The sequence below is a fragment of the Methylorubrum suomiense genome (assembly GCF_022179765.1).
In the GTDB taxonomy this organism is placed as follows: domain Bacteria; phylum Pseudomonadota; class Alphaproteobacteria; order Rhizobiales; family Beijerinckiaceae; genus Methylobacterium; species Methylobacterium suomiense.
On sequence record NZ_BPRE01000009.1, the window covers coordinates 56,212 to 111,428 of the forward strand.

At 67.0% G+C, this 55,217-nt stretch carries 54 protein-coding genes (2 of these 54 only partly in view); 27 read left to right on the forward strand and 27 right to left on the reverse strand.

Going from position 1 to position 55,217, the window contains the following annotated elements; genetic code table 11:
* From MFF26_RS15345 to MFF26_RS15355, 3 genes are all read right to left on the reverse strand, one after another.
* A protein-coding gene (locus tag MFF26_RS15345; RefSeq protein WP_137827360.1) for a sensor histidine kinase crosses the window boundary here: on the reverse strand, positions 1 to 649 show its 5' end (the start). The gene continues 1,085 nt to the left of window position 1, outside the view; the window shows 649 of its 1,734 coding nt (coding positions 1-649); the start codon lies at positions 647 to 649; its stop codon lies beyond the left edge, outside the window.
* A gap of 85 nt (positions 650 to 734) precedes the next feature.
* Positions 735 to 1,679, reverse strand: coding sequence for a glycosyltransferase family 2 protein (locus MFF26_RS15350; protein ID WP_238308165.1), 945 nt, complete (start codon positions 1,677 to 1,679; stop codon positions 735 to 737).
* Entirely contained in the window at positions 1,676 to 2,593 is a 918-nt protein-coding gene (locus tag MFF26_RS15355) for a glycosyltransferase family protein (protein ID WP_137827359.1), read from the reverse strand. Before MFF26_RS15355 ends, MFF26_RS15350 begins: the two co-directional genes overlap by 4 nt.
* A gap of 328 nt (positions 2,594 to 2,921) precedes the next feature.
* On the opposite strand from MFF26_RS15355, the gene MFF26_RS15360 reads away from it, so the two are divergent.
* Positions 2,922 to 4,400, forward strand: coding sequence for a methyl-accepting chemotaxis protein (locus MFF26_RS15360; protein ID WP_137827358.1), 1,479 nt, complete (start codon positions 2,922 to 2,924; stop codon positions 4,398 to 4,400).
* Between the two features lie 298 nt (positions 4,401 to 4,698).
* Here the strand turns inward: MFF26_RS15360 and MFF26_RS15365 are convergent, their stop codons facing one another.
* Both MFF26_RS15365 and MFF26_RS15370 read right to left on the reverse strand, forming a co-directional pair.
* Positions 4,699 to 6,183, reverse strand: coding sequence for a M48 family metalloprotease (locus MFF26_RS15365; RefSeq protein ID WP_137827357.1), 1,485 nt, complete (start codon positions 6,181 to 6,183; stop codon positions 4,699 to 4,701).
* 32 nt (positions 6,184 to 6,215) lie between these two features.
* Positions 6,216 to 7,031 carry a DNA-binding protein gene (locus MFF26_RS15370; protein ID WP_373324481.1) on the reverse strand — a complete coding sequence of 272 codons (816 nt, stop codon included), beginning with the start codon at positions 7,029 to 7,031 and terminating at the stop codon, positions 6,216 to 6,218.
* Positions 7,032 to 7,349: 318 nt separating this feature from the next.
* Between MFF26_RS15370 and MFF26_RS15375 the strand changes: the two genes are divergently transcribed.
* Positions 7,350 to 7,916 carry an AprI/Inh family metalloprotease inhibitor gene (locus MFF26_RS15375; protein WP_238308167.1) on the forward strand — a complete coding sequence of 189 codons (567 nt, stop codon included), beginning with the start codon at positions 7,350 to 7,352 and terminating at the stop codon, positions 7,914 to 7,916.
* Between the two features lie 134 nt (positions 7,917 to 8,050).
* Here MFF26_RS15375 and MFF26_RS15380 read toward each other — a convergent pair whose 3' ends face one another.
* Positions 8,051 to 9,952, reverse strand: a complete 1,902-nt coding sequence (locus MFF26_RS15380) for an outer membrane beta-barrel protein (protein WP_238308168.1) — start codon at positions 9,950 to 9,952, stop codon at positions 8,051 to 8,053.
* 245 nt (positions 9,953 to 10,197) lie between these two features.
* Here MFF26_RS15380 and MFF26_RS15385 point away from each other — a divergent pair, with 245 nt between their 5' ends.
* The 6 genes from MFF26_RS15385 (at position 10,198) to corA (ending at position 17,455) form a co-directional block, all read left to right on the forward strand.
* On the forward strand, positions 10,198 to 11,217 hold the full coding sequence (locus MFF26_RS15385; RefSeq protein WP_283207408.1) for a KpsF/GutQ family sugar-phosphate isomerase: 1,020 nt from the start codon (positions 10,198 to 10,200) through the stop codon (positions 11,215 to 11,217).
* Positions 11,218 to 11,567: 350 nt separating this feature from the next.
* On the forward strand, positions 11,568 to 13,841 hold the full coding sequence (katG, locus tag MFF26_RS15390) for a catalase/peroxidase HPI (protein WP_238308169.1): 2,274 nt from the start codon (positions 11,568 to 11,570) through the stop codon (positions 13,839 to 13,841).
* Positions 13,842 to 13,974: 133 nt separating this feature from the next.
* Complete coding sequence (locus tag MFF26_RS15395; protein ID WP_238308170.1) at positions 13,975 to 14,736, forward strand: enoyl-CoA hydratase-related protein; 762 nt, start codon at positions 13,975 to 13,977, stop codon at positions 14,734 to 14,736.
* Entirely contained in the window at positions 14,733 to 15,578 is an 846-nt protein-coding gene (locus MFF26_RS15400) for an SDR family NAD(P)-dependent oxidoreductase (RefSeq protein ID WP_238308171.1), read from the forward strand. Before MFF26_RS15395 ends, MFF26_RS15400 begins: the two co-directional genes overlap by 4 nt.
* Complete coding sequence (locus MFF26_RS15405) at positions 15,575 to 16,429, forward strand: SDR family oxidoreductase (protein WP_137827350.1); 855 nt, start codon at positions 15,575 to 15,577, stop codon at positions 16,427 to 16,429. The genes MFF26_RS15400 and MFF26_RS15405 overlap by 4 nt, the downstream gene beginning before the upstream one ends.
* A 21-nt stretch (positions 16,430 to 16,450) precedes the next feature.
* Positions 16,451 to 17,455 (forward strand): magnesium/cobalt transporter CorA, encoded by a 1,005-nt coding sequence (gene corA, locus MFF26_RS15410; protein ID WP_137827349.1) that lies wholly within the window; start codon positions 16,451 to 16,453, stop codon positions 17,453 to 17,455.
* 57 nt (positions 17,456 to 17,512) lie between these two features.
* Here corA and MFF26_RS15415 read toward each other — a convergent pair whose 3' ends face one another.
* The 3 genes from MFF26_RS15415 to MFF26_RS15425 all read right to left on the reverse strand — a co-directional run bounded on the left by MFF26_RS15415 (position 17,513) and on the right by MFF26_RS15425 (position 19,702).
* Positions 17,513 to 18,253 carry a Crp/Fnr family transcriptional regulator gene (locus MFF26_RS15415; protein ID WP_137827348.1) on the reverse strand — a complete coding sequence of 247 codons (741 nt, stop codon included), beginning with the start codon at positions 18,251 to 18,253 and terminating at the stop codon, positions 17,513 to 17,515.
* Between the two features lie 174 nt (positions 18,254 to 18,427).
* On the reverse strand, positions 18,428 to 18,658 hold the full coding sequence (locus MFF26_RS15420; RefSeq protein WP_137827347.1) for a DUF6894 family protein: 231 nt from the start codon (positions 18,656 to 18,658) through the stop codon (positions 18,428 to 18,430).
* A 93-nt stretch (positions 18,659 to 18,751) separates the two neighbouring features.
* Positions 18,752 to 19,702: an oxidoreductase gene (locus tag MFF26_RS15425; protein ID WP_137827346.1), complete on the reverse strand. Its 951-nt coding sequence runs from the start codon at positions 19,700 to 19,702 to the stop codon at positions 18,752 to 18,754.
* A gap of 237 nt (positions 19,703 to 19,939) precedes the next feature.
* Between MFF26_RS15425 and MFF26_RS15430 the strand changes: the two genes are divergently transcribed.
* Both MFF26_RS15430 and MFF26_RS15435 read left to right on the forward strand, forming a co-directional pair.
* Positions 19,940 to 20,176: a hypothetical protein gene (locus MFF26_RS15430; RefSeq protein WP_137827345.1), complete on the forward strand. Its 237-nt coding sequence runs from the start codon at positions 19,940 to 19,942 to the stop codon at positions 20,174 to 20,176.
* A gap of 1 nt (position 20,177) precedes the next feature.
* Positions 20,178 to 20,420, forward strand: a complete 243-nt coding sequence (locus MFF26_RS15435) for a BrnA antitoxin family protein (protein WP_137827344.1) — start codon at positions 20,178 to 20,180, stop codon at positions 20,418 to 20,420.
* 4 nt (positions 20,421 to 20,424) lie between these two features.
* Here the strand turns inward: MFF26_RS15435 and MFF26_RS15440 are convergent, their stop codons facing one another.
* Positions 20,425 to 20,955 (reverse strand): hypothetical protein, encoded by a 531-nt coding sequence (locus tag MFF26_RS15440; protein ID WP_137827343.1) that lies wholly within the window; start codon positions 20,953 to 20,955, stop codon positions 20,425 to 20,427.
* A 188-nt stretch (positions 20,956 to 21,143) separates the two neighbouring features.
* Here MFF26_RS15440 and argC point away from each other — a divergent pair, with 188 nt between their 5' ends.
* Positions 21,144 to 22,085, forward strand: a complete 942-nt coding sequence (gene argC, locus MFF26_RS15445) for an N-acetyl-gamma-glutamyl-phosphate reductase (RefSeq protein ID WP_137827342.1) — start codon at positions 21,144 to 21,146, stop codon at positions 22,083 to 22,085.
* Between the two features lie 838 nt (positions 22,086 to 22,923).
* Complete coding sequence (locus tag MFF26_RS15450) at positions 22,924 to 23,454, forward strand: Ros/MucR family transcriptional regulator (RefSeq protein ID WP_137827341.1); 531 nt, start codon at positions 22,924 to 22,926, stop codon at positions 23,452 to 23,454.
* A 21-nt stretch (positions 23,455 to 23,475) separates the two neighbouring features.
* Here the strand turns inward: MFF26_RS15450 and MFF26_RS15455 are convergent, their stop codons facing one another.
* Both MFF26_RS15455 and MFF26_RS15460 read right to left on the reverse strand, forming a co-directional pair.
* Positions 23,476 to 24,480 (reverse strand): NUDIX hydrolase, encoded by a 1,005-nt coding sequence (locus MFF26_RS15455; protein ID WP_238308172.1) that lies wholly within the window; start codon positions 24,478 to 24,480, stop codon positions 23,476 to 23,478.
* Between the two features lie 262 nt (positions 24,481 to 24,742).
* Positions 24,743 to 25,300, reverse strand: a complete 558-nt coding sequence (locus MFF26_RS15460; protein ID WP_137827340.1) for a hypothetical protein — start codon at positions 25,298 to 25,300, stop codon at positions 24,743 to 24,745.
* Positions 25,301 to 25,615: 315 nt separating this feature from the next.
* Between MFF26_RS15460 and MFF26_RS15465 the strand changes: the two genes are divergently transcribed.
* Both MFF26_RS15465 and MFF26_RS15470 read left to right on the forward strand, forming a co-directional pair.
* Positions 25,616 to 26,287, forward strand: a complete 672-nt coding sequence (locus MFF26_RS15465) for a division plane positioning ATPase MipZ (RefSeq protein ID WP_137827339.1) — start codon at positions 25,616 to 25,618, stop codon at positions 26,285 to 26,287.
* Positions 26,271 to 26,585: a ribbon-helix-helix domain-containing protein gene (locus MFF26_RS15470; protein ID WP_137827338.1), complete on the forward strand. Its 315-nt coding sequence runs from the start codon at positions 26,271 to 26,273 to the stop codon at positions 26,583 to 26,585. Before MFF26_RS15465 ends, MFF26_RS15470 begins: the two co-directional genes overlap by 17 nt.
* Positions 26,586 to 26,865: 280 nt before the next feature.
* Here MFF26_RS15470 and flgH read toward each other — a convergent pair whose 3' ends face one another.
* Genes flgH through flgF form a run of 4 tightly spaced genes read right to left on the reverse strand, consistent with a single transcriptional unit; the run spans position 26,866 to position 30,269 of the window.
* Positions 26,866 to 27,612, reverse strand: a complete 747-nt coding sequence (gene flgH, locus MFF26_RS15475; RefSeq protein ID WP_137827337.1) for a flagellar basal body L-ring protein FlgH — start codon at positions 27,610 to 27,612, stop codon at positions 26,866 to 26,868.
* 26 nt (positions 27,613 to 27,638) lie between these two features.
* On the reverse strand, positions 27,639 to 28,700 hold the full coding sequence (gene flgA, locus MFF26_RS15480; protein ID WP_137827336.1) for a flagellar basal body P-ring formation chaperone FlgA: 1,062 nt from the start codon (positions 28,698 to 28,700) through the stop codon (positions 27,639 to 27,641).
* Between the two features lie 11 nt (positions 28,701 to 28,711).
* Positions 28,712 to 29,503: a flagellar basal-body rod protein FlgG gene (flgG, locus tag MFF26_RS15485; RefSeq protein ID WP_137827335.1), complete on the reverse strand. Its 792-nt coding sequence runs from the start codon at positions 29,501 to 29,503 to the stop codon at positions 28,712 to 28,714.
* Positions 29,504 to 29,528: 25 nt separating this feature from the next.
* Positions 29,529 to 30,269 (reverse strand): flagellar basal-body rod protein FlgF, encoded by a 741-nt coding sequence (gene flgF, locus MFF26_RS15490; protein WP_137827334.1) that lies wholly within the window; start codon positions 30,267 to 30,269, stop codon positions 29,529 to 29,531.
* A 267-nt stretch (positions 30,270 to 30,536) separates the two neighbouring features.
* Here flgF and fliL point away from each other — a divergent pair, with 267 nt between their 5' ends.
* The 4 genes from fliL to MFF26_RS15510 are packed head-to-tail and all read left to right on the forward strand — an operon-like array spanning position 30,537 to position 33,548.
* Positions 30,537 to 31,046 carry a flagellar basal body-associated protein FliL gene (fliL, locus tag MFF26_RS15495; RefSeq protein WP_137827333.1) on the forward strand — a complete coding sequence of 170 codons (510 nt, stop codon included), beginning with the start codon at positions 30,537 to 30,539 and terminating at the stop codon, positions 31,044 to 31,046.
* Complete coding sequence (fliM, locus tag MFF26_RS15500) at positions 31,043 to 32,257, forward strand: flagellar motor switch protein FliM (protein ID WP_137827332.1); 1,215 nt, start codon at positions 31,043 to 31,045, stop codon at positions 32,255 to 32,257. Before fliL ends, fliM begins: the two co-directional genes overlap by 4 nt.
* Before the next feature lie 14 nt (positions 32,258 to 32,271).
* The gene (locus MFF26_RS15505; protein WP_137827331.1) at positions 32,272 to 32,760 is read left to right on the forward strand and encodes a DUF6468 domain-containing protein; all 489 of its coding nucleotides are present in this window, start codon (positions 32,272 to 32,274) and stop codon (positions 32,758 to 32,760) included.
* Positions 32,757 to 33,548: a MotE family protein gene (locus MFF26_RS15510; RefSeq protein ID WP_137827330.1), complete on the forward strand. Its 792-nt coding sequence runs from the start codon at positions 32,757 to 32,759 to the stop codon at positions 33,546 to 33,548. Before MFF26_RS15505 ends, MFF26_RS15510 begins: the two co-directional genes overlap by 4 nt.
* 36 nt (positions 33,549 to 33,584) lie before the next feature.
* On the opposite strand, the gene MFF26_RS15515 is transcribed toward MFF26_RS15510, so the two are convergent.
* Positions 33,585 to 34,076, reverse strand: coding sequence for a glutathione peroxidase (locus tag MFF26_RS15515; protein WP_137827329.1), 492 nt, complete (start codon positions 34,074 to 34,076; stop codon positions 33,585 to 33,587).
* Positions 34,077 to 34,237: 161 nt separating this feature from the next.
* Between MFF26_RS15515 and MFF26_RS15520 the strand changes: the two genes are divergently transcribed.
* From MFF26_RS15520 to MFF26_RS15530, 3 genes are all read left to right on the forward strand, one after another.
* Entirely contained in the window at positions 34,238 to 34,990 is a 753-nt protein-coding gene (locus MFF26_RS15520; protein WP_137827328.1) for an invasion associated locus B family protein, read from the forward strand.
* Between the two features lie 80 nt (positions 34,991 to 35,070).
* Entirely contained in the window at positions 35,071 to 36,300 is a 1,230-nt protein-coding gene (locus tag MFF26_RS15525; protein ID WP_238308173.1) for a lytic murein transglycosylase, read from the forward strand.
* 138 nt (positions 36,301 to 36,438) lie between these two features.
* Entirely contained in the window at positions 36,439 to 37,023 is a 585-nt protein-coding gene (locus MFF26_RS15530; RefSeq protein ID WP_137827326.1) for an NAD(P)H-dependent oxidoreductase, read from the forward strand.
* Positions 37,024 to 37,029: 6 nt separating this feature from the next.
* Here MFF26_RS15530 and MFF26_RS15535 read toward each other — a convergent pair whose 3' ends face one another.
* Together MFF26_RS15535 and MFF26_RS15540 are read right to left on the reverse strand one after the other, a co-directional pair.
* Positions 37,030 to 37,422 (reverse strand): GFA family protein, encoded by a 393-nt coding sequence (locus MFF26_RS15535; protein WP_137827325.1) that lies wholly within the window; start codon positions 37,420 to 37,422, stop codon positions 37,030 to 37,032.
* A gap of 151 nt (positions 37,423 to 37,573) precedes the next feature.
* Positions 37,574 to 38,914 (reverse strand): dicarboxylate/amino acid:cation symporter, encoded by a 1,341-nt coding sequence (locus MFF26_RS15540; protein WP_137827324.1) that lies wholly within the window; start codon positions 38,912 to 38,914, stop codon positions 37,574 to 37,576.
* 303 nt (positions 38,915 to 39,217) lie between these two features.
* Here MFF26_RS15540 and MFF26_RS15545 point away from each other — a divergent pair, with 303 nt between their 5' ends.
* Positions 39,218 to 41,062 (forward strand): sensor histidine kinase, encoded by a 1,845-nt coding sequence (locus MFF26_RS15545; protein ID WP_137827323.1) that lies wholly within the window; start codon positions 39,218 to 39,220, stop codon positions 41,060 to 41,062.
* Positions 41,059 to 42,417, forward strand: coding sequence for a sigma-54-dependent transcriptional regulator (locus MFF26_RS15550; protein WP_137827322.1), 1,359 nt, complete (start codon positions 41,059 to 41,061; stop codon positions 42,415 to 42,417). The genes MFF26_RS15545 and MFF26_RS15550 overlap by 4 nt, the downstream gene beginning before the upstream one ends.
* Before the next feature lie 12 nt (positions 42,418 to 42,429).
* On the opposite strand, the gene MFF26_RS15555 is transcribed toward MFF26_RS15550, so the two are convergent.
* The 4 genes from MFF26_RS15555 to MFF26_RS15570 all read right to left on the reverse strand — a co-directional run bounded on the left by MFF26_RS15555 (position 42,430) and on the right by MFF26_RS15570 (position 47,963).
* Entirely contained in the window at positions 42,430 to 45,438 is a 3,009-nt protein-coding gene (locus tag MFF26_RS15555) for a bifunctional diguanylate cyclase/phosphodiesterase (RefSeq protein ID WP_238308174.1), read from the reverse strand.
* 194 nt (positions 45,439 to 45,632) lie between these two features.
* Positions 45,633 to 47,105 carry an Asp-tRNA(Asn)/Glu-tRNA(Gln) amidotransferase subunit GatB gene (gatB, locus tag MFF26_RS15560; protein WP_137827321.1) on the reverse strand — a complete coding sequence of 491 codons (1,473 nt, stop codon included), beginning with the start codon at positions 47,103 to 47,105 and terminating at the stop codon, positions 45,633 to 45,635.
* A 76-nt stretch (positions 47,106 to 47,181) separates the two neighbouring features.
* Complete coding sequence (locus MFF26_RS15565) at positions 47,182 to 47,322, reverse strand: hypothetical protein (RefSeq protein ID WP_238308175.1); 141 nt, start codon at positions 47,320 to 47,322, stop codon at positions 47,182 to 47,184.
* Positions 47,304 to 47,963: a class I SAM-dependent methyltransferase gene (locus MFF26_RS15570; protein ID WP_238308176.1), complete on the reverse strand. Its 660-nt coding sequence runs from the start codon at positions 47,961 to 47,963 to the stop codon at positions 47,304 to 47,306. Before MFF26_RS15570 ends, MFF26_RS15565 begins: the two co-directional genes overlap by 19 nt.
* 353 nt (positions 47,964 to 48,316) lie before the next feature.
* On the opposite strand from MFF26_RS15570, the gene MFF26_RS15575 reads away from it, so the two are divergent.
* Positions 48,317 to 49,567 carry a PepSY-associated TM helix domain-containing protein gene (locus tag MFF26_RS15575; RefSeq protein ID WP_238308177.1) on the forward strand — a complete coding sequence of 417 codons (1,251 nt, stop codon included), beginning with the start codon at positions 48,317 to 48,319 and terminating at the stop codon, positions 49,565 to 49,567.
* A complete protein-coding gene (locus MFF26_RS15580) occupies positions 49,564 to 49,740 on the forward strand; it encodes a hypothetical protein (RefSeq protein ID WP_171015366.1) in 177 nt (58 codons plus the stop codon). The genes MFF26_RS15575 and MFF26_RS15580 overlap by 4 nt, the downstream gene beginning before the upstream one ends.
* A gap of 23 nt (positions 49,741 to 49,763) precedes the next feature.
* Here the strand turns inward: MFF26_RS15580 and MFF26_RS15585 are convergent, their stop codons facing one another.
* The 4 genes from MFF26_RS15585 to MFF26_RS15600 form a co-directional block, all read right to left on the reverse strand.
* Complete coding sequence (locus MFF26_RS15585) at positions 49,764 to 50,651, reverse strand: cation diffusion facilitator family transporter (RefSeq protein ID WP_137827318.1); 888 nt, start codon at positions 50,649 to 50,651, stop codon at positions 49,764 to 49,766.
* A 71-nt stretch (positions 50,652 to 50,722) separates the two neighbouring features.
* Positions 50,723 to 50,971, reverse strand: a complete 249-nt coding sequence (locus MFF26_RS15590; RefSeq protein WP_137827317.1) for a hypothetical protein — start codon at positions 50,969 to 50,971, stop codon at positions 50,723 to 50,725.
* A gap of 10 nt (positions 50,972 to 50,981) precedes the next feature.
* A complete protein-coding gene (locus MFF26_RS15595; RefSeq protein ID WP_238308178.1) occupies positions 50,982 to 51,137 on the reverse strand; it encodes a hypothetical protein in 156 nt (51 codons plus the stop codon).
* 151 nt (positions 51,138 to 51,288) lie between these two features.
* Entirely contained in the window at positions 51,289 to 52,752 is a 1,464-nt protein-coding gene (locus MFF26_RS15600; protein ID WP_171015365.1) for an FAD-dependent monooxygenase, read from the reverse strand.
* Positions 52,753 to 52,859: 107 nt separating this feature from the next.
* Between MFF26_RS15600 and queA the strand changes: the two genes are divergently transcribed.
* The gene (queA, locus tag MFF26_RS15605; RefSeq protein ID WP_137827315.1) at positions 52,860 to 53,993 is read left to right on the forward strand and encodes a tRNA preQ1(34) S-adenosylmethionine ribosyltransferase-isomerase QueA; all 1,134 of its coding nucleotides are present in this window, start codon (positions 52,860 to 52,862) and stop codon (positions 53,991 to 53,993) included.
* Between the two features lie 135 nt (positions 53,994 to 54,128).
* On the forward strand, positions 54,129 to 55,217 hold the 5' portion of the coding sequence (gene tgt, locus MFF26_RS15610) for a tRNA guanosine(34) transglycosylase Tgt (protein WP_137827314.1). 63 nt of this gene lie beyond the right edge of the window; the window shows 1,089 of its 1,152 coding nt (coding positions 1-1,089); it begins with the start codon at positions 54,129 to 54,131; its stop codon lies beyond the right edge, outside the window.

Consider the following 55,217-nt stretch of genomic DNA (forward strand, 5'->3'; position numbering starts at 1 on the left):
GAGACAGGAGCGCCTCTCCGCGGGCCCCGATCCAGATCTCGGAATCGTCCGTAGCGCGACGAAAGCGCGTCTGAAACTCGTAAGGGCGCCGTTCCGCGATCGCTTCGGCGACGGTGATTCCGATGCGCTCCGCCTCGTCCGGGTCGATCCGCTCGCGCATCGCCGCCCACGTCACGGAGCGACCCGGCGCGTAGCCGAGGATCTGTGCCGCCCTGCGTGAGAAGGCCATCTCGCCGGTCTCAAGGTCCCAGCGCCATTCGCCGAGGCCGGCTGCGGTCAAGGCATCGCGATTCTGCTCGGCCCGGACCAGCTCATCGGCATCGACCGGCTCGGCCACCGCCACCGTCTCGCCACCCGCCCCCTCCGAGAGGGACAGGCGCAGATCGATACCGGTGCCATCGGCGCGCCGCCAGCGGTGGATTCCGGCTTCGATGGCGAGCGCGCCGTCCAGCACGGACGTCGCTGACTGACCGTCGAGGCTACCGAGTTCGAGCCCGAGCCAGCGACAGAGACGCGGATTGGCCGCCCGGATGGTCCGGCGATCGGGCGAGAGAATCGCGAGTCCAACCGGCGCAGCCTCGAAGGCAGCCCGGTAGAGGCCGGGCGACACATCCGGCGATCGAGAACCCTGGTCCGCCCGTTCGAGCAATCCGTTCCCCGTTCAGCAGCCCCGGCCGCTTCCACCAGCATGGCCGAGGGCACGGCGACCGGCAAGGCCACGGGGGAGGCAAGCCCTAACTTGGCCGCCGGGTCAACAGCTTGGGCAGGCTGAGTGCCAACATCCGCCCGGCCCTGAAGACGGCGCCCGCGTCACCGGAACCACCCCGGAGCAGGGCGCGTGCAAACCGAACCGGCAGGTTCACGACGAAAGCCGCTGCGAGAACGCCGAACGAAACGACCCGTCCATAATGCTTCTCGGCATAGAGCGCCTGGGCGCGCAGAAAGTAGAACAGGCGCCGATCCTTCACGGCCTCGGTGGTCCCCTGGCCGCGGTGGCGGATCACGGCCTGTGCGGCATGGCACACGTGAAAGCCCGCCGCATTCGTCCGGGTGCAGAGATCGGCATCCTCCCAATAGACGAAGAAGCGCTCATCGAAGCCGCCGAGCCGCGCGAAGAGCGAGCGGCGGATCATCAGGAAAGCCCCCATCACCGCATCGACGGGCCGCGTGTCGGCGTGGTCCCAGTCGAGCCGGAAATGCGGCGCGACGAGTCTCGGAAAGAGGCGGTCGAGAAACAGGGTGTGTGCGACGAGGCTGGCGGCGGTGGGCGTGCGCGCGCAGGTGCGATGGGTCTCCCCGGCCTCATCGACGAGCCGTGCGCCGACGATCCCCGTGCGGCCCTGTGCGTCCAGCACCGCGCGGGCCTGCGCGATCCCATCACGGCTCACCTCCGTATCGGGATTGAGGAACAGGATCGCGTCGGCGGAGCCGAGGGCGGCACCCTGGTTGCAGGCCCGGGCAAAGCCGAGATTGTCGGCATTCCGCAGCACAGTCACGGCAAGGCCGCGCCGTTCGAGGTACGGTAGCGCCAGAGCGTCCACCGAGCCGTCGGACGAGGCATTGTCGACGACGACCACGCGCAGCGATGCAGGATCTCGGCAGTCCGCCAGGCTCGCAAGACAGGCCGCCAGTTGCGACCCGGCGTTCCAGTTGACGATGACGATGTCGAGAGGCGTCACGGCGGCGCGTCCGCGGGTCGACCGAGCCGCCCGAGCAATCCCGCCGCCCCGGCCTTCAGGAGGCGGACCAACAGGCGCGGATCGAAGCCGTGGTGGCCCCAGTAGAGCCCGACCTGCGCGGGGAGGTAAGCCATCTGCTTGAGCTTCCAGCGGGTCGGCACGTGCGGCAGGCGCCAACTATAGGTGGTGTTGCGCACGTAGACGGCCATGCGAAAGGCCGGCTGATCCGGCATCGCCAGCGGCAGGAAGCGGGAACGGATCGTACCGCGCCCGACGCTGTGCGGGATCGCGGTGGCCGGGTCCATCCAGCAGGCAAAGCCCCGCGCCCAGGCGCGGAAGCACCATTCGAGATCGACCGCATCGATGAAGAAGTCTTCGCGGAAGGGCCCGATCACGTCGAAGGCCGCAAGGTCGAGCAGCGAGCCGGAGGTCGCCAGAAACTCCACCGGCAGCAGGGCACCGATGGGGGGCGTGCGCGGTCTCAACGGATAGCGCGGTGCCTTGTGGCCGGGATTGGGCGCGGCGGCCGGACCGATGAGGGCGGGAACGAGCGCTTGCCCCTTCATCGCACCGGCCAGACGGTCCAGGGCGAAGCCCAGCGCGCGGGCCGTATCCGGGGAGGTGTCGGCGTCCTGATCGAGTAGGAACAGGCGGCGGAAACCGGCTGCGGCGGCGGCCTCGGCCAGCCGGTTGAGCGCGGCTCCGATGCCAAGATTACGGCCCTCGCCCAATCGCACCACACCCGGCGTCGTGCCGAGCTGCGACAGGGCATCGGGCGGGATGCCACCGTTGTCGAAGACGAAGATCGGCATCCGCCCGCCGAAGCGCTCCGCGACCCGTACGACCTGCGCCGTCGAGGGGCGAAAGAAGACCACCGCGACGGCGGTGCTGGAGAGGGAATCAGAGGACGACACAGCGCCCCCATTGCGACGGTCCGGCCAGTGAGACAAGAGTTGTGGGCACGGGGCTGACCGTCAAGCTTCGCAGCTCGATGGGCGCTAGCCCACGGTTATCGGAACACCAACCGAGAATCGTTCGTCAGCCGAACTCTCAAGCCGAGGGGCGGCACCCTCCCTGAGGGGATATCGTTCGCATCACCCCCATGGCACGCGACCCCTCCTTGGAAAGCATGGTGCATGACCGCTTAAGGGAAGCGAAATTTCACACGTCGGGAAATTTATCAAATGTTATAAAAAATCAGCGTAACTGAGCACGCGATGTTTCAGCCCGAGACGGATCATCATGATTCGACGCTTCCACGACGATGTCCGCGCCAAGTACGACGCGCTCAATCTCTCGCAAGCCATGATCGAGTTTTCTCTCGACGGAATTATCGTTACTGCCAACGCGAATTTTCTCGCGGCCGTAGGCTATGATCTCAGTGAAGTGAGAGGCTTACATCACAGCCTTTTCCTCGAGCCGTCCTATGCCGGCAGCGATGACTATAGAAAATTCTGGGCGGCGCTGTGTCGTGGGGCCAATCGATCTGCCGAATTCAAGCGCATCGGCAAGAACGGCCGCGAGATCTGGATGCAGGCGAGCTACAATCCCGTGCGGGATCGATCTGGCAATGTCGTAAAGATTATCAAGATCGCGACCGATATCACCGAACAAAAGCGCCAGAATCTCGATGTCGCCGGTCAGATCGCGGCACTAAACCGGTCGCAAGCCATCATCGCCTTCACCCCCGACGGCACGATCCTGGAAGCCAATGACAATTTCCTCGCTGCGGTAGGCTACCGAGCAGAGGAGATCCAGGGTCGTCATCACAACCTGTTCGTCGATCCGGCCGAGCAGGCCGGGGAAACCTATCGATCCTTCTGGACGTCGCTCGCGCAGGGATCGTATCACTCGGCCGAGTTCCGCCGTATCGCGAAGGGCGGGCGGGACATCTACATCCAGGGAAGCTACAATCCGATCACGGACGCGAACGGACGTGTCGTCAAGGTGGTGAAATTCGCCACCGACGTCACCGCCCAGGTGCGCGAGCGCCAGCTTCGAGCCGAGGCACAGCGCGCGATCAGCACCGATCTCGACGCCATCGGATCGGCCGTGGTGGACGTGTCCCAACAAACCGGCGAGGCGGCCCGCACGATCGGTCGGGTGTCCGACGAGATCCAAGCGGTCGCGGCTGGCACGGAAGAGCTCTCGGCCTCGGTCGGCGAAATCAGCCAGCAGGTCAGTTCCGCGGCCCAGATGGCGCAGGATGCGGTCCAGCGGGCCGAACATGCGGGGACCATCATCGGGAGCCTGAGTGATCAAACGGCGCAGATCGGCGCCGTCGTTCTGATGATTCAGGGTATCGCAGCGCAGACCAACCTGTTGGCACTCAATGCCAGCATCGAGGCAGCTCGGGCCGGCGAGGCGGGCCGGGGATTCGCCGTGGTCGCTTCCGAAGTGAAGACTCTGGCCGAGCAGACCGCGCGGGCGACGGACCAGATTCGTGCGCAAATCACGGCGACGCAACAGGCGGCGAAAGACGCGGTTTCCGCGATCGATGCCATTCAGAAGATGATTCGAACTTTGAACGACGTCTCGGCGACCATCGCCTCCGCGGTCGAAGAACAATCGGCCATCACCTGCCAGATCTCGAGCAGTATGCAGACGGCCTCGCGCGAAGCGGTCAGTATCGCCGGTGCGGTCGAGTTGATTGCCGGTGCAACCCGCAACGTCGATGCGGCCACGGGTCAGGTGCGGGAAGTCGCGCGCAAGATCGCGTGACGCACCGCCCCCTAGGCGCGGCGAAGATAGTCGGATGGGCCGAGCGCCCCCTGCCATCGCGTCGCGCAGCACAATTCTGATCAAGTTCTCGGTGGGAGAGGACGCCGTTCGGTGCGTCCTCGGCGGGTGTCGTGTTCCGTCACCTCTGACAAGTTCGACCGGACCGGGAGTGTAGATGAGTCGATGAATGAGTGGCGTTGCCGTCCCATATCCATTCTTCATCTGTGATTGGGATGTGGACGTAAGCGGGTAGGTTCGCTCCATTCATTCCCGCCGCCACAGGGGGCGTCGAGGAAACTTACTCGACGATCAGCTTGTAGCTCTGTCCCGGCTTCACACTCGCGCCCCGTTCCAGACCGTTGAGGACGAGGAACCGGTCCGTGGCGCGGTCCGGCGCCACCATGCGGCGGGAGAAGCTCTCCACCGTGTCGCCGGGCGCCGCGATGACGATACGCAGATGGGCGGGCTTGAGGCTCGCTGCCTCCTCCGGCTCGATCGGGCGCAGGCTCTCGACCCATCGGCGGAAGGCCGGATCGGGGTCGGTCGCGCCCTTGGCCGCCATGATCATACGGTAGGTCGTCTCGCCGACGCGGATCGCCGCGAGGCGGAAAGTCCAGTCCTTGCCCTTCGACAGAGCGGTCACGGTCGGATGCCCGCCGATGATACGGTTCTCGACGGAAGTCGAATCGATGGCGTCGTTCCAGGTGGCGCGCAGCACCTCTTCGAGACCGCGATCGGCGCTGGCCTCGACCTGATCGAACAACAGGCGGCGGCTGCCCTCGGGGGTCGTGCCGAGCACGGCGTTGCGGGTGTTCTCGATGGCGAAGGCATCGGGCACCTCGAAGGCGATGCGCAGGCCCGGATGCAGGAAGCGGCGGCCCCGCACCATGCCGTCGCCGGGATTGTCGCCGTAGGCGAGCCCGTCGATGGCCGCGAGGTAGCGGGCGCGCTCGTCCACCCCGAGACCGGGGGCGCCGATGCGACGCGCCGCGCGGGTCACGAGGGCGATGCGCTCGGTCGTGGCCGGGTGGGTCGCGAGCATGTCCGGTTCGGCCGCGTTGCCGTTGCCGGTCTTGAGGGCCATGGTGCGGTTGAGTGCCTCCAGGAAGCGGCTCGCACCGAACGGGTCGTAGCCGGCCTGGGCCAGCACGCGTACGCCGCTCGTATCGGCCTCGAATTCCTGCTCGCGGGAGAACCGGGCCAGGGTGAACTTGGACTGGTTTTCGAGCTGCGCGCCGGTCACCGGATCGTTCAGAACGTCGGCCACGACGCGGCTGACGAGTTGCGAGCGCAACGCCATCTCGCTGCGGGCCGTGGCATGGCGCAGCGTCACGTGGGCAATCTCGTGCGCCAGCACCGCCGCCACCTCCGACGTGTCGGTCGCGAGCGCGAGCAGCCCGCGGGTGACGTAGAGGCGGCCGCTTGGGAGGGCGAAGGCGTTGACGACGGGCGAATCGAGCAGGGTGACCGCGTAGGCTTCGTCCGGTCGCTCGCTGGCGCGCACCAGCCGCTCGGTGACCTCGGTGAGGAGCTTGTGGGCGGCCGGCGCCCTGTACTCACCGCCGAAGGAGGCGACGAGCTTGGAATGGTCCGCATCGTCGCCGATGCGAACGCGGCCTGTGGTCTTGGGGGCCTGCTCCGGTACCCTAATCGTGGCGGGCGTCAGAACGCTTCCCGTCTGATCGGCGGCGCAGGCCGAGAGGAAGGCCACGAGCCCGATTATGAAGGCATGCGCGGAGAACCGGCCCGCCACGAGCCGATCCTCACGGCGTGCTTGCCGCATCGATCCGTTGTGCCGATCCCCCGTCATGCCGTTCAGCGCCGCAGCGCCTGCTCCCCCTCGACCACCTCGATCGCGTCCCGGCCCGTCAGGTCGATGACCGGCCCCCGACCCATCTCGACCATACCGCGGATTCGCACGAAGCGTCCCTTCAGCGTGGCCGCAGACAAACCATGATCGGCCAACCGGCGCCAAGTGCGTTTCTGCACGGTCACGGTGAGGCCCTGCGCTCCCCGGGGAGCGAAGTCGAGATAGGTCCGGGCGCTGCGTTCACCGACATGGAGGATCCGTCCCACCACGACGGTGAAGCGTCCAGCTCGCGCCGTGAGCGCCGCCGCATCTTCGGCCTCGATCGGGCCCCCCGTCCATATCCCGAGTCCGGCCGCGCGCGGTGCCGCTTCGAGGCTCCGCAGGCCAGGACGGCAGAGAAGATCCGCCTCGCCGGGATCGGCGTAAGCGAGGCCCGCCGCGATCAGCCCTCCCGCAAGATCCTCCGGCTCGCCGCCATCGCTGACCGCATCGACTCGGTGGCGGCCCCAGCGGTCGGCGCTGCCGCGCTCGGTCAGGATGAGCGGCTTCTCGCGAAAGTTGAGCAGCCAAGTGCGCGCGCTGGCCTCGACCGCGGGGTCATCGGTCCAGCGCGCATCCGACAGCACCGCCCGTTGTCCGGATGCGAAGATCAACTCGCCGCGGGGCCCGAGGCCGGCGAGCCGATCCACCCACGCCGGCCCGGCTCGACAGGATTCGTCCGCCGCAACCACCCCCGAGGGCGACGCAGCGCAGAAGGCGGCCAGCAGAAAGAGGCTGCTGCGCCCGCACGGAGGGGCGCTGTCGATCCGGCCGGACGTCATCCGGGGCATCGGGGCGGGCAGGCAGTTCACAGCGCGCGTCTCTGTTATGCCTCGTTGCGGTTGGGCGCCATGATCGTGACGGATCCCGCCCGGAACGGGGCAGGATCGGGTCGCTTCGCTTCTTTCGCTACCACTGCTGCGGACCGGCCACAGCGCATCGCGGTAGCCCAGAATCCTGGGTGAGGCGGAGGCGCCACACCAGTTTGAATTCCGGCAACGGCCACGCTTTTCCCGCGTCGGGTGATCGTCGCGCCTTGTGAGCATCGCAATTGGCAGCAACGGGAGCCCGCAGGTTTTGCGGGAATGTAAGGGGTCTCGATGCCGCGCGGGTTTCTGTCGACCACTGCCTGTGTTGCGCTTGTCATGAGCCTCGGTGCTTGCGGCACGACGCGCTTCGACGCCCCGCGCGACCGTCCGCGACCGCAGGCTGCCCTGGAACCTGCCACACCGGCGCTGCCAGCCGGAACCGTGACGAGTGAGCCGCTGGCGCCGCCGCCCGGCGCGAGCGCGGCTCCCGTCGAACCGCCGCCGCCCAGCGTTGCCGCCGCGCCCTCTCCCGCACTCGCTCCGGAGCCGCCCCCGCCCGCTCCGGCTCCCGTCGTCGCGACGGGCCGCTCCTCGGTGGTGGGCTCGTGGAACGCCACCGATGTCAGCGGTTCCTGCCGGGTCTCGCTCTCGAGCGCACCGGCCCTCGACCTCTACAAGGCCTCGACCTCGGGCTGCGCCAACAAGGATCTGGCCAAGGTTTCGGCCTGGGATTTCCGCGACGGTGAGGTCTACCTGTACCAGCCCGGCGGCACCGTCACGGCCCGTCTGCGCCAAGCCGGCGGCAGTTTGGACGGCGCCCTGTCGAAATCCGGCGCGCAGCTGTCGCTGGCCCGCTGACGGGACGCTCCCTCCCGACCGAGAGGGTGAGCCGACATGATGTCGGTGAACGGTTAGGCCAATCCGGGACGCATTCCGCGCCCCGGCCACTCCGAAACTGCCCGCGCCGTGCGGGGGCTCCCGCCGAAGCGCCGTCAGGGGTTCACCCGCACGCCGAGCAGCACGGCATGCCCTTCGTAGCTCGAATTTGCGCCGGTGCTGGTGAGCGTCGACCAGATATAGCTTCCGCGGAACGTCAGCCACCGATTGAAGCGGTAATCGAGGCGGGCGAAAGCCGAATAGCCGCGTTCACGGATCCGCACACCCTCGTAGGTATTGGCGAGATACGTGGCGCCGAGATTGATCGAGAGGTTTCGGAACAGGTCGTGCTGTACCTCGAGGCTGGCGACGTCGGTAAAGGCGCCGCTCGAGCCGGGCACCGACGTCTCGATGACGCCGGTCTGCTGGTTGAAGCGAACGGTGGTCAGCGGTGAGACCGCCCAGACAAGAGCGGTGTTGACGAGGGGCGCATCGATCGGCCGAAGGGCGCGGTCGACGTAGGAGCGATGCTGCAATCCTGCCGAGATCTCCGCGGTGAGGGCGCGATTGATTTCGATGCTGGCTCCAGCCGTGAAGGCGATGCCGTCGGAATCGCGGCGCAGCCCGGCTTGGTCGACCGGCGTGTCGTAGATGCGGGTATCGATCAGCGTCTCGACGAACGGCGTGAAGACCGGCGAGACCTCGTAGCCGGCGCGCAGCCGCAACCCGTACTGATTGGCGTCACGGTCGCTCTGGCGGATCACCGCGCCGTTGGACAGCCGCGCATCTTCGAACACCTGCCGATCGATCGAGCCGCGCAGGGAGAGTTGGAGACGGTTGAAGTTCTGCTGCACGCCGACCGTCGCACCGTAGCTGGCAAAGAGCGGGCGCGTGGCGGTGGCGGCGTTCAGATCGGGCGAACCGGTGCGCTGAGTGTCGACGAGGAAGCGCGTCTCGACATCGATACGGGTGTCGCGATTGGCATCGACGCGCAGCCGCGAAACGCCGACGGCATTGGGGCGGCTGGCATCCGGATTGTCTGGATATTCGAGATAGCTGCCGCGCATCTCGCTGGTGAACTCGGCCTGAGACCAGTCGCTGCGGACCGACAATTCCGCCTCGCTGCGCAGGACCAGGGACGGTTGCGCGGCGCGGGCAACGGTCTGGTTCGGGTTCGTGTCGTAGCCGAGGCTCTGCGTGAAGGCGGGCAGGATCGTGAAGGTGCCGAGGCGGTAGCCGAGCGGCGCGTAGGCCGGATCGACGGCGTTGGGCCCGGCACGAAAAGCGTTCCCGAAGCCGAGGCCGAGACCCAGACCAAGGATGCCGGCCGGGTTGACGAGGCCGAGCGGTGCAATCGAGGTCGGCAAGGGGATGCCCGAGACCGGGCTCTGGATCACCGGCGATAGTCGCAGATCCGTCGTGCTCTGCTGCGTGCGGATTTGCGTGACCTGCTTGGTTGGCGAGCCGAGTCGCCGCGCCGGCGCCGCCCGCTGGCGCAGGAGGGAAGGCCGCACGCCGTTGACGCTAGCACCGCCGGTCGTGGGAGACCCCGTGCGGAATCGCGGCAGGCGCGCCACGCTGTCGTCCTCGGTGGCGGCCGGAGAAGGAGGCTCGCTCGTCGAGAAGGCGGGATTGCGCGGACCGAACGCGGCCGAACCGAAACCATTCGCACCGGCACCCGATCCACTGCCGCTCGTCGCGCCCGGCGTCGTTTGGGTGAAGACCGAAGAGCCGAGCGCCGAGCCGCCAGGAGCGGAAGCTCCGCTGCCGCCGCGGAGGCTTGAGCCGGCGTCGCTGGCCGAACCACCGGAACGGGGACGAGTGGGCTGGGCGCCCGAATCGGCCCCCTCCGCCGGAGCGATCACCGCGGGATCGACGTCCTGGCCGTAGGTCGGGCCCGCGCTCGGCGCCAGCAGCAGCGCCGCGGCGAGCAGCGGCGCGAAGCCCCGCGGCCGAGCGATGGCGCCCGCCCCGGCGCGGCATCCGCGCTGTCCCGTGATCGGCCGATCGCGTGTCACCGGCAGCGCTCTTTCCCTCGATGCGGCCGGTGGGCCCGCCGCCGACACCCTCGGATCGAGGCCGGTCCACCATGGTTAATGGAGCTATACCGGACAGGGTTAACGGGGGGTTTCGGGCTGTGCAGGCGGCTGGGCACCCGCGTCCAGCTCACGCCTACGTTGCAGGCTACCCTCCAGACCCCCTTGCGACCGCATTTCGGGCTCAGTACGCGAGCGAGACTTCAACGAACGGACGCGACTCCTTCATGGCCCTAGCCCAGCGAATCGAGGAAATGGACGTGGCCGGCGTGGCCCGCTTGCCGGCCATTGCCTCGGCTTTGCGCACCATCGAGACCGAGCGCGACGGACTCGCCTGTTTGATGGCGGCGATCGACAACGGGATGGGTGCGGCCTTCGCCCACGCCGTCGCGCGGATCGGCGCTGGGCGGGGCCGGGTGATCTGCACCGGTATGGGCAAGTCCGGACATGTCGCTCGCAAGATCGCCGCGACCATGGCCTCGACCGGCACGCCCGCCCTCTATGTCCATCCGGCCGAGGCGAGCCATGGCGATCTCGGCATGGTGCAACCCGAGGACGTGGTGCTCGCACTCTCGTGGTCGGGCGAGACCACGGAACTCGCCGACATCATCGGCTACACCCGCCGCTACGGCGTCGCGCTGGTGGCGATCACCGCCAATGCCGCCTCGACGCTCGGACGGGAAGCGGACATCTGCCTCACCCTGCCCAAAGCCAAGGAAGCCTGCCCGAACGGGCTGGCGCCGACGACCTCGACGGCCATGCAATTGGCGCTCGGCGACGCGCTCGCCGTAGCGCTCCTCGAAGCGCGGGGCTTCTCGGCCCGCGACTTCTCGGTGTTCCATCCCGGCGGCAAGCTCGGCGCGTCGCTCCGTCAGGTGCGGGAGGTCATGCATGACGGCGAGCAATTGCCGATCGTGGCTTTGGGAACCCCCATGCGGGCGGCGGTCGCCGAGATCGAAGCCAAAGGGTTCGGCTCGGTGCTGGTCACGGACGCGGAAGGCCGGCTCGCCGGCATCCTCACCGACGGCGATGTGCGCCGGGCGATCTTCACGAAGAACGGCTTTGAAGAACTCGCGGTCGACGCTGTGATGACCCGCAATCCCCGGACCATCACACCGGAGACCCTGCTGGCCAAGGCCCTACAGATCCAAGAGGCAATGAAGATCACCGCGCTCGTGGTGGTCGAGGGTGAGCGCCCGGTCGGTCTCGTCCACTATCACGATCTGTTGCGCACGGGTGTCGCCTGATCGGCTCCCAGGCTCCCCAGTAGTCGTTCCTTTCAAGCGTCCTAACGACTTTCATTGATTGATAAATATCTGTCGCTTGGCTTGCCCAAAGCGACCCGTAGGGTCCGAAATTTCCAAGAATATCGTCCTAAACGTGCGTTAAAATAGCGCTGTCGCACCCGGGAACATCGTCGAGCGTGAGCGTTTGAGGCGTGTCGTTCCAGGGTCACGGACCCCGACGGCATCTTTCGACGACAGGACGCTGCGGTGGCCAGCTCGATGCTGTGACCCGTCGCCCCGCGCCTGCACGGCCGGAGGGCCGGACATACGGCCCCCGTCGAGCGCGCGCGCAATGAGACAGGGGATGGACGATGGAAACCTACAAAGACGCCCTTTCGGGCAAATGTCCCTTCGGCGGTGACCGTATCGGTGGCTCGTTCGCGACGCCGCCGACCCTGGAAGAATGGTACCCCGACCGGCTGCGGGTCGAAACACTGCATCAGAACGGGCCGCAGGCCGATCCGCTCGGCGCCGATTTCGATTACAAGGCGGCCTTCGAATCCATCGATTATGAGCAGCTCAAGGCCGACATCCGTTCGTTCCTGACGAGTTCGGTGCCGTGGTGGCCGTCCGATTACGGCAATTACGGTCCCCAGATGATCCGCATGGCCTGGCACTCGGCCGGCACCTACCGCATTGCCGATGGGCGCGGCGGCGCAGGGGAAGGTCTGCAGCGCTTCGCCCCGATCAGCAGCTGGTGGGACAACGGCAACACCGACAAGTCGCGCCGCCTGATCTGGCCGATCAAGCAGAAATACGGCAACGCCCTTTCCTGGGCCGATCTGATGGTGCTGACCGGTACCGTCGCCCTCGAGATCATGGAGTTCCCGACCTACGGCTTTGCTGCCGGGCGGCGCGATGCCTGGGAGGCGGACAACGCCACTTACTGGGGACCCGAATTGTGGGACCCGAACAACGTCGCTTCCTTCGACGACATGGTGAACCGCGACAAGCGCTGGCGCGGGAAGAACGGCGATCCTGATTACGACCTCGAGAATCCCCTCGCGGCCTCGCATCAGGCGCTGATCTACGTGAACCCGGAAGGGCCCTATGCCAGTGGCGATCCGGCCGCGTCCGCACGCGACATCCGCATCACCTTCACCCGCATGGCGATGAACGACGAAGAGACCGTCGCGCTCATCGCGGGCGGTCACGCCTTCGGCAAGAGCCACGGCATGGTGAAGGCCGACCGCATCGGCCCGCCGCCGGAGATTGCGCCGATGGAGGCCATGGGACTCGGTTGGCACAACCCGGAGGGCTCGGGCGCTGCCGAGCACACCATGACGAACGGCATCGAAGGGTCCTGGGTGCCGAACCCGACGACGTGGGACAACGACTACCTGACGAACCTCTTCAAGTACGAGTGGAAGCAGACCAAGAGCCCGGCGGGCGCCCTGCAATGGCAGCCGATCGATCCGGACGCGCCGCGCACACCCGATGCCCACGTGCCCGGCGAGACCCACCCGCTGATGATGATGACCAGCGACATCGCCCTCAAGGTCGATCCGGTCTATCGCGAGATCTGCCAGAAGTTTCTGAGCGATTTTGACTACTTTACACTGCAATTCTCGAAGGCTTGGTACAAGCTGACTCACCGCGATATGGGCCCGAAGGAGCGGTATTTCGGTCCCGAAGCAAAGATCGAGGACGATCTGCTCTGGCAGGACCCGATCCCACCGGTCGATCACCCGCTGATCGAGGCCGCCGATGTCGAGGCCCTCAAGACGGAGATCCTGGCAAGCGGTCATTCCGTGTCGGATCTGGCCTTCACGGCCTTCTCCTCCGCTTCGACCTATCGCAAGAGTGACAAGCGCGGCGGCGCCAACGGAGCCCGCTTGGCCTTGGCCCCGCAATCCGGTTGGGCGGTCAACCGTCGTACCGTCGGGGTGATCGACAGCCTGCGCGGTATCATGGCGAGCTTCAACGGCAGGGCGTCGGGGGGCAAGAAGGTCTCGCTCGCTGATCTGATCGTGCTCGGCGGGTGCGCGGCGGTGGAGAAGGCGGCCCAAGATGCCGGCGTCGACGTCACCGTTCCCTTCGCGCCGGGGCGGATGGACACGCGGCCGGACCTGACCGACGCGGACAGCTTCGAGTGGTTGAAGCCCGTGGTCGACGGATTCCGCAATTACATCGACGACCGCTTCGCCGAGATCACGCAGGGCAAGGTCGCGCCCGAGCAAGTGTTCTTGGATCGGGCGAATCTGCTGGCGCTCACCGCCCCCGAATGGGTCGCGCTGACGGGGGGATTGCGGGCCCTGAACTTGAACCATGACAGTTCCCGTCACGGCATCTTCACCGACCGCGTCGGCGTCCTGACGAACGACTTCTTCACCGTGCTGACCAGCATGGATTACGAGTGGAAGAAGGCGGACGACTCGGGAATGACCTTCACACTCGACGACCGCGCCACCGGCGAGACGAAGTTCACGGCCACCCGTTGTGACCTCGTCTTCGGGTCGAACGCACAGCTTCGAGCGGTGACGGAAGTCTATGCCGGCACCGATGGGCATGCGCGCTTCGTCCGGGACTTCGTGAAAGTCTGGGACAAGGTGATGAACCTCGACCGGTTCGACCTCAGGGTCTGATCCGCTCGCGGCGACCGGGCGACATTCGGATCGCACGGTCGCCGCGCCAGCTGCGCGTCAAAGCCCGCCCCTCGACAAGCACCGCCATCCGTCCGAAGGAAGGGAGGGGCAGGGCGCGGGGAGCGGGTCGCGCATGAGTGAGCATGTCACCATCGAGGACCGCCCGGACGGCGTACGCCTGATCCGGATGAACCGACCGGAAAAGAAGAACGCGCTGACCGGCGCGATGTACGACGCCCTGCGCGAGGCGCTGGCCGCGGCGGACACTTCCGACCATATCGGCGCCGTCGTGCTGGCGGGGCTGCCCGGCGCCTTCACCGCAGGCAACGACCTCGCCGACTTCGTCGCCACGGCCCGAGGTGGCTCTTTCCTCGACATGCCGGCCCTGCACTTCATCCGCCAGCTGGCCCGTACGCGCACGCCGCTGGTCGCGGCCGTGGACGGGCTCGCCGTCGGCATCGGCACGACGCTGACGCTCCATTGCGATCTCGTCTATGTCGGCCCCCAGGCGCGCTTCCGCATGCCCTTCGTCGAACTCGGCCTCGTGCCGGAGGCCGCCGCATCCCTGCTGCTGCCGCGCCGGGTCGGTACAGCGCGGGCCTCGGCGTTGCTGCTCCTGTCCGAAGCGTTCGATGCCGAGACCGCGTTGTCGCTCGGCCTCGCCACCGCCCTTCTGCCGTCGGACGCGGTCGAAGCGCATGCCCTGGAACGAGCCGCGCGCCTCGCCGCGCTGCCGCGCGCGGCCTTGGCCGCGACCCGGCAGCTGATGCGGGGCGATCAAGCTTTGGTCGAGGCGGCGATCGAGACCGAGGCAGAGGCCTTCGTCGAGCGCCTCGCCTCGGCCGAGGCGCAGGAGGCCTTCAGCCGCTTCCTGTCGGGCGCGCGCAAGCCGTGACCTTGCCCTTGCGCGGGAAAATCTGTCTCGTAGCCGGAGCCTCCCGCGGCGTCGGGCGCGGCATCGCACGGGGCCTCGGCGAGGCGGGCGCCACGGTGATCGTGACCGCCCGCTCGTCCGAGACCGGCCGGCCCACCGAGACCCGGCCGGAGACGATCGAGGACACGGCCCGTGCGGTCGATGCGGCGGGCGGCGAGGGGCATCATTACCTGTGCGACCACAGCAGCGAGCGGCAGGTCGACGAACTGGTGCACTGGGTTCTGCGGCGCTTCGGGCGGATCGACGTGGCGGTCTCCAGCGTCTGGGGCGGCAACGAGGGTTATGACGGCGAGCGCTATCCCGACGGGGCCAGTTGGGGCACCCCGTTCTGGCGACGCTCGGCAGAGCCCTTCGCCGGGTTTCTCGGCTCCGGTCCCTATCCGGGCCTGCTGCTCGCCCGGGCGGTCGCGCCGGCCATGGTGTCGGCGCGGCGCGGATTGATCGCCTTCGTCTCGTTCGGCACCGAGGATTACCTCGGCGACCTGTACTACGATCTCGCCAAATCGGTGACGAACCGCCTCGCCTTCGCCTGTGCGGCGGAACTCGCGCCTCACAAGGTCTGCGCCCTGGGGCTCTCGCCCGGGTTCGTGGCGACCGAACGGGTCCAGGATTCCGGGCAGTCGGAAATGGCCACCGAGACCCCGCTCTATGCGGGCCGCGCCCTTGCCGCGCTCGCCGCCGACCCGGAGGTGCTGGAACACAGCGGGCAGGTTCTGCATGCCGGAGATCTGGCACAGGTCTACGGCTTCACCGACGCCGATGGCAGCCGGCCGGAGCGCTTCCGGATCGTGAGGGATACATGAGCCTCCAGGGCAAGACGCTGTTCATCACCGGGGCCTCGCGCGGCATCGGCCTCGCCATCGGGCTTCGCGCGGCGCGCGACGGCGCCAACATCGCCATCGCAGCCAAGACCGACACGCCCCATCCGAAGCTCGAAGGCACGATCCACACCGCCGCCGAGGCGATCGAGCGGGCTGGTGGCAAAGCTCTGCCGCTGGTCGTCGATGTCCGCGACGAAGACGCCGTCAAGGATGCCCTCGACCAAACAGCGAAGAGGTTCGGGGGGGTCGACATCGTCGTCAACAACGCGAGCGCGATCGCGTTGACGAACACGGCCAACACCGAGATGAAGCGCTTCGACCTGATGCATCAGATCAACGCGCGCGGCACCTTCCTCGTCAGCAAGCACGCGATCCCGCATCTCGAGAAAGCAGGTAACCCCCATATCCTGATGCTGTCGCCGCCGCTCGACATGGCCGAGAAATGGTTCGCGCCGCATCTCGCCTACACCATGGCGAAGTTCGGAATGTCGCTTTGCGTTCTCGGGCTCGCGGGCGAATTGCGGTCCAAGGGCATCGCGGTCAACGCGCTGTGGCCGCGCACGACCATCGCGACGGCGGCGATTCAGAATCTGCTCGGCGGCGATGCGCTGATGCGGGCGAGCCGCAGGCCGGAGATCATGGCGGATGCGGCCCACGCCCTGTTCGAGAAGCCGGCGCGGACGTTCACGGGCCGCTTCCTCATCGACGACAGCTTCCTGGCGGAACAGGGTGTCACGGACTTTTCAAAATACCGCGTCACAGCGGGTGTCCCCCTTGCGCCGGACTTCTTCGTGCCGGATGCGAGCGAGCCGCCGCCCGGCGCCCTCGACTAGACGCCATTCTCGAGTTCACCCTTGATCTTCATTCACCAGCCGGTTGCCGGCGCCGCGCAGACCCTGCTTGAGCGGCGCCCCCTCGAATTGCAGGACGCGATCCCCGAGGACACGGTCTGGATCGACATGATCCGTCCGACCCGCGAGGAGGACGTGAAGGTCGAATCCTTCATGGGCATCCAGGTGCCGACCCGCGAAGAGATGAAGGACATCGAGCCCTCCGAACTCCTCTATGTCGAAGAGGGCGCCCGCTACATGACCGGTCGCGTGCTGTCGAAGGTGAGCGATTCCGAAGAGCCGGGCCTGGCCGGCATCACCTTCATCCTCCGCGACAATCGCCTCGCCACGGTGCGCTACGAGGAGCCGCAGGCGTTCCGGATGTACGCGCAGCGGGCCGGGCGCACCACCGGCAACGGGCCCTCGCGCTCGACCACCGGCGAAACGATCCTGGCCGGGCTGATCGAGGCGGTGATCGATCGCGCCGCCGACGTGCTCCAGCTTCAGGGCGAGCGCATCGACCGGTTGTCGCGAAAGATCTTCGAGGAACGGGACGACCCTTCCGCCCGAAACACCGCCCTGCAAGATACGTTGCGGGCGCTCGGACGCCACGGCGACCTGATCTCGAAGCAGCGCGAGAGCCTCGTCTCGATGGAGCGCATCCTGCTGTCGCTCTCGGCGACCTATCGCACCGCCAAGGCCCCGCGTGAATTGCGTGAGGATGTGCGCTCGACCCTGCGCGACCTGCAATCGCTGGAGGAGCACGCGACGTTCCTCTCCTCCAAGATTCAGTTCCTCCTCGATGCCACCCTCGGCCTCGTGAATCTCGAGCAGAACAACATCATCAAGCTGTTCTCGGTCATGGCGGTGGTGTTCATGCCGCCGACCCTGATCGCGTCGATCTACGGGATGAATTTCGAGACGATGCCGGAACTGAAATGGAGCTTCGGCTATCCCGCTGCGATCGGTATGATGGTGGTCGCCGCCGTGCTGCCCTATGTTTTCTTCCGCTGGAAGAAGTGGCTGTAACGATCGTCCTCAGATCGCGTGTCCTCAGGCCCTTGTTTGAATCCTGAAGATGTCGGTCTAGCGATCGACGCTCTTCAGATGGAGGTAGGCGGGATCGAACTCGGCCGCCTCGCAGAGACCATCCCAATCGTGGATCGTCAGCGTGCGAGCTTGCAGCGTGATCAAGCCCGCTTTCCGCAGGGCTCCGAGCGTCCGGGCGATGTGAACCGAGGTGAGGCCCATCGCATCGGCGAAGTCGGTCTGGCGCAGCGGCATCGGACAGGTCCGTCCCGTGCTCAGGCCCACCGCGCGCTGACGCAGGGAGAGTTCGCAGAGGAGATGCGCCGTGCGGCCATAGGCCGATCGCCGCCCGTTGGCGGTCAACCAGCCACGGAACAACGCCGCATCGATCATGCTCTCGCGCCAGAGGACGGCGGCAAGTTCGGGCAGCCGCGCCGAAAGCTCGCGCAGCGCTTCGTGCGGTATCCGGGCCACCGTGCACGGCGTCAGCGCGGCGATGCCATGATCCAGAACGCCGAGATGCAGGCTCTGCAAGTCCGGCAGGTCGCCGGCGATATGGAAGGCGATGATCTGCCGTCCGCCACCGGGCAGGAATTTCAGGCGGGACACCCAGCCATCGACCACCGCCAGACAACAAGCCGGCCGCTCACCGTCTCGAAGGATCTCCTGGCCGGGTTCGTAGCTGCGCAGGGAGACCGGCAACGTTCTGATCGCCTCGACCACCGTTTCCGAAAGCGTAGCGGTGCTCCGCAGCCGGCGGATCAAGGGAGGCACGAAACGGTCGGTCGTTGGGGACATGCGGCCTGTTTCGCGGACGGACTCGTGACGGAATCGTGGGCCGTCACCATCGAAGATGCGGCGACGCTCGGAACCGTGACGATGCCGTGATCTGGCGTCCAGCCTGCGTGATCTTCCCGTCGTTGAGAAGTCTTTTCAGCAAGGTCCGCAATGCGGGCCCTGGGTCAGACCGGGCTAGGCCGCAGCACGAACCCGGAAATCGAGACGGAACACCACCTTTTTCGCCTCGTCGGTCGCCTCGAGGTGCCACGTGTCGCCGAAGCCGATGCTCTGGCCGCTCTCACCCAGCAGCGCGCCGGCATACTGAATTGCGAGGCGACGGGCCGCGTCGAGATCGGGAAGCAACATACCTTCCTCATCGCGAAGGTCGACGCCGTCCTGCACATTGAAGAAAAAGCGGGGCATCCGGCAACTCCTGAATTGCGGTCGTCTTCCGACGCGTACGCGCCTCTCGATCGGACGCAATGACACCCAATTAAATTGCGCACAAGGCAAATTTTAGGCGTGAGCGGGTGTGTCCGACCAATCGTACACGACGCCCGTCATCGTCTCCGACATGGCCCAAAGGCGCGCCGCGTCGGAACGATCCGCCGCATGCGGAAAGACGCGGGCTGGCTTGGGCATGCCTCGTGCCTCCCAGACACCGTCCGGCCCATAGTAACCGCCGCCCCGCGCCTCGTGGGCGGTGGCCGCGAAGAGAACAGGCAGGGCTCCCTGCGCAGCGGATTGACCGGCGAGGGTAAACAAAGCCCGGCCGATCGCCTGCTGCAGCCATCCAGCTCGGTCGCCGCGGCGGAACACATCGGTGAGCGCCAAACCCGGATGAGCGGCCAATGCGCGCTCCTGTCGTCCCGCAGCCCGAAGCCGGCGCTCAAGCTCCAGGGCGAACATCAGCATCGCGAGCTTGGTCTGGCGGTAGGCCTTCTGCGGACCGTAGGTGCCGCGCCAGTGCGGATCGTCGAAGCGTATCTGCCCACTGCGATGGGCGAGGCTCGCCACCGCGACGATGCGGGTTTCGTGCGACGGCCGAAGGATCGGCAGGAGCAGGCCGGTGAGGGCGAAATGGCCCAGATAATTGGTCGCGAGTTGCCGTTCGAAGCCATCCTCGCTTTCCTCACGCCGGGGCACTGCCGCGATGCCCGCATTGAGGACGAGCAGATCGAGCACATCCCCGTCACGCTGCAACGCATCCGCCAAGGCCCGGACACTCGCGAGACGCGCGGTGTCGAGTTCGCGGACGCTGAGGCGCGCGGAGGGATGAATTCGGGTGATCGTCGTCGCGATCCGGGCGCCCTTGGCCGGGTCGCGCACCGCCAGGATCACCCGTGCCCCCGCGCCGGCAAGCGCCAGCGCGGTCTCGTAGCCGATGCCGGAGCTCGCCCCGGTCACAAGGGCGATCCGACCGGCCTGCGTCGGGATGTCGGTCGTGGTCCAACCTCGTACCGCCATGGCGGGTCTCCTCTTACCAACACCCGGCAATGCGCGATCTTTGTGCATATCGACGCGGAATAACCCGTTCTGCGCCCAGCGAATTGGTCTTCGCCGGTGCTTTCGTGCTAACCCTTCCGAAGTCCCGACGATCCTGTCCGAGGACCGCTGCCGCCCCGTGCGTCTCGCTTTCCGCCGGGCCGCCGCTTGCCGCGCACGAGATTTTGCGTGGCACGACCCTCATCGAAAGACCCTTTCATGAGCGACGACACAGATGCCAAGACCCGCGCAGCCGAGCGCGCGGAGCGGTCCGAGCGCATGGCGCGCGAGGGGGCGCAGGCCATGGCCGAGCACCTTGCGGCCGTCAAGGCTGTGGATGAGCGCACGGTGAAGTTGCGGGCGCTGCGGCTCGCGAAGGAGGCCGAAGAGGCGGCCGCGAAGGCCGCCGAGCCGCCCGCGGCACCGAAGCGCAGCCGCAAGAAGGTCGCGAGCTGAGATGGCGATGGACCGTACCCGGCGACCGAGCGATCCGCGGCAGGCGGCCGAGGCCGCCTTTAAGGCCGTGACTCGGAAGGCGCCGGAAGCGGCGCCGACGGCGCCGACGCCGACGGCGATCCCTGGCGCCCGCGAAAGCGTGTCACTGCGTATCGACCGGGCCGTCCTGGATCACTTCCAGAAGGACGGCCCGGGCTGGCAGGATCGGATCAACGCTGCCCTGAAGGCAGCCGCAGGTCTCTGAGCGTTCAAGCGGAAAGGGCGCGCTCCAACTCTCCCTTGGACATCTTCGAACGGCCGGGGATGTCCTGCTTGCGCGCCCGCTCCATTAGCTCCGCCTTCGTCGAGCCGCCGCGATCGGATGTGCTACCCGATTTGCCGCCGGTCTTGCGGGCCGTCGCCGTCTTCTTGGCGACATCTTCCGGCTGCTTCGAGTGCTGTTTCCCCTTGGCGGTGTCGGACCGCTTCTTCGCAGTCGACCGCTTGTATTCGGAATCCGAGAGCTTCTCGCGCGCCTTCTTGGGCAGGTAGCGTTCGCCGGTCTTGCCGCTTTCCTTACCCGATTTCGTCCCCCACTCCTCCTCGGTCCACTGCTTGAGGTGATTGTCGTCGGACTTCTTACCCTCGTAGCCGCCACCCTCCTTCTTGTATTCGGAGGTCGCCATCTGCGCCTTACGGGCGGACCATTGTCCCGGCTTGCCGCCCTTGGAGGATTTCGTCACCTCCTTCTTCACCTTGTCCCACAACTTCGGGTCGGTTTTCTTCGCGCTCTCGGCCATTGTTTCACTCCATGAGGCAGTGCATTGACATTCGGGTGTCAACAGGAGGCCGCAAAGTCGGTTCCGCGCGGGCCCATCACAACAGTGGATAGAACCGGCGCAAGCAACGGCGTTGACAGGAGCGAGGGAAGCTCTCACCTGCGCGCCATCAACCATCCGGCCGCGCGTGCGGCCGAGCGAGGATCGCGATGTCCGAGGCGAGCAGGCCGAAGGTGTTCATCGACGGCGAGGCCGGCACGACCGGTCTCGGCATCCGCGAGCGCTTGGAGCGCGACGGGCGCGTCGTCCTCATCAGCATCCCGCACGAGAGCCGCAAGGATCCGAACGCCAAGCGGGCGATCTTGGAAGAGGTCGACCTCGCGGTTCTCTGCCTGCCGGACGATGCTTCCCGCGAGACGGCGCACCTCGCCGATTCGTTGGCCGGGGGTGGCCCGAAGCTTCTCGATGCCAGCACCGCCCACCGCGTGGCGGAGGGGTGGGTCTACGGCTTCGCCGAACTGACGCGGGATCAGGCCGACGCGATCCGGAACGCTCGCAGGGTCGCCAATCCCGGTTGTTACCCGACCGGGGCCATCGCCCTGCTGCGGCCGCTCGTGGAGGCCGGATTGATCGCCGCCGATACGCCCATCAGCGTCAATGCCGTGAGCGGCTATAGCGGCGGCGGCAAGGGCATGATCGAAGCCTACGAAGCCGGACGCGCGCCAGCCTTCGAGCTCTACGGCCTCGGCTTTGGTCATAAGCACCTGCCCGAATTGCAGACTTATGCCGGTCTGACCCGTCGTCCGATCTTCATCCCCTCCGTCGGCAACTTCCGTCAGGGCATGCTGGTGAGTATTCCGCTGCACCTCGAGACGCTGCCGGCGCGCCCATCGCCTGGAGATTTCGAGGCTGTCCTTACGGATTGGTATGCCGGTTCGGATCAGGTCCGCGTCGTGCGTGGAGCGGAGGACGGCGCGCATCGTGAGCGGATCGAGCCGGAGGCGCTCAACGACACCGACCTTTTGGAATTGCGGGTGTTCGGTGCGGATGGGCACCGGCAAGTGGTGCTGGTCGCCCGCCTCGATAACCTGGGCAAAGGCGCTTCCGGTGCGGCAGTCCAAAATCTTGGGCTGATGCTCGGCCTCGACTGACGCCGCGCGGGCGGCAACGTCACCTCGATCTGCGCGCCGACGGAGCGGCTGGTGGGATCGTCTGGAACCGCTTTGATGAACGGCGTGGCCTGCCCGACTGGGCGGCGCCTGGCTTCCTACCGCGGTAAATAACGTCTCGCCCCAGTCGTTAGAGACAGTCAAGGATTGGTTGTAAACGAGGGCTTCAATACTTTCGGCATCATTGTATTTCAATAAAGCCGAAAAATGATTCGGTCTTTCGTCTGGAAAGTGCTGATCATTCAACTCATGCTCGTCCAGTCGAATATTTAGACAATTTATGGGCGAGTTCACACAACGAGCCTGGATGACTGAGCACCAGGCGATACTTCATCTCAAACTCGAATTCTAAGTTGGGCACAATCTAGTCTGTGCTACTCGCTGCCCCAACCTCGGCATTGCGATCCATCCACAGAAAATACGCAGCAGTGCGGCAGGGCGTCGCATGCTTCCGGGGTAGGGGCGTGGTGCCGCGCCGGTGCGGAGGGGAGCACTGACCTGTGCCATCGGGATCGCCCAGGGGGAATGTCGGAGAGAATTCCAACATACTGATGCCAACAGGTTTTTCAGCCGTCACAGCAACTTTTCTTAACATATGAAATATTCGTTTCGGTTCAAAATCCTATGACGGATGCATCCCAGATGTCGCCGAAATACACCCTTTGGCGTTTTCATGGGAAGGCAGGGCATGTCAGATGTGCCCACTCGTTTCGATTTTGATCGATGCATGATCGAATAAAGATCGACAAACAGACTTGCTCCGGTAAAGCCCTGAGCTTACCGTGATGCAAGTAATCCTCCAGACTCAGAAGACGGCGCCATGGACACCACCGAACAGGACGCAGAAACCGCACGCCTCATCACCCTCGCGGCGGATGTGGTCTCGGCTTATGTCAGCAACAATCATGTCCAGAGTGCCGAACTGCCACGCCTCATCGGTGATGTGCATGAGGCGATCCGCTCCGTAACGGTCAGTGCCAAGCCGACCGATAGCGGTCCGCCGAAGGCGACGCCGCAGGAGATCCGCAAGTCGATCAGTCAGGACTTCCTGATCTCGTTCGAGGACGGCAAGCCTTACAAGACGCTCCGTCGCCACCTGACGCTCCGGGGCCTCAGCCCTGAGGCCTACCGCGCGAAATGGGGTCTGCCGAGCGATTACCCGATGACCTCGACGAGCTATTCCGAGCAGCGTTCCGAGCTCGCGCGGGCCCTGGGCCTCGGCCAGCAGCGCCGCCGTCCCGAGGCTGAAGCCGCCGCAGAGCCGCCGCCCCCGGCCGAGCCTGAGGTCGAGGCTGAAGCGGAGGCCGCACCGGCGAAGAAGCCACGCGCTCGCCGCAAGAAAGACGCGTGAGACTTCTCGCGCCGGCCGCTCTCAACCCGGCCGGCGCGAGGGCGTAAGCCGCACGCCCGGCGCCGGTCGCTCCAGGAGGACTTCACGGCGGAAGCGCACGAGGCGAGCCGGTCGTCCCGCCGTGCCGCTCGTAATGTCCTCGGTTTCCTCGACCAATCCCTGCTGCGCGACGAGACGGCGGAAGTTCTGCTTGTGCAGCCGCGTGCCGGAGAGTGCCTCGACGGTGCGCTGGAGCTGAAGCAGCGTGAAGGCCGGCGGCATCAATTCGAACACCACCGGACGGTACTTGATCTTGCCGCGCAGGCGGCCGATCGCGGTCGCGAGCACGCGGCGGTGGTCGAAGGCCATCGGTAGGCCCGTCGCCGCCGCATCGTCGGGCACGGCCGCACCGGATTGCCCGCGTGCCTCCGGAATGAGACCGGCCTCGAACAACAGCTCGTAGCGCTCGAGCACCCGCTCCTCGTTCCATGCCCCGCCGAGACCGAAATTCAGGCTGACGCGGTCCTCTCGCAAGCGGCGCAGTTTGGCGTCCGGACCCTGAGCGACCCATTCCATCAGTCGCGGCTCAATGGCGGCCAACGCCTCGGGACGGCCCTCGCGGAAATCCTCCCAAGGCAGGTAGCGATACCAGTTGCGCCACGCCGCCTCGGCGAGGCCGGCCGGGCGCAACTCGCGCACGAGGGCGAGATAGGCCACCGAGAGCAGATGGACGCCGCGACCGCCGCCATCCCGATCACGGTCGCCGAACGTGTAGAGTTGCTCGACGTAGCCGAGACGCTGATGCGTCTGCTGTTCCACCCAGGCCCGCAATCCCCGTTCCAGGGTCGCGTGCTCGGGGACCAACGGACCAGCCGGTAGGGCGCTGCTGCGTCCGGGCGCCTGCCCGGAAATCTGTACGGTCAGGGCGCGCGGCTCGCCCTCGGTCGCTGCCAGGATCACGGCGACGAGTCCGACCGCCGACGCGTTGTCGGCCCGTTCGAGGCCCTCCGTAGCGAGGGCGACCACACCCGGTTCGGCCGTGCTCATCCCGTCGAACCCGATGCTCCCCGTCGCCGCAGATCGATGTGCAGTCCGAACTGTCACACGCAGTGCTCATGCCGGATGGGAACCGGCACCGTCAACGAGGGGATCGGTCTCGGCACCTCGTTTGGCCGAAGCGCGAGACACCATATGGCGCAAAATCACGGGCCACGGCTTCAACGCCGTCCCGCGATGGGACATGCAGGGGGAAATGTCGGTACCAATCGCCCCTTACGCGCCCGGAACGGCACGACCATTCGGGCACCACTCAATGAACCGGGTGAGAGTCGCCGCGAAGGTGGCGGGCGACTTCGCGGCCGATCTCAACGGCGACGACATCGATGAGCTGCGCCAGGGGCGGATTGCGCAGGCCGACCACCAGACCTTTCATCGCGATGACGTGGTCGGCAAGTCGGTTGGCGCGACGCTGGGCGAGCCACTCGACGGGGCCACTGACCAAGCCTTCCGTCAGGTCGAATGCGAGACCCTGTGACATGGCCGCGCCGGATGCGGGATCGCGAGCGAAACGTCCCATCAATCGAATCCACCGTGAACCCGCCTCTCGCGTGCGAAACTCCGTCTCGAACGGGTAGCCATCCGCGTCCGCTGCCCGAAGCATGCTCTCTAAACGCGCTGCATCCTCCGGGTCGATACGCGTGAGCGCCTGAGCCAGCGGAACGTCGACCGCCGCATCTTCCGACAGCATGAGCAGTCGGGCGAGGGCGGGCGACAACGCGAAGCGATCACTCTGCGGGTCATGAGCCCAAGCCCCGATGCAGGATGAGGCCGCAAAGGCGGTCGAAAGATCAGGCTGGAAGGCCGTCATGTCGTCACCGAAACGGTTCGAACGTGGGTTCGCCCCGTCCGGGGCGGCCGTCCCGGACGTCCGCTTAAATTACCTGAGATTAATTTTGACAGCCAGAGCCGCCGTGCGGAAAGCCTTAGCTTCGATTAGATACTCGCGTAAAGCGTTTAATTCGTCCAAGCAGTTGTATCAACCTGAGGTATGATTTTTCGGCAGTCCCGCGACGGCACGGCTTTAACGCCCGATTAACCATGTTGGGATGAGATCACGGATCAGGGCATCCCGGCATCACAGGACGCGACTGTTCGGTCCGGGGCCCCCGAGAGGGGCTGCACGATGAAAGCGATCACGTTCGTCACGCAAAAGGGCGGCAGCGGCAAGAGCACGCTCTGCATCTCTCTGGCGGTCGCCGCCCAGGAGGCGGGCCACAGCGTCTGCATTCTGGAGATGGATCGGCAGGCGACGATTTCCGACTGGCTCGACCATCGCACCGCGGAGGGACCGGAGGTCGCCCAGATCGATGCCACGCAGATCGACGCCGTGATGGCGCGTCTGGCCGAGTCGGCCTACGACTACGTCTTCATCGACACGCCCGGCGTCGATTCGTCCGGCACGCTGTCGGCGATCCGCGCGGCGGATCTCTGCATCATTCCCTGCCGCCCGACCCCCGCGGATCTGCGCGCCTTCAAGCCGACGCTCGCGGCGGTGTATCGGCTGGAGAAGAAGTTCGCGTTCGTGCTGAACCAGACTCCGCCGCGCTCCTACCGCATCCGCGACGCCGCCGACGGGCTCGCGGTGCTCGGCATCCTGCCGGACGTCAACATCGTCGCCCGCACCGACCATCAGGACGCCATCGGCGTCGGTCAGGGCGTGACCGAATTCAACCCCAAGGGTCAGGCCGCGGGCGAGGTGCGCCGGCTCTGGAGCTGGATCGAGCGGCGGATGCAGGCGGCGCGTCCGCTGACTGGCCGGAACAGGATCGCGGATGGTCATGTCCAGGCCGCCTAAGCTCAGCCTCGCCTCGATCGTCGCGGAGGCGACCCCGAAGCCCACCCGGTCGCCGGGCGCCGAGATCGTCAGCCTCGACCGGGCGGCACCGCCCCCGGCGGCCGGGACGGGAACGCTCAAGCAGCGCGCCAAGCAGATGTCGGTCTATCTCGAACCGCCGGTCTACGACCAGCTGCGCGACCTCGCCTTTGCCGAACGCGCCAAGATGCACGGGCTGATGTTGGAAGCGCTCGATCTGCTGTTCAAGCAGCGCGGCGCCCGCTCCATCGAGCAGATTCTGGGAGAGCGCCCGCGCTGACGCGCGACTGGGCTGTGCCTTCCAGCCGCCCTCAAAACCGAGAGGCTTCGAAAGAGCACGCCGCCATCGGTATGCCCTTTCGGGGCCTTCCGTCGTGCCGCCCTTGATCGGAGCTTCGAGGGGCGGCCTTCAATCGGATCGTTGTCGATCCTCGAAATCGCGGTCCGTATTGCAACCAACGGTGCGGGCAGGCTGGCGTATTCTGGCGTTTCCTCGCTCGGGATGTCGCTGCGCCGTCGGTGTGCGAAGATCGATGCGCGTGGGTTTCCGCTCGGAGCGATCAGAACGGCAGCAGGATATCCACGAGCTGCTGACCGTAGCGCGGCTGCTGCACGTCAGTGATCTGTCCGCGGCCGCCATAGGCGATGCGGGCCTGGGCGATTTTCGACGAGTCGATGGTGTTGTCGGATTCGATGTCCTCCGGGCGGACCACGCCGGCGACGATCAGTTCGCGCACTTCGAAATTGATGCGGATCTCCTGCTTCCCCTCGACCACGAGATTGCCGTTGGGCAGAACCTGATTGACCACCGCCGCGATGTTGGTCGTCACCGTCTCGGCCCGCTGGACCGAGCCCGCGCCATCGCTCGACGTGGTCGAAGTACCGGTGATGAGCTTGCCGGGGGTGATGCCCGCCGCCGCCACGGCGGCGCTGCTCTCCAACCCGAAGGCGTTGGGCAGACCGAGCCCCTCGGCGTTCGAGCGCGAGCGCTTGGTCTCGTTGTTGAGATTGGCCCGATCGGTGACGTTGACCTTCACGGTGAGGAGATCGCCGATGCGGGCCGCGCGCTGATCCTTGAAGAACGCCCGCGAGCCGGTGCGCCACAGGGAGTTCGGCGCGTAGCTCACTGGCTGGATATCCGGCATCGCCATGCGGACCGGCTTGTAGCCCGGCTGGCTGGTCGGATCCTCGATCGCCGAGAGGGAGGGTGTCGCGCCGACCTGCGACAGGCGGTCGACGGTGTTGCAAGCGGCCAACGGCGCGGCGGCGCAGAGAGCCAGGGCGAGACGGGGGAGGCGAGCGGTCATCGGAGAGGATGCCTTCGGAACGAGGATCAATTGACGCCGGGCCGCGCGGGAAGCGCGCTGGCCTGGAGGACGGGCTGTGCCGCCGGAGGGCTGACCGAAACGCGGCCGGGGCCGATCACCACGGCCTGCAGAACCTTCTTCGAGGCGCCGTTCGTCACGGAGACGCTGGCGCCCAGCCGCCCGCTCTCGTTGGCGGTGCCGCGCATGGCCAGGGACACGCCGGTCGTCTCGAACACGATGGTGACGGCATCGCCGCGGCCGACGAGTTCCGGGGGCGCCACGTCGCCCGAGCGCAGCACCTGCCCGGCGCCGACCGGGCGCTGCGCGACTTGACCGACGGCGAGCGCACCGGCCGCGACGGCATCCGTCGGCACCGTTTCGCGGGGGCGGCGCTCGACGGCGAGGTCGGCGGCGGCGACCGCTTCCCCGCGGGCGAGATTCCGGGTCAGCACCGCGACTTCGCGGATCTCGACGGCGACGCCCGCGACCCGGAGCGAGGCTTGGCGCTCGCCCAGCACGATGAGCCCGGCGACCCGGCGGGTGCGCGGATCGTAGGTCACATCGACCGCCGCTGCCGGGCCGTCGAGGTCCACGGGCGCCAGTAGGGACGGTGCCTCGCCGTCGAGGCGGACCGACAGCGCCTTGGGATCGAGGCCGTAGGCGCTCTCCAGCGAGCGCTTGAGGGCTGCCTCGATCTCCGGTGCGCCCACCCGACGGGCGGCGCGCTGCACGCTCACCTGCACCCGGCCGCCGGTTTCGATGCCGGTGATCCCGAGTGACGAAGCCGCCTCGGCGATGCGGCGTGCCTGGATCGTACCGACGGCACCGAGGCCGGGGGCGCGGAACAGCGCCCGGTCGGCAAGATCGGCGGGCGCGCCCTCGACGAGATCGCCGAGGCTGAGGGTGTCGCCGCGCGCCGTGACGTCGCCGCGCAATCGCAGCGTCGCATCGGAGGCCATCAGCGGCGCGGCGAAAACGGCGAGCATCGCGAAGAGCGCGAGCGCGAGGGCGGTTCGGCCGAAGGCACCGCGGGACGGCGGCATCACGGCGAGGCGGGTCGGGCGGCGGATCGGACGGAGGGCGTGCATCACGATGATCCTCAACCGCGGAACATCTGCGAGGTGGTGGAGAGCATCTGGTCGGCGGCGGTCACAACCTTCGAGTTCATCTCGTAGGCGCGCTGGGCCGCGATCAGCGACGAGATCTCAGTGACCGCGTTGACGTTGGCCTCTTCGAGATAGCTCTGCTGGAGGTTGCCGAAGCCCTCCGAGCCCGGCAGGCCGGTCACGGCGGGACCCGAAGCCGCGGTCTCGATGAACAGGTTGTCGCCGATCGATTCGAGACCGACCTTGTTGACGAAGCGGGCCATCTGGAACTGACCGAGGGCCTGGGGCGCGGTCTGACCGGGGATCGTCGCCTGGACCGCGCCGGTGGCGCCGATCGTCACCGATGTGGCCGTGTTCGGCACGGTGATGCCGGGATCGAGCAGGTAACCGTCGCGGGTCACCATCTGCCCCTGAGCGTCGAGGTCGAACGAGCCGTCGCGGGTATAGGCGGTGCGCCCGTCGGGCATCCGCACCCGGAAATAGCCCTCGCCGCGGATCGCGACGTCGTAATCCTTCTCAGTCATGGTCAGGGTGCCCTGCGACATGACGCGGGCGGTCGAGACGGTCTTCACGCCGGAGCCGAGGGCGAGGCCGGCGGGCAGAACCGTATTCTGATCCGAGGTCGAGGAGCCGGAGCGGCGCAGGTTCTGGTAGAGCAGATCCTGGAAATGCGCCTGCTGGCGTTTGTAGCCGGTGGTGCGCAGGTTCGCGATGTTGTTCGAGATGACCTGAACGTTGAGTTCCTGGGCCGCCATGCCGGTGGCGGCAGCGTAGAGGGCGCGCATCGGGGCCGATCCTTATGGGGCGCGATCAGGCGACGTCGGCGAGGCGGCGGATCGCCGTGCCGCGCAGATCGTCGAGGCGCGAGACGATGCTCGACACCATGGAATAGGTGCGGTTCACGTCCATCAGGCGGGTCATCTCGATGACCGGCTTGACGTTGGAGCGCTCAAGAGCGCCCGGCTCCAGACGGCTCTCCGGCCCGGCGGGCTGCGGGGCGGCCTGGGCGGAGAACAGGTTGCCGCCCTCGTTCTGGAGGGCCTGCGGATCCGCGAAGGTCACGAGGCGGATACGGCCGCGCACGCCGAGATTGGTCGAGATCGTCCCGTCGGGGGCGATGCTCAGACCGGTCTCCTGCTGGCCGATGGTGATCGCGCCGCCATCACCCTGCACGGCGTAACCGTCGGAGGTGACGAGATTGCCCTGAGGGTTGAGCTCGAAAGCCCCGTTGCGGGTGAAGCGCAGACCCTGCGGCGTCTGCACCGTCAGGAAGGCGTCGCCGCGGACCGCCACATGCAGCGCGTTGCCGTCGGGCTCGACCGGCCCCTGGGACAGGTCGAGCGGCGTGCCCTGGTCGATCACGTAGGACACCCGCCGGTCCTGCCGCTGGAAGCTGTCGGCGGAGGCCACCGGCATCAGGTATTCCTGGAAGCGCGCCGAGCGGCCCTTGAAGCCCGTGGTCGAGACGTTCGCCATGTTGTTGGCGATGACGTCGAGCTCGCGGGCGAGCGCGGTCTGGGCGGAGACCCCAACGAAGAGCGCGTTCTGCATGGCTGGCCTCGAATGACGGCGGCGGATGCCCTCCCTCCGCAGGGTCCGTGCCAGACCTGGAAGCTTCATTTACCTTAATGAAAACATGGATTTACTCAAAAAATCCATCTTCCGGCGCTGGGACCGCCGAAGCCTCGCGGCAAGTCCGACCCGGCAAATTCTGCCCTGCTTAAGCGGACGTTAACCACGCCGGTCGAGAACGGAAGCGGGGCTGCGCGTCCGGCGCGCGGACCTTTCCGTGCCACTCCTCTCCATCACGAGCAGCACATGGCGAAGAAGCCCAAGAAGGCGCCCGAGACGGCAGGCGAGGGGGGCGAGGCGGAAGCCCCGAAGTCCAAGAAGAAGCTCATCGTCATCGTCGCGGCCGTGCTCCTGCTCGGTGGTGGGGGCGGTGGCTACGTCTTCATGAAGAAGAAGGCGGCCGCGGCGGAAGCCGAGCACGGCGCGCATGCCGACGTGAAGATGCCGGCCGTCTTCGTCGATGTGCGCGACATGATCGTCAATCTCAGCGCAGATCCCGGCCAGACCAAGAACAGCACCCTCAAGCTGCGCATCGCGCTGGAACTGAAGGACTCCAAGGTCGAGTCCGAGGTGAAGCCGCTGATGCCGCGGGTCGAGGACGCGTTCCAGACTTATCTGCGCGAGATCCGCGCCAGCGATCTCTCGGGCTCCGCCGGGCTCTATCGCCTGCGCGAAGAACTGCTGCGCCGCGTCAACATCGCGATTCATCCTGCGAAGGTTGAGGCCGTGCTGTTCAAGGATGTGATCGTCCAATGATTGGCCCCGAGGACGAACTCGACGACGATTGGGCGGCAGCCTTCGCCGAGCAGGGGGCCGAGGGCGGCGACGCGACGCTTGCCGAGGAATGGGGTGCGGCGCTCGCCGAGCAGGGCACGACCAAGAGCGCGGGCGACGTCGCCGCCGAATGGGCGACGATGATCGAGGACGGGGAGACGGAGAATCTCCCCGAACTCGCCGGCAACGATCGCATCCTGAATCAGGACGAGATCGACGGCGTTCTCGGCTTCTCCCTGCGGGAACTCTCCGCCTCGGGTGCGGGGGGCGTGCGCGCCATCGTCGATTCCGGCGTCGTCCAGTACGAACGCCTGCCGATGCTGGAGATCGTCTTCGACCGGATGATCCGGTTGCTCTCGACCTCCCTGCGCAACTTCTTTCAGGACAACGTCGAGGTCACCCTCGACAACATCACCTCGGTCCGGTTCGGCGATTACCTCAACGCGATCCCGCTGCCGACGCTGCTGGGCGTGTTCAAGGCCGATCTCTGGGAGGGCTCCGGCCTCGTCACCGTCGAGCAGACGCTCGCCTACTCGACCATGGACCTGCTGCTCGGCGGCAAGCGCGGCGTCTCGTCGAGCCGGCTCGACGGGCGTCCGTTCACGACGATCGAGATGAGTCTCGTGCGCCGCCTCGTCGAGATCATCCTGACCGACCTCGAACTGTCGTTCCAGCCGCTCTCGCCGGTGCGCTTCGGCATCGATCGCATCGAGACCAACCCGCGCTTCGCCACGATCACGCGGCCGGGCAATGCCGCCATCCTGATCAGCCTCAAGCTCGACATGGACGGCCGGGGCGGCGGGATGCAGATCCTGTTTCCCTACGCGACGATCGAACCGATCCGTGAACTGCTCATGCAGAGCTTCATGGGTGAGCGGCTCGGGCGCGACCAGGTCTGGGAGAGCCATCTCGCCACCGAGATCTGGCAGGCGGATCTCGAGATGGAGGCGGTGCTGCACGAGGTGACGCTGCCGCTGAAGCGCGTGCTCAACCTCAAGGTCGGCGATACCCTGATGTTCGACCGCAAGCCCTCCGACCTCATCACCGTTCGCTGCGGCGACTGGGCCCTGACCCAGGGCCGGATCGGCCGGATCGACGACGCCATCGCGGTGCAGATCGCCCGGCCGCTGCGCCAATCCCGCACGACCCTCCAGGCCTACGAGGCCTCGATGCAGAACCGCAACGACGGCTAGGACGGCGGCCTCCCATGACCTTCTTCGTCTCCTTCGCCGCCGACATCCTCGTCGCCGTCCTGCTGGTGGCCACCATCGCCTCCTCGGTGCGGCTGTCGCAGCGCATCAGCAAGCTCAAGGCCGATGAGGCGGCCCTGCGCACCACCATCGGCGACCTCGTGGTCGCCAGCGCCACCGCCGAGCGGGCCATCGCCGGCCTGCGCGTCACGCTCGACGAGTGCGACCGCACCCTCGCCGAACGCCTCGGGACCGCCGAGCGCTACTCCACCGACCTCGCCGCCCATGTCGCGGCCGGGGAGAGCGTGATCGCCCGGATCGCCGCCATCGTCGGTCAGGCGCGACCGCCGGCCGTTCCGGTGACGCCCGCGCCGGTGGCTGCGGCGCCGCGTTCTGTTTCTACCGAGACTGCGGGCGGCAACGGCGAGCGGGTCGGCGCGGCCCTCGCCGCCGCCCAAGCCCTCTCCGAGCGCGCCCTCGACCGCCTGAGGGCCAAGGCCGCATGACCCTTCCCGCGCGCCGCCTCGCCAAGCTCGCGAGCCTGCCGGCGCGCCCCTTCCGGCTGCGCCTGATCGATGCCGTAATCCTGGCCGCGATCGGTCTCCTGGTCCTGAAACTGACGACTCTGCTCGGCAGCGACCCGCGCCCGGTCGGGACGCCGCTGCCCGACTTCGCCCGCGTGCTGGCCCATGCGCGCAGCAATTACGAGCCCGCCGACCCGACCACCACCGGCTCCGTCTCGACGCCGGAGAAGAAGGCCGAGCCTGCCCCCCCGCCGGTCTATCAACCGCAGGTGCCCGAGCCGGTCTCGCCGACCGAGCGGGCGCTGCTGGAAAAGCTCTCCGCCCGCCGGGATGCGCTGAAGCAGCGCCAGGACGCTCTCGATCTGCGGGAGCAGATGCTCAAGGACGCGGAGCGGAAGCTTGAGACCGGCGTGTCCGATCTCAAGGAGGCCGAGGAGAAGGTCGAGGCCGGCAGCGCGAAGAAGGGCGACGCGGAGAAGGCCGGCCTCAAGACGATCGTGACGATGTACGAGACGATGAAGCCGAAGGACGCCGCGCGGGTGTTCGACCGGTTGAGCCTCGAAACCCTGGTGCCGATCGTCCTGGCGATGAACCCGCGCAAGATGGCCGAGGTCCTGGCCCTGATGGGTTCGGAGCCGGCGGAGCGCCTGACGGTGGCGCTCGCCAACCGCGCCCGCGGTCTCGATGCGCCGCAATCCGCCTCCGCCGCCCCGATCCTGCCGCCGGGAGAATTGCCGGCGATCGATCCGGGGTCGAAGGCGGTTCGCTAGCGCAATCGTCCGACGAGAAAGAGCGCCGGTCCGGTCTTACGAGGCTTCGTTCAGAGCCCGTTCGATGGCCGCTTCCATCGCCACCGGTTTGGTCGCCGGGGCGAATCGTTCGATCACCCTCCCGTCCCGTCCGATCAGGAACTTGGTGAAGTTCCACTTGATTTTCTGCGTGCCGAGCAGGCCCGGCTTGGCCTCCTTGAGGTCCGCGTAGAGCGGCGCGGCGCCAGGCCCGTTGACGTCGATCTTGCCAAGGACGGGGAAGGTCACATCGTAGGTGAGCGAGCAGAAGCGCTCGATTTCGTCGGCATCGCCCGGCTCTTGGGCACCGAATTGGTTGCAGGGCAGGCCGAGGACGACGAGACCTCGGCTCCGGTGCCGCCGCCACAAGGTCTCCAGCCCCTGGTACTGCGAAGTGAAGCCGCATTTCGAAGCGGTGTTGACCACGAGCAGAACCTTGCCGCGATATTGCGACAACGGATGGGGCCGTCCGCGCGCGTCCAGCGGCGCGTGCGCGAGGATATCGCTCATGGGGTCGTCGTCTCCACTTACCTAAAGTTCCCGAGCCCGTCCGCGCCCTATGTGCCGGAATTAATGGAATGATTCCAGGCTTAGCGGTAATTCAGCCGGGGAGATTGCATCCACCGCTCGGCAGGGCTAGGCGGCCCGGGACAACGCACAGGAGTCCCGTGATGCCGCCACTTTCCCGCAGGACCTTGCCGCTCGCTTCGTCGCGGGTGCTGCTTCTCCTCGCCGGGCTCGCGGCCGGATCCTGGAGCGGGCTGGCACCGCTCGCCTACGCCCAGGACGGTGGGCAGGATGCGGCCCCCGAGGCAGCGCCCGACGAGGCTCCGAAGCCGAAACCCAAGCCGCGCCGCCCGCCGCCCGCCGCGGCGAAGCCCAAACCCGCCGAGGAGGCGAAGGACACCAAGGAGCCTGCGGCGGCAGCCGGGACGGTCCTCGAACCGGCGGCCGCCGCATCCGGATTCGCGCAATGGCCTGCCGGCGCCCGCTCCGTGAGCGAGAGCTACGGCGACTGGACCATGAACTGCACCCGCGAGGACAATCGCACCGATTGCGTCATCATCCAATCGCAGGGCGACCGCCGCACGGGTAAGCGCTTGTTCAGCGTGGAGTTGCGCGTGCCGAAGGATGGCCGGACGGAGGGGCTGATCCTGATGCCATTCGGCCTGCAGATCGAACCCGGCGTGACGTTCAAGCTGGACGATCGGGCCCTTGGGAAGGGCGCGCCCTATTCCTACTGCGTCGCCGACGGGTGTCTCGTGCCGATCAGCCTGCCGACGCTGGCCACCGATGCGATGAAGACCGCACAGAGCCTCACCGTGACGGCGAAGAAGCCGGATACCGAGGAGCCGACGGTCATCACCGTGCCGCTCTCGGGCTTTGCCGCGGCCTACGCCCGCTCCGCCGCCTTCGGAAGCTGAGGGCGCGTCGGGGGCCGCATCGGATTTGCGGCGGGCGGTGCTAGGCTCCGCCCGCCTCGCTTCCCAGCAATGGAATCTCGATGCTGCCCCTGCGCCTGCTGCTTCCGCTCGTCCTGCTCGCCGCCACGGGCGGCGAAATCCGAGCCGAAGCGACGCAAACCGATTTCGCCGGATGCCTGAACGGCTTGGCCGGCCTCGCCGAGACGCGCGGTGTGCCAGCGGCGACGGCGCGGGACGCTCTGGCGGATGTTGCCCCCGATCCGGCCGTGCTGCCGGCGACCCGGACTCAGGCGGAGTTCGTCAAGCCGGTCTGGGACTATATCGACGCCGCCGTGACGCCGGAGAAGATCGCGACCGGCCGCGCCAAACTCGTCGAATGGGCCGACATCCTCGGGCGGATCGAGGCCGCCTACGGCGTCGACCGGCATGTCCTCGTGGCGTTCTGGGGTGTCGAATCGGGCTATGGCAGCGTCCTCGACGATCCCAAGATCGTCCGCCCGGTCATCCCGGCGCTCGCGACCCTCGCGTGTCAGGATCAGACCCGGGCTGCCTTCTGGCGCGATGAACTCGTCGGCGCCCTGACAATCCTCGGACAGGGCGACGCCGATCGTGACCGCATGACCGGCTCTTGGGCAGGCGCGATGGGCCACACCCAATTCATGCCCAGTGCCTATCTCAAACACGCCGTCGATTTCGACGGTGACGGCCGACGGGATATCTGGCGCTCGGTGCCCGACGCCCTCGCCTCGACCGCGAATTTTCTGAAGAACTCTGGCTGGCGCTCGGGCGAGAGTTGGGGGCAGGAGGTCGGACTTCCCGACGCTTTCGATTACCGGCTCGCCGACGAGACCACCGAGCGAAGCTTTGCGGACTGGGCGGCGCTGGGATTGAAGCCCATGGGCGACAAACCGTTTCCAGAAACTGCGGAACGGCGCGCCACCCTCGTGGTGCCCGCGGGAGCACGGGGCCCGGCCTTCCTTCTGGAGCCGAACTTCAAGGTGATCCTTCGCTACAACACGGCGCTCGCCTACGCGCTGACCGTTGCCCATCTGTCCGACCGGCTCGCCGGCGCTCCGGCCTTTTCCCGCGACTGGCCCCGGGGCGACCGAATGTTGACGAACGAGGAGCGGACCGATCTTCAGGTGCGCCTGGAAACCCTCGGCCATCCGACCGGGGGCGCCGATGGCAAGATCGGTCCGAAGACCCGCGCGGCGATCCGCGCCTTCCAGGCGACAAAGGGACTGGTGCCGGACGGCTACGCCGAGGCCGGTCTGCTGGAGGCGGTGAGGGCTGCCGCGTCGGCGCCTTGAAACGGCTTTCGATGACGCGGCACAGCGAGATCGGGCAGACGCCGGGCCGCGGCGATGCGTTCGTGGGTGTCTCTTGTGGCGCCCATCGAAGCCACAAAGGCCTTCGGCGCGATTGATGGACCGCGGAGGACATCGCTGATGCGCGTCCTGCTGGTGCATTGCCACCCCCGCGGCGACAGTTACTCCGCGGCCCTGCGCGACACGGCGCTCTCCGCGCTCGAGGCCGCTGGTCACGGGGTCGAGAGCATCGATCTCTATGCCGAGCAATTCGATCCGCGGCTGAGCGCGGAGGAGCGGGGTGCCTATTACGACGAGGCGGCGCTCCCGCCCGACATCGCCGCACATGTCGCGGCCCTGCGGCGGGCAGAGATGCTGGTCCTCGTCTATCCGACATGGTGGTTCGGCATGCCGGCGATGCTGAAGGGCTGGTTCGACCGGGTCTGGCGGCCGGGTGTCGCCTTCGCGCTCGGCGGCGTTCGCGTACTCGAGCCGCGCCTCACGAATATCCGGCGGATCGCCGTGGTGACGACCTACGGCTCGCCGCGATGGCTGCTGTGGCTTGTGGGCTGGCCGGATTGGCGCTTGGTCCGGCGAGGCATCTGCGTGCTCTGCGCGCCCCGTTGTCGGCTCGACTGGATCGCCCTGAACGGCATGGATGGCGCGACGCAAATCGCACGGGATCGCTTCCTCGCCCTCGTCCGCCGAAAGCTGGCGCGGGTCTGATCGGCGTCAGCCCGGATATCGCTCGAAGCGCGGAAGCGTGTGCGCGTCCTCCATCCAGGCGATGCGCTCGGCCACCTGAATCTGCGCCTGCGGCGGAAGCGCGTCCGGCGTGTCGAGGGTGCCGGTCTGCACGTCGATCATTCCCGGCAGCATCTGTTCGTTGACGTAGAACAACCCGGTGCCGCAGCGCCCGCAGAAGTGGCGCCGGCCATGCTCGGACGAGTGATAGATGCTCGGCTCGCCCTCGATCGAGACCTGATCGGCCGGCACCATTGCCCATCCGACCATCGGCGCGCCCGCATGCCGGCGGCAATCGGAGCAGTGGCACAACGCGTTGTGAACCGGCTCGCCCCGCATCGTGTAGCGGATCGCTCCGCAATGGCAGCGTCCAGTCAGCATCACTCTTTCCCCGCATGATCGGTGCATAGAGTTAGCGGCCGGACGCGGTTCGAGAAAGCAGAAAGCCGCGGCAACCCTTCGGTCACCGCGGCTCCCTCACGGACGGGGCGTAAGGCGTGGGACGATACCCGTCCGGAGCGCGTGTCCGTTCTTACTCGGCGGGCTGGAGAGCCGGGGCGACCGGAGCCGCCTCGACCGTCTTGCCGCCCAGAGCGGCGTGCAGCTTGGCCTCGTCGACCTCACCCTCCCAGCGGGCGACGACGATGCAGGCCACCGCGTTGCCGATGAAGTTGGTCAGGGCGCGGCACTCCGACATGAACCGGTCAATGCCCAGGATCAGTGCCATGCCGACGACCGGCACGGAGGGAACGACGGCGAGCGTCGCAGCGAGCGTGATGAAGCCTGAGCCGGTGACCCCCGCAGCGCCCTTCGACGAGAGCATGGCGACGAGAAGCAGCAGCACCTGCTCGCCGAAGGTGATCGGCGTGTCGGTGGCCTGGGCGATGAAGAGCGCCGCCATCGTCATGTAGATGTTGGTGCCGTCGAGGTTGAACGAGTAGCCGGTGGGGACCACCAGGCCGACGACCGGACGCGAGCAACCGGCCTTCTCCATCTTCTCGATGAGAGAGGGCAGGGCCGACTCGGAGGACGACGTGCCGAGCACGAGCAGCAGCTCTTCCTTGATGTAGCGGATGAGCTTGATGATCGAGAAGCCGTTGTAGCGAGCGACCGCGCCGAGAACGCCGAGCACGAAGATCGCCGAAGTCAGGTAGAAGGCGCCGACGAGGTAGGCGAGATTAGCAAGCGAGGAGATCCCGTACTTGCCGATGGTGAAGGCCATCGCGCCGAAGGCGCCGATCGGGGCGACCTTCATGATGATGTTGACGACGCCGAAAACGGCTTCCGACAGCACCTTGATGATGTCGAGGACCGGCTTGCCGCGGTCACCCAGGAAGGCGAGGCCGAAGCCGAACAGCACCGAGAAGAACAGAACCTGGAGGATCTCCCCGCCCGCGAAGGCGCCGACGGCGGTCGTCGGGATGATGTTCATGAGGAAGTCGGCGATGTTCTGCTCCTTCGCCTTGCCGGCGTAGGTCGCCACCGCCTTGGGATCGAGGGAGTTCGGATCGATGTGCAGGCCGTGTCCGGGCTGGAGCACGTTGGCGACGATCAGGCCGACGATCAGGGCCAGCGTCGAGAACGTCAGGAAGTAAGCCAGCGCCTTTCCGCCCACGCGACCGACCTTTTCCAGGTTGGTCATGCCGGCAATGCCGGAGACGACGGTGAGAAAGATCACCGGCGCAATGATCATCTTGACCAGCTTGATGAAAGCATCGCCGAGCGGCTTCATGTCGGCGCCGAGCTTCGGATAGAAGTGGCCGAGCGTAATGCCGATGGCGACGGCGACGAGGACTTGGAAATAGAGGGTGCGGTAGATCGGCTTGGGGGCCGACGGCGCGTGGGGCGCGGTCAGCGGCGGTACGGCTGCCATGGGGCTTCTCCCTGCGAAACGTGGTCGGTTCCGTCGGATCGGTCGCCCTCCCGTTGAGGGATCTGGCGGCGTCCACTCTTGCTTTTGGCCTTCCGGCGCACAGCTCTGCGGGTTCGGCATGGCTGCGTTTCACGGTATGAATGGCAACCGTCGTGCCAGTCCGAAGGGGCAGGGAACTTTTTACTAACGCATTGAAATGAAGATACTTTCTATACTCGCGCCCTGCCTCTGCTGCCGCTCCATTGCGGCTTTCCGCACAGGCGCCGGTAAAGCGTTCCGAGATTCCGCACAGGTCCTCACGCGATGAGCGAGCCGCCCGGCCTCGAGGTGCGCCACCGCACCGGGGTCTTCGTGATCCTGGGCCTCGTCGTCATGGCGCTCGCGGTCTGGCTCGGCGGTCGCGTGGCCGAGCGCTTGGCCCTGACCGATCTGCGCCGGACGGCACAATCCACCCTCGGTCTTCAGGTCGCAGCGCTCTCCGCCGAGATGCAGCGACAGAGCGCACTTCCCCTCGCCCTCGCCACGGATCCAGAGATCGTTCGCGCCGTCGGTTCGGCACCGGAGCTGGGGCTGGTCGAGAGCGTGAACATTCGTCTCGGCGAGATCGCGCGGGCGACCGGGGCGGCGGTGATCTACGTCACCCGCGCGGACGGTCTGACGGTCTTGGCGAGCAATGCGAACGATGCGCGCAGCTTCGTCGGCAACGACTATACCTTCCGCCCCTATTTCCAGCAGGCGATGAAAACCGGGTCCGGTTCGCAATTCGCCTTGGGCACGGTGAGCGGGCGCCCCGGCTACTACCTGTCACGGCGATTGCCGGACTCGGTCGGCGTCGTCGTCGTCAAGATCGAGTTCGATGCCGTCGAGGCGGCGTGGAGGGCCGCCCGCGAGGGCGTCTTCGTGACGGATGCGCGCGGCATCGTTCTGGTGGCGAGCGAGCCGTCATGGCGCTTCACGGCGCTGCGCGGCATCGACGCGGCGGAGCGCGCCCGCATCGCCGTCGCGCTCGAATTCGGCGATGCGCCGCTCTCGCCCTTGCCGATCTTCCCGACCGACGAGGCGAGCGACTTGGTGAGAGTCGGAAACGGGGCGCGTCCGGCATGGCTCGCGCTGACGCTCGACGCCGCCGTACCCGGTACATCCTGGCGACTCCACACCTTGACGCCGATCGCGGCGGCCGTGGAGCGCGAGCGGGTGCAGGGGCGTCTGATCGCGCTCCTCGCCACCGGTCTTGCCTGGGGCAGCCTCGCGACTTGGCTGGCCCGGCAACGGCGAATCCGGACCCGTTTCACCGAGGCGGCTGCGCGGCGCGAGGAATTGGAGCGGCGCGTGGCCGAGCGGACTCAAGCGCTCAGCGATGCCAATCGTCAGCTCGTGGCCGAGATGGAAGAGCGTCGCCGGTCCGAGGCCGAACGCGAGCGCCTGGGACGCGAACTGGCCCAAGCCGGCCGCTTGGCTGCCCTCGGGCAATTCGCTGCCAGCATGGCCCACGAGATCAACCAACCGCTCGCGGCGATCCGATCCTATGCCGACAACACCGCCATCTTGGTGCGGCGCGGACGCATCGAGGACGCGGCCGAGAATGTCTCGGCCATCGGGCGGCTGACCGAGCGGATCGGTGGGCTGACGCGTCAACTCAAGGGCTTCGCGCGGCGCGCTTCGGGCCGCCGCGAGCCGGTGAGCCTCGCCGGAGTGATCCGCGGTACTGTGGAGGTGGTCGGCGCGCGGGCACGGGAAGCCGGGATCCGGCTCGATCGACCGACGCTCGCCCCCGATCTTGTCGTTCTCGGCGATGGGCCGCGCCTGGAGCAGGTCGTCATCAACCTCGTACAGAACGCCCTCGACGCCGTCGCCGGACGGCCCGATCCGCAGGTCAATCTCATGGTCGAGGCCGGGGAGGGGCGGATCGTCCTCTCGGTATCGGACAATGGTCCCGGTATTCCGGAGCCGGTACGGGCCCAGGTCTTCGATGCCTTCTTCACCACGAAGGCCGACGGTCTCGGGCTCGGCCTCGCCATTTCGCGCGGTATCGTCGAGGAATGCGGCGGCACCCTTTCCGTGATTTCAGGCGAGAACGGCACCGTATTCAGGATGGAGCTGATGTCCGCCAGCGAACCCGTGCGGGAGACCGTGCAGGAGACCTTATGAGCCGGGATGCCGTTTTCGACGCCGCCGAGCGCATCGTCTTCGTCGACGACGAGGAGGACGTGCGCCGTGCCAACCGGCAGAGCCTCGAACTCGACGGCTTCGCGGTCGAAACCTTCGACACGGCGGAGGCGGCGCTGTCGGCGATCCGGGCGGAGCCGCCGGGCGTCGTCGTCACAGACGTGCGGTTGCCGGGAATGGACGGGCGCGCCCTGTTCGACCGCGTGCGGGCGGAGGATCCGGATCTCCCGGTGATCCTCATCACGGGCCACGGCGATATCTCCATGGCGGTCGCGGCGATGCGCGAAGGCGCCTACGACTTCCTGGCCAAACCCTATCCGGCTGAAAGCCTGATGGGATCGGTGCGTCGCGCCCTCGATCACCGCCGCCTCGTCCTCGAAAATCGTCGCCTCCATGCCCGTCTCGACGCGGCGATCGATGAGGATCCGGCATTTCTCGGCATTTCTCCCGAGATCGTGCGCCTGCGCCGCCTCGTGCGCGACGTGGCGGCCGCCGATGTCGACGTCCTCATTCTCGGCGAGACCGGATCGGGCAAGGAGGTGGTGGCGAGCGCGCTCCATCGTTGGAGTCGGCGGGCGAACAAGAACTTCGTCGCGATGAATTGCGGCGCGCTGCCCGACAGCGTGGTCGAGAGCGAGTTGTTCGGCCACGAGGCCGGCGCCTTCACTGGGGCCCTGAAGCGCCGGGTCGGGCGCATCGAGCATGCGCAGGGCGGGACTCTCTTCCTCGACGAGATCGAGAGCATGCCGATGGCGCTGCAGGTGAAGCTGCTGCGGGTGCTTCAAGAGCGCGTGGTCGAGCCGCTCGGCACGAACGAGCGCCGCCCGGTGGACATGCGCGTCGTCTCGGCGACGAAGGTCGATCTCGGCCAGGAGGCCGCCGCCGGCACGTTCCGCGACGATCTCTATCACCGGCTCAACGTGATCACGGTGGCGATCCCCCCGCTGCGGGAGCGTCGCGAGGATATCCTCCTGTTGTTCGGGCATTTCCTGTCCCGCGCCGCCGCCCGGTTCGGGCGCGATACGCCCCCCGTGACGAGCGCGATGCGCGATCACCTCACCCGTCATTCGTGGCCGGGCAACGTGCGCGAACTCGATCATTTCGCTGAGCGCTGCGCATTGGGGCTCGCCGGTCAGCCCGTGCCGGACGCCCCGGCGCCTGCGGCGGCGCTCACCCTGTCCGAACAAGTCGAGCGGTTCGAGCGCGGCCTGATCCGTGAGGAGTTGATCATGGCCGGTGGCGACGTGCGGGTCGCGGCCGAGTCGCTGGGGGTGCCGCGCAAGACCCTCTACGACAAGATCGCCCGCTACGGCCTCGCGCCGACGGAATTCCGATAGAAGTCGCACCGCTCACGCCGCAGCGCTCGTCCGCTCCTGCATGAAGGCCCGGGCGTCTTCCGCCGCCATCGGCCGCGAGAGAAGGAAGCCTTGCACCTCGGTGCAGCCCTTGCTGTGCAACCGGTTTAGCTGTTCCTCGGTCTCGACCCCTTCCGCGGTGATGGTCGAGCCGAGACGCTCGCCGATGCCGACGATGGCGCGCACGATCGCGGCGGCCACCGGACTGTCGAGGTCGCGGACGAATGAGCGATCGACCTTGATCTTGTCGAAGGGGAAGCGGCACAGATAGCTCAGCGACGAGTAACCGGTGCCGAAATCGTCGAGGGCGATCCGCACGCCGAGCGCCCGCAGACGGTGCAGGCATCCGATCACCGCGTCGGAATCCTGCATCAGCACGCTCTCGGTGATCTCCAGTTCCAACCGCCGTGCGGGGAGTCCGGAGGTGGCGAGCGCCCGGATCACCGCCTGTTCGAGCCCCTGTTTGCGGAATTGAACCGCCGAGACATTGACCGCGACCCGCAATTCACCGGGCCAGGACGCCGCCTCGCGACAGGCCTCGTTCAACGCCCAGGCGCCGAGCGGGGCGATCAATCCCGATTCTTCCGCGACCGGGATGAACTCGCCCGGGGGCACTGCCCCGCGCACCGGATGATTCCACCGCAGCAACGCCTCGAATCCGCGCAAGCCACCGTCGTTCAGGGCGAAGATCGGCTGATAATGCAGGGCGAAGCCGCCCGACCTGAGCGCGTCGCGCAGATCGAGTTCGAGAAGATTGCGGGTCGCCACCGCCGCATCCATTCCCCGCTCGTAGAAGCGGAAGGCGTTCCGGCCCGAATCCTTTGCCCGGTAGAGGGCAATGTCGGCGTTCTTGAACAGGGTCTCGGGACTGTCGCCGTCACCCGGAGCGACCGCGATCCCGATGCTGACGCCGATGGCCGTCGACAGGCCGTCGAGATCGACCGGACGCCCGAGGGACTGGATGATGCGCCGGGCTTCCGCGGCGACGCGGCGGGTCTCATCGTGATCGGCCAGGATGATCGCGAACTCGTCGCCGCCGAGTCGTGCCACCATATCGCCCTCGCGCAGGCAGGCTCGCAGGCGCTCGGCGACGATGCGCAGCAGCGCGTCGCCCGCGGGATGGCCGAAGGTATCGTTGACCGCCTTGAACCGGTCGAGGTCGCAGCACAGGATCGCCACCCGTCCCCCCCGCCTGCGGACAGTGGCGATCTCCCGACCGAGCACCTCTTGGAACAGGCGGCGGTTCGGAAGGCCGGTCAGGGTGTCGTGGCGGGCCATGTGTTCGACCAGCGCCTCGGCACGCTTGCGCTCGGTGGCGTCGGCGACCGTGCCCTCGTACCCATCGGGCATGCCTTCGGCACCCGGTACCAACCACGCCGTCTCCGAGACCCAAATCGTTTCCCCGCCCGCGTGGCGACGCACCTCCGAGACGAAATCCTCGACCCGCCCGTCGCGTCGCAAACACTCCAGAAACGCAGCGTTTCGATGGGGATCGACGTACCAGTCGTGGCGGAAGGCCGTCTCCGGCGCGAGCAGGCCGCACCCGTCGCCGTAGCCGTGCAGGCGCACGAGCGCGCGATTGGCCTGAACGATCACGCCGTCGAGGCGGGCCCTGTAGACGCCGATCACCGCGTTGTGGAACAGCGATTGATAATCGGCCTCCGCGGCACGTAGCGCCGCCTCGCCCTGCCGGCGCTCGGTCAAGTCGGTATAGGTGCAGACGGAACCGCCGGATTCCATCGGCCGGATGCGAACCTCCAGAACGGTGCCGTTGGGGCGCGTGCGCTCGTACTGACTTGAGGACGGGCGTGGTCGCTTTCCCTCGAGCCAGCCACGCACCTCCGGCGGTGCATTCAGGAACTCGCCGGACGACGCCTGATGCGCCAGGATCTGGTTGTAGAGAGCCCCCTCGTGCAGCACGGAATCCGACAGGCCGAGCAGATCGTGGGCGCGCTGATTATGGACGCGGATACGCCCGTCCGGCCCGACCGCCATCAAACCCTGATCCATCGCCTCCAGGGTCGCGCGCAGCAATTCGCCCGCCTCACGCTGCTGCCGCTCGGACCGGGCGAGATCGGTGACGTCGAGGCAGACGCCGTACAGCGCGACGAGCCCGCCGGAATCATCCCGCTGGGCGATTCCATGAACGGCGACCACGCGCTCCTCCCCGTCGGGCCGGATCACCCGGGAGCGGTGCTCGTAACCGCCCGCATCGGCGTTGCCCCGCCCCGCCAGCGCTTCCGCGATGGCATGGCCGACCCGTGTTTGGTCCTCCGGATGATAGAAGGAGAGATGCGTGTCGAGCGGCAGCACCGGGAGCGACTCGTTGCGCCCGAAGATGCGGGCGATGCCGGACGACCAGCCGATGGTGCGGGCTTCGACATCAATCCGCCAATGGCCGAAACAGGCGGTCCGCTCAGCCATGGCATGGGCGGCCTGGGTGACGCGCAGCATCGCCTCCCGCTCCACGAGCCGCGCTTCCGCCGCCGCGCGCTCCCGCGTCTCGGCTTCGGCGATGCTTCGGCGCTCGTAGAGCTGAAGATGGGCCTCGGCGAGGAGCGCCAGTTCCTGGAGTCTCCGCACCTGCGCCGATGAGAAGTCCGGGCGCGGCACCCGATCGATGACGCAGAACGTACCAATGGTCTGCCCTGTGATCGAGCCGATGGCGACTCCCGCGTAGAAGCGGGCTTGCGGCGGCCCGACGACGAGGGGCGAGTGGGCGAAGCGTGCATCCTCGGTCAGGTCGGGCACCACCAACGCCTGTCCGCGGGCGCGGCGGATGGTGTGGCTGCAGAAGGCCCCTTCGCGATCGGTCCCGTCATCCTCGACACCGCAGCGTGCCCGGAACCAGAAACGATCCTCGTCGATCAGCGGAAGCAGGGCGATCGGCATCCCGAGCAACTCGGACGCCGTGCGGCAGAGAGCGTCGAGATGCTCCTCCAATCCGGTGTCCAGAATGGCCCGGCAAGGCGGATGGGCGGCGTCGTGATCGAAGCTCTGCACCGGCGGGTCCACCCATCATGGCTCAGGTCTCCCGCCGCCGCCGATCGAGGCCGACAGCCATTCGAGAGACCCAAAACGAAGCGGACACTTCCAGCCGGGTGTTAAGAATCCCGTTGCAAGGGGCGTCAAAACGGAACTTTTGTGCTGTTTACGGCGCCAAAACTTGGGTGCCGACCCCAAATGGGGCCGAACCCTTACTCGATTCCGAGCTTAGCCTTCAGCAGCGCGTTGACCGCAGCCGGATTGGCTTTACCGCCTGTGGCCTTCATGGTCTGACCGACGAACCAACCCAACAGCGTCGGCTTGGCCCGGGCCTGTTCGACCTTGTCCGGGTTCTTGGCGATGATCTCGTCCACCGCCGCCTCGATAGCGCCGGTATCGGTGACCTGCTTCATCCCGCGGGACTCGACGATCTGCCGCGGATCGCCCCCCTCCGACCAGACGATCTCGAACAGATCCTTTGCGATCTTGCCCGAGATCACGCCTTCGCCGATGAGATCGACGATGCCGCCGAGCTGGTCGGCGGAAACCGGCGTCTCGTCGATGCTGCGCCCCTCCTTGTTGAGGCGCCCGAACAGCTCGTTGATGACCCAGTTCGCCGCGGCCTTGCCGTCGCGCCCCTGCGCCACGGCCTCGAAGTAGTCGGCCGAGGGCCGCTCGGCCACGAGCACACCCGCGTCATAGGCCGAGAGCCCGTAATCGCGCACGAAACGGGCCTTCTTGGCATCGGGCAGCTCGGGCAAGCCCTCGGCGAGCGCATCGACATAGGCCTGATCGAATTCAAGCGGCAGGAGATCGGGATCGGGGAAGTAGCGGTAGTCGTGCGCTTCCTCCTTGGAGCGCATCGACCGGGTCTCACCCTTGCCCGGATCGAACAGACGCGTCTCCTGATCGATCGTGCCGCCATCCTCCAGGATCGCGATCTGGCGCCGCGCCTCGGTTTCGATGGCCTGGCCGATGAAACGGATCGAATTGACGTTCTTGATCTCGCAGCGGGTGCCGAGCCCCTCGCCGGGCCGGCGGACCGAGACGTTCACGTCGGCGCGCAGATTGCCCTTCTCCATGTCGCCGTCGCAGGTGCCGAGATAGCGCAGGATCGTGCGCAGCTTGGTCACATAGGCCTTGGCCTCCTCCGACGAGCGGAGATCGGGCCGCGAGACGATCTCCATCAGGGCGACGCCCGAGCGGTTCAGATCAACGAAGCTCTTGGTCGGATCCTGATCGTGCAGGGACTTGCCGGCATCCTGCTCCAGATGCAGCCGCTCGATACCGACGGTGATCGCGCCGCCATCGGGCAGATCGACCAGCACCTCGCCCTCGCCGACGATCGGATCCTTGTACTGCGAGATCTGGTAGCCCTGCGGCAGATCCGGGTAGAAGTAGTTCTTCCGGTCGAACACCGAGCGCAAGTTGATGCGTGCCTTCAACCCGAGGCCGGTGCGCACCGCCTGGGCGATGCATTCCTCGTTGATGACGGGCAGCATGCCGGGCATCGCCGCATCGACGAGCGAGACGTGATCGTTGGGCTCGGCCCCGAACGCCGTGGCGGCGCCGGAGAACAGCTTGGAGCGGCTGGTGACCTGGGCATGAATTTCCATGCCGATCACGACCTCCCAATCGTGCAGGCCACCCTTGATCAGCTTCTTCGGATCGACGCGCTCGGTCATCTTCCATCGACTTCGGTTCGGGGCCGCCGGACCGGCACCCTCATAGACGGTGTGTAGGGACGGCCTGCGGGATGGGTCAAGCCGGCGGTGTCGCCCCCGGCCTTTGGGCCGCCACCGTCACGGCCGGCCCGTTCACGAAGTTCGGATCGTCGGCGATGATCGTGGTCTCGCTGAGCCCGTGATGGGCCAGCACTCGGATCAGGTCCGGCAATTCCATCCAACGGGTGCGGTCGCGGTTGCCGCCCCAGAAGGTCGCGAGCCCCCGGTCGTTATAGGCGAATTCGTGCAGCGACAGCCGCAAACCCTCGTGCTCGACGACGTGCTGGTATGCCTTCGCGATCGCCGTTCCTCGCGGAAGTCATGCGTCCAGATGAAGATCCGATCGGTGCGCGCGGCGGCGAGGCGGATCAGCTCCAGCGGATCGAGCATGTGGTAGAGAATGCCGCAATAGAAGATCAGATCGTAGCGCGGTCCCGGCGCCTCGAGATGCCGACTGACATCGCCGAGCAGGAAGGTCGATCGGTTCAGCCCCGCGATGTTCTTGACGATCAGCGACTTCAGGAACGCTTCCGAATTTGATTCGACGGCCGTGATGCGCTTCGCGCCGAGCGCCTCAAGCTGACAGGTATGGGCACCCTCCAACGGTCCGAGTTCGAGCACCCCGTCACCGTCGAGCCGCCCGTCCACACCGAGATGCGCGGCGGCCTGCCCCGGCCGCGGATCGGCGCGAAATCCCGGCAGTCCGCCCGCCTTGAGGCCGGGTGCCAACTCGGACAGATCGCTCGCCCAACGGTCGGCGAAGAGGTCGGTCGCATTCCGGTGGCTGGGTGTGTTGGTGACGAATCTTCGTTTGATCATGCCGTCCTGCCGGTGAGCACGATCACTGCGTGGAGCCGACTAATCGACGTCAATCCCTGTCTCTTGAATGCAACATATTAAAGTCGCTTGCACGGTTATAGTCGGCAAATCAGAATTGAAACAACTACAGATATTTCAAAACCAAAAGCTATATCAATGACTTAAGTTTTCCGCTCATTCGAGGATATGTTGAAAACTATATTGATAATGTCGGGTGACGAAAAAGTTTGAGTTGATCAAACTGCATTTCACCATTCATCAAAGACGGGCTTTTGTGCCGAGTGTGGGCGAAGGCTGGAGGCTGTGCGGGTCGATCGATGATGGATCGAGATATCGCGTCGAAACACGTCGATGTGACGGTCGACGCTCCCGTCGCGACGGACCCAGCGGCCTGTGCGGCCGACATTGGGCAGACCTCCGCGCAATCACGGAAAACGCCGGCTCCTTCAGAGGCGACACAGTCCGATTCCCCGCGCGCCACGCGCTACACCACATCCCGCACTTTTCGCACCGCCCTGTGGCTGCATCGGTGGACCGGCCTCATCGCCGCACCGTTCTTCCTCATCCTCTGCATCACGGGCACGATCCTGATCTTCCATCACGAGATCGACGAAGCCCTCGGCCAGGACGCGCATGTCGAAGCGCCCGCGCCCGGCACGCCGGAGCGTCCGCTCGCGGAGATCGTCACGGCGGCACAGGCGACCGCGCCGGACCGTCGCCCCCTCGGCATGGTTTTCGACGCGGATCATCCCGAACGGGTCATGGTCGCCCTTGTGCCCGCGAACGAACGCGGGTTCGACGCGGCTCAGTTCGTGACCATGGATGTATTTCGCGGGACGCCGGTCGCGTCGGTCGATCCTCGCTGGACGCCGACCGGCCTGGTTCTGCGCCTGCACGCCAACTGGTTCCTCGATCTGCCCGGCGAGTTGATCGGTGGGGTCATCGCGGTCCTGGTCGTCGTCTGCCTCGTGAGCGGAATCGTGGTCTACGGGCCCTTCATCAAGGGACTTGCGCTCGGCGAGGTCCGTCGCAAGCGCGGAAGACGGCTGCAACAGCGCGATCTGCACAACCTGTTCGGCACCATCGCCCTTGGCTGGACCCTGCTCGTGGGAGCGACGGGGATCGCGCTGGCCCTTGGCAACATCGCATTGAAGGTCTGGCAGGGTACCGAATTGCAACGCCTCGCGGCGGCCTATGCCCGAGAGGCGCCGATTGCGAGCGGTCACGCCTCCCTGGACGCCGCCCGCGCGGCCGCCGAGGCAGCCCGCCCCGGTTGGCGGACCACTTTCATCCTGTTTCCCGGCAGCGATTTCTCGACAGTCCGACATTACACCATCCTGCTCGTCGGCCCGGTCGGCCTGCAGAAGCGGCTATTCGAGATCGCCCTCGTCGATGCGGTCGATGCGCGCGTGGACGAGATCACCCAATTGCCGTGGTATCTCGTGGTGACGCAGATGTCCCAACCGCTGCATTTCGGAGATTACGGCGGATTACCGCTCAAGCTGTTCTGGGCCGGCTGTGCGTGGCTGGCCCTGTTCATCACGGCCAACGGTGCATGGCTGTGGTGGGCCCGCCGTCCCCGCAAAAGGAGCCGGGCGGCATGACCTGGGCGCAGCATCCGATCATTTTCGCCATGGCCATCACGGCAGCGACCTTCGTCGGACTGGCCACCATGCTGGCCGATGCAGCGGCCTGGAAAGTGGCAGGCTTCGTTCTGGCGGCGGGACCGGTGGGTGTTGGTCTCGCGCGCTACCTCGCCTATCGACGCCGCGGGTAAGACGCCGTCCCCGGTGACGCCGGTCAGATCACCGGCACCCCGCGCCCCTTGGCTTTGTCGCCCGGCTCGACATGGATCACCACCACGGCGCCCTCGATCTCGGACTCAATCGCGTCCTCCAGCCGGTCACAGATCGCGTGCGATTCCTCGACCGTCATTTCCCCCGGAACGACCAGATGGAAGTCGATGAAGGTAGCGCTGCCGGCGTGGCGCGTGCGCACGTCATGCGCCTCCAGGGCACCCTCGCCATGCGTCGAGATGAGAGCGCGGATCCGGCTGATCATTTCGGGTGAGGCGGCCTGATCCATCAGGCCGTTGACGGAATCACGCACCATGGTCCAGCCCGACCAGAGGATGTTGAGGGCCACGAGGCCCGCCACCACCGGGTCGAGCACGAGCGTCCCCGTGGCGTAGACCAGCCCCACGCCGATCAGCACGCCGCCCGACGTGACCACATCGGCGACGATGTGGCGGGCATCGGCGATCAGGGCCGGCGAGCGCAGCGTCCGCCCCTGGCGGAACAAGGCGACCGCCCAGGCGGCGTTGATTATCGTGGCGAGGCCGTTGACCGCGAGGCCCAGGCCCGGCGCGTCGAGAGGCTTGGGGTCGAGAATGCCGTGATACGCCTCGCGGAGGATCAGCACGGCGGCGACGATGACGAGCGCTCCCTCGATCACCGCGGAGAAGTATTCCGCCTTGTGATGGCCGTAGGGGTGGTCCTCGTCGGCTGGCTGGGCGGCCACGCGCACCGCCAGGAAGGCGCAGGCCGCCGCCACGACATTGATGATGCTCTCCAGCGCATCCGAATAGAGCGCGAGGCTGCCGGTCAGCCAGTAGGCGACGAATTTCAGCGTCGTCACGACGACGCCAACGGCGGCGCTCGCGAGGGCGGCTTTCTCGGTCCGGGTCATAGCGGGGGGTGTGGCGTGACGGGGTGTCACGCCCTTAGGCCCGACGACCCCGGAAGGCCACGGCAAAGGTCTTAGCTCGGGCTATCGCCGTCAATGTCGGCGGAGGCCGCATCCGCGGGGAGGCGACCCCGAGCAATCTCCTTGGCACGGCAGCGTTCCGCCATGTCCCGCGCCCGCTCTGCCCGCCGCGCGTAACCCCGTGCGAGCCAGCCGAAATTCGCCCGTGCGGCGAGATCGTCGAAGCGAGCCGCCTCCTTCAACCAATAGCGAAGGGCCTGCCCATCAAGCGTTTCGGGGAGGGTCCTGGCCGACTGTGTCATCCGTTCCTCCTCACGCCTCGGGCTCCTCGACGAGGAGCGCCTCGGCGTCGCCGTGAAACGAGCCCGCGCCGCGATGGGGAAGCGGCTGGGCGGGTGTGCCGAAAGGTTCGCTCGGATAGGCTGCGCCGAACCGGCGGCGGGCATCCTCAGGTCCTTCGGCTTTCAAATCGACTTGTTGCGTCCTGCGCAAAGGCCAACGTGGATCGGCAGGATCGCGCGGACGCAGGGCAAACCATTTCATCGGAGGCTCGAACCTCGTCGCAACTCATCGCGAAGCCCCGATCAACGCGCGAGTGAGAAACCGGCTGCATCGCGCCTCACAGATGCGCGAGTCGGACGAGGTAGCGGTTGGCGGCGTCCCAGTCCCCAGCAGGAGCGCTGAGGCCGATATAGCCGTCGGGTCGTACGAGATGCATGCGGTCGTCCGGCGAGGGGCGAATCTCCGGGGCGAGCAAGGTCGGGAAACGAGCGATCAGAGCCTCGCCGTCAGAACCACGCTCCGCGTAGAGCACGAAGAGCGGCGAGTCGCCCGCGCCGGGCGGCGGCCCGCCCGCATACTCGGGTGGCCAACGTCGGCCGGCCCCAGGCCCCTCCGACAGCATGCTGTCGGGATATCCGATCCCGATCTCGGTCAAGGTGGCGGCGAGCCGATCCCGCACGGCCCGGAAGTCGAACGAGGCCCGGATCGCGAGGTTGCGGGCGGCTTGGGCGTAAGGTCTGGACAGCGTCGCGGCGGCCGTCAGCCGGGAGGCGTTCCGCAGCACCATATCCCCCACGGCGGCGCGCTCGGGGCTGTAACTGTCGAGGAGGTCCGGTGCGGCGCGGCCCGCCTGTACCAGGGCGAGCTTCCAAGCGAGGTTCACCGCATCCTGCATGCCGGTGTTCATCCCCTGGCCGCCGGCCGGGCTATGAATGTGGGCGGCGTCGCCCGCGAGGAACACGCGGCCCTGTCGGTACTGGGCGACCTTGCGCTCGTTGATGTGGAAATAACTGAGCCAGACCGGATCCGACACTCGAATGCCCGGCCCGACCCGGGCCTCAATCAGGGCTTGCACCAGTTCGAGGGTCGGCTCGGGCGGCTTTCGCGATGGATCGGCCGTGCCCGTTGCCACGATCACCCGTGCACGCCCGCCGGAAAGCGGGAACAGCACGAGTGGCCCATCCCGATGGAAGGTGACCGTGATTTCGTCGGAGGGCGGCGCATCCGGCCCCTCGACCCGAACATCGGCGAGCAGCCATTCGCCACCCTCCGCCCGCCCCTCGAAGTCGAAGCCCAAACCGTGACGGACATGCGAATGCGCCCCGTCGCAGCCGATCAGGAAGGGGGTGGTGATCGCCTCCTCGCGACCATCCGCGTGGCAGAGCCGTGCCGTCACACCATCGGCCTGCTGCGAGAAGCCCGACAAGGTGACCTGCCGTTCCACCGCGATGCCGAAGCCCGCCAGATGCTCTCCCAGCAGCCGTTCGGTCTCGGATTGAGGGATCATGAGAGCGAAAGGGTAGGGACTGGCGATGTCGGTGAAACGCGTATGGCCCAGCACCCGCTCGCCGCTGCGCAGAGTGGCGCCTTGGGCGTGCAGGCCGGCATCGAGAAAGGCCCGTGTACAGCCCATCCGATCCATCAATTCGAGGGTGCGCGGCCAGACCACCAGGGCCTTCGAGGTCCGGGTCGGCTCCGGGCTTCGGTCGATCAGGCGCAGGTCGACCCCGTAGCGAGCCAGTTCGCAGGCGAGCGTCAGACCGACGGGTCCGGCCCCGACGATGAGGATCTGTTCGAACACCGGTCATCCCCGCGGTCGATGGCACCCCTGATCGTTTGCATGCGCCTCTGACCGATCCGGATCAACGGGCATTTGCCTCCCGGCCGCATCCGCGGCAAAGCCGCTGCATGCGCGTGGACCTGTTCGACTTCGATCTTCCCGAGGAGCGGATCGCGCTGCGTCCGGCGAGCCCGCGCGACGCGAGCCGCCTGCTCGTGGTGCGGCCGGGCGAAACCCTGCTCGATCGCGGCGTGCGCGATCTGGCCGGCCTGCTCACACCCGGCGACGTGCTGGTCTTCAACGACACGCGGGTCATCCCGGCCCGTCTTGCGGGCCTGCGGCATCGCCCCGGCGGCACCGGGCAGCGCTGCGAAGCGATGCTGCATTTGCGCGAGGCGCCTGATCGTTGGCGCGCTTTCGCCCGACCGGCCAAGCGCCTCGCCATCGGCGACCGTATCCGGTTCGGCCCCGAGGGGGAGGGGGCCGGCGAGGTCTGCGGCATGACAGGGCTCGAGGCCGTTGTCGAAGCCAAAGGGGAGGGCGGCGAGATCACCCTGGGCTTCGATCTCGCCGGCCCCGCCCTCGACGAGGCCATCATGGCGCTCGGTGCCCTGCCGCTGCCGCCCTACATCGCGGGAAAGCGCGCCACCGACGCGCAGGACGCGACCGACTATCAGACCGTCTATGCCCGTGAACCCGGCGCCGTGGCGGCGCCGACCGCCGGCCTGCACTTTTCGGATGCCTTGCTGGCAGCGATCGACGCCGCCGGGATCGGACGGGCCCATGTCACCCTGCATGTCGGGGCCGGGACCTTCCTGCCGGTCAAGGCGAACGACACCGCCGATCACCGCATGCATGCGGAAATCGGCACCATCGATATCGAGACGGCCGCACGGCTCAATGCCGTGCGCGCCAGCGGCCGGCGGGTCGTCGCGATCGGCACCACAGCGTTGCGGCTTCTGGAAAGCGCAGCGGATCCCGACGGCACGATCCGCCCGTTCGCAGGCGCCACCGAGATCTTCATCACGCCCGGCTATCGCTTCCGCGCGGTCGACGCGCTCGTCACGAACTTCCACCTGCCGCGCTCCACCCTGTTCATGCTGGTGAGCGCCTTCGCGGGACTGGAGACGATGCGTGCGGCCTATGCGCACGCGATTCGAGACGGCTACCGCTTCTACTCCTACGGGGATGCGAGCCTGCTGTTTCCGGATAAGACCAGGGATCCGCGTCCGATTGATCGCGCCTACGACACCGGCGATTGATACCGGCGCGCGCGTCTCGATCGCCGGACCAGTCCCGATGCCAGCGCCTCCAGGGCCATACACCGTCCGTCCCCTACGCCGTCTCTCGACGACGCGACATCCGTTTCGGCCGAAAGCGCGCTAAACCACGAACCGATGACAGATCCGCTCACGACCAGCCCTGAATTCCGCTTCGCGGTACATGCCCGCGACGGCCAAGCCCGCACGGGTGCCATCACGATGCCGCGGGGGACCATCCGCACGCCCGCCTTCATGCCGGTCGGCACCGCCGCGACCGTCAAGGCCATGTATCCGGAGCAAGTGCGCGAACTCGGCGCCGACGTCGTACTCGGCAACACCTATCACCTCATGTTGCGCCCCGGCCCCGAGCGGATGGCCCGTCTCGGCGGCCTGCACCGCTTCATGCGCTGGAACGGCCCGATCCTGACCGATTCCGGCGGCTTCCAGGTGATGTCCCTCTCGGCGCTGCGGAAGATCGACGAGGACGGCGTGACCTTCCGCTCCCATGTCGACGGCTCCGCTCACCGGATGAGCCCGGAGCGCTCCATCGAGATCCAGGGGTGTCTCGGCTCCGACATCCAGATGCAGCTCGACGAATGCGTGCGGCTGCCGGCCGACCGCGCCACCATCGAGAAAGCGATGCAGCTGTCGCTGCGCTGGGCCGAGCGCTGCCGGACCGCCTTCGGTGAGCAACCGGGCAAGGCCATGTTCGGCATCGTCCAGGGCGGTGACCTGCCCGATCTGCGCATCGAGAGCGCCCGCGCGCTCACCGGTCTCGACCTCAAGGGCTACGCGATCGGCGGCCTCGCGGTCGGCGAACCGCAGGCGGTGATGCTGGCCATGATCGAGACGGTGGAGCCGCATCTGCCGACGGGCAAGCCGCGCTACCTCATGGGTGTCGGGACGCCCGACGACCTGATGCAATCGGTGATGCGCGGCATCGACATGTTCGATTGCGTGATGCCGACCCGGGCGGGACGCCACGGCCTCGCCTATACGCGGCATGGCCGCATCAACCTGCGCAACGCCCGCCACGCCGAGGATGTGCGCCCGCTCGACGAAGTGTCCGACTGCCCGGCGGCGCGCAACTATTCCCGCGCCTATCTCCATCACCTCGTCCGTTCGGACGAGATCCTGGGGATGATGCTGCTGACGTGGAACAACCTCGCCTATTACCAGGCCCTGATGGCCGGCATGCGGGCGGCGATCGCCGAAGGTCGGCTC

Excerpts from the sequence above, each read along its gene's own strand:
- MFF26_RS15360 (WP_137827358.1), top strand. The coding sequence starts at position 2,922 with ATGATTCGACGCTTCCACGACGATGTCCGCGCCAAGTACGACGCGCTC.
- MFF26_RS15365 (WP_137827357.1), bottom strand. The coding sequence starts at position 6,183 with ATGCGGCAAGCACGCCGTGAGGATCGGCTCGTGGCGGGCCGGTTCTCC.
- MFF26_RS15370 (WP_373324481.1), bottom strand. The coding sequence starts at position 7,031 with ATGACGTCCGGCCGGATCGACAGCGCCCCTCCGTGCGGGCGCAGCAGC.
- MFF26_RS15375 (WP_238308167.1), top strand. The coding sequence starts at position 7,350 with ATGCCGCGCGGGTTTCTGTCGACCACTGCCTGTGTTGCGCTTGTCATG.
- MFF26_RS15385 (WP_283207408.1), top strand. The coding sequence starts at position 10,198 with ATGGCCCTAGCCCAGCGAATCGAGGAAATGGACGTGGCCGGCGTGGCC.
- katG (WP_238308169.1), top strand. The coding sequence starts at position 11,568 with ATGGAAACCTACAAAGACGCCCTTTCGGGCAAATGTCCCTTCGGCGGT.
- MFF26_RS15395 (WP_238308170.1), top strand. The coding sequence starts at position 13,975 with ATGAGTGAGCATGTCACCATCGAGGACCGCCCGGACGGCGTACGCCTG.
- MFF26_RS15405 (WP_137827350.1), top strand. The coding sequence starts at position 15,575 with ATGAGCCTCCAGGGCAAGACGCTGTTCATCACCGGGGCCTCGCGCGGC.
- MFF26_RS15415 (WP_137827348.1), bottom strand. The coding sequence starts at position 18,253 with ATGTCCCCAACGACCGACCGTTTCGTGCCTCCCTTGATCCGCCGGCTG.
- MFF26_RS15420 (WP_137827347.1), bottom strand. The coding sequence starts at position 18,658 with ATGCCCCGCTTTTTCTTCAATGTGCAGGACGGCGTCGACCTTCGCGAT.
- MFF26_RS15425 (WP_137827346.1), bottom strand. The coding sequence starts at position 19,702 with ATGGCGGTACGAGGTTGGACCACGACCGACATCCCGACGCAGGCCGGT.
- MFF26_RS15430 (WP_137827345.1), top strand. The coding sequence starts at position 19,940 with ATGAGCGACGACACAGATGCCAAGACCCGCGCAGCCGAGCGCGCGGAG.
- MFF26_RS15435 (WP_137827344.1), top strand. The coding sequence starts at position 20,178 with ATGGCGATGGACCGTACCCGGCGACCGAGCGATCCGCGGCAGGCGGCC.
- MFF26_RS15440 (WP_137827343.1), bottom strand. The coding sequence starts at position 20,955 with ATGGCCGAGAGCGCGAAGAAAACCGACCCGAAGTTGTGGGACAAGGTG.
- argC (WP_137827342.1), top strand. The coding sequence starts at position 21,144 with ATGTCCGAGGCGAGCAGGCCGAAGGTGTTCATCGACGGCGAGGCCGGC.
- MFF26_RS15450 (WP_137827341.1), top strand. The coding sequence starts at position 22,924 with ATGGACACCACCGAACAGGACGCAGAAACCGCACGCCTCATCACCCTC.
- MFF26_RS15455 (WP_238308172.1), bottom strand. The coding sequence starts at position 24,480 with ATGAGCACGGCCGAACCGGGTGTGGTCGCCCTCGCTACGGAGGGCCTC.
- MFF26_RS15460 (WP_137827340.1), bottom strand. The coding sequence starts at position 25,300 with ATGACGGCCTTCCAGCCTGATCTTTCGACCGCCTTTGCGGCCTCATCC.
- MFF26_RS15465 (WP_137827339.1), top strand. The coding sequence starts at position 25,616 with ATGAAAGCGATCACGTTCGTCACGCAAAAGGGCGGCAGCGGCAAGAGC.
- MFF26_RS15470 (WP_137827338.1), top strand. The coding sequence starts at position 26,271 with ATGTCCAGGCCGCCTAAGCTCAGCCTCGCCTCGATCGTCGCGGAGGCG.
- flgH (WP_137827337.1), bottom strand. The coding sequence starts at position 27,612 with ATGACCGCTCGCCTCCCCCGTCTCGCCCTGGCTCTCTGCGCCGCCGCG.
- flgA (WP_137827336.1), bottom strand. The coding sequence starts at position 28,700 with ATGCACGCCCTCCGTCCGATCCGCCGCCCGACCCGCCTCGCCGTGATG.
- flgG (WP_137827335.1), bottom strand. The coding sequence starts at position 29,503 with ATGCGCGCCCTCTACGCTGCCGCCACCGGCATGGCGGCCCAGGAACTC.
- flgF (WP_137827334.1), bottom strand. The coding sequence starts at position 30,269 with ATGCAGAACGCGCTCTTCGTTGGGGTCTCCGCCCAGACCGCGCTCGCC.
- fliL (WP_137827333.1), top strand. The coding sequence starts at position 30,537 with ATGGCGAAGAAGCCCAAGAAGGCGCCCGAGACGGCAGGCGAGGGGGGC.
- fliM (WP_137827332.1), top strand. The coding sequence starts at position 31,043 with ATGATTGGCCCCGAGGACGAACTCGACGACGATTGGGCGGCAGCCTTC.
- MFF26_RS15505 (WP_137827331.1), top strand. The coding sequence starts at position 32,272 with ATGACCTTCTTCGTCTCCTTCGCCGCCGACATCCTCGTCGCCGTCCTG.
- MFF26_RS15510 (WP_137827330.1), top strand. The coding sequence starts at position 32,757 with ATGACCCTTCCCGCGCGCCGCCTCGCCAAGCTCGCGAGCCTGCCGGCG.
- MFF26_RS15515 (WP_137827329.1), bottom strand. The coding sequence starts at position 34,076 with ATGAGCGATATCCTCGCGCACGCGCCGCTGGACGCGCGCGGACGGCCC.
- MFF26_RS15520 (WP_137827328.1), top strand. The coding sequence starts at position 34,238 with ATGCCGCCACTTTCCCGCAGGACCTTGCCGCTCGCTTCGTCGCGGGTG.
- MFF26_RS15525 (WP_238308173.1), top strand. The coding sequence starts at position 35,071 with ATGCTGCCCCTGCGCCTGCTGCTTCCGCTCGTCCTGCTCGCCGCCACG.
- MFF26_RS15530 (WP_137827326.1), top strand. The coding sequence starts at position 36,439 with ATGCGCGTCCTGCTGGTGCATTGCCACCCCCGCGGCGACAGTTACTCC.
- MFF26_RS15535 (WP_137827325.1), bottom strand. The coding sequence starts at position 37,422 with ATGCTGACTGGACGCTGCCATTGCGGAGCGATCCGCTACACGATGCGG.
- MFF26_RS15540 (WP_137827324.1), bottom strand. The coding sequence starts at position 38,914 with ATGGCAGCCGTACCGCCGCTGACCGCGCCCCACGCGCCGTCGGCCCCC.
- MFF26_RS15545 (WP_137827323.1), top strand. The coding sequence starts at position 39,218 with ATGAGCGAGCCGCCCGGCCTCGAGGTGCGCCACCGCACCGGGGTCTTC.
- MFF26_RS15550 (WP_137827322.1), top strand. The coding sequence starts at position 41,059 with ATGAGCCGGGATGCCGTTTTCGACGCCGCCGAGCGCATCGTCTTCGTC.
- gatB (WP_137827321.1), bottom strand. The coding sequence starts at position 47,105 with ATGACCGAGCGCGTCGATCCGAAGAAGCTGATCAAGGGTGGCCTGCAC.
- MFF26_RS15565 (WP_238308175.1), bottom strand. The coding sequence starts at position 47,322 with ATGGAATTGCCGGACCTGATCCGAGTGCTGGCCCATCACGGGCTCAGC.
- MFF26_RS15570 (WP_238308176.1), bottom strand. The coding sequence starts at position 47,963 with ATGATCAAACGAAGATTCGTCACCAACACACCCAGCCACCGGAATGCG.
- MFF26_RS15580 (WP_171015366.1), top strand. The coding sequence starts at position 49,564 with ATGACCTGGGCGCAGCATCCGATCATTTTCGCCATGGCCATCACGGCA.
- MFF26_RS15585 (WP_137827318.1), bottom strand. The coding sequence starts at position 50,651 with ATGACCCGGACCGAGAAAGCCGCCCTCGCGAGCGCCGCCGTTGGCGTC.
- MFF26_RS15590 (WP_137827317.1), bottom strand. The coding sequence starts at position 50,971 with ATGACACAGTCGGCCAGGACCCTCCCCGAAACGCTTGATGGGCAGGCC.
- queA (WP_137827315.1), top strand. The coding sequence starts at position 52,860 with ATGCGCGTGGACCTGTTCGACTTCGATCTTCCCGAGGAGCGGATCGCG.